This window comes from Paenibacillus hamazuiensis (genome assembly GCF_023276405.1).
Lineage (GTDB): Bacteria > Bacillota > Bacilli > Paenibacillales > NBRC-103111 > Paenibacillus_AF > Paenibacillus_AF hamazuiensis.
This window is the reverse complement of sequence record NZ_JALRMO010000001.1, coordinates 3,112,234-3,169,118: the sequence shown is the minus strand read 5'-3', so window position 1 is coordinate 3,169,118 and position 56,885 is coordinate 3,112,234. Positions and strand designations below refer to the sequence as shown.

The window sequence follows — 56,885 nt, the reverse complement described above, 5'->3', positions numbered from 1 at the left end:
GTGCCAACGTTCCGAGAGACGGTAAAATCGGCTCTCGGGCGCGGAAGCGCGTGTTGCAATGTCCCGAGAGCGGAAAAAGCCGCTCTCAGGACTGCAGAAGTAGGAACTGCGTTAGCAAGCTCCGTGCCGGGCAAGTGCGGGCCCGAGGCACGCAATCATTCCCCGCATCTCCGCGCCCAAAGTAGAGCGTGTCCGCCATAGGTTTTGTGAGAGCAAAACCTATGGCGGACAAATGCGAGTTCGCGGCACGAAACCTCTCCTCGAACCTCGCGTCAAAAGTAAAGCGTGCCCGGCATAGGATTTTTGGCGCAAAGCCCAAAAATCCATGCCGGGCAAACGCGAACTAGAAGCGAGCGTCCCCTCTACCGGGCGGGTCCAGGGCGCCCGAGCGCCTTGAGGGCTTTGCGGAGCTAAGCCAGCTTCGGAAGCCTGGGGTCCCCCCGGTGGGGGGATTTAGGGGGTGACGTGCTGTTGCCCTAACTCTACTAAAAAGTTATAATTTTCAGCAAATACTATTTTTATGGGGGGATGAACATATGCTGCATAACGACGAAGCCAAGCGAGGCGAGGCGATATCGCGCAGAAAGCTGCTCGCTTCTTTGGGTGCGGCGGGGCTCGCGGCGGCGGCCGGCGCGGTGCTTCCGGGAACGGTACAGGCGGCGACGACCACGGTGAATTCGCTTTATTATAATGTCAAAGATTACGGTGCTGCGGGGAATGATCGCATCAGCAGCGACGATACGGCGGCGATTCAGGCGGCGATCGATGCGGCTGCGAAGGCGAGAGGGGGAACGGTTTTTTTTCCGCCCGGCCAATATACGATCAACTCGACGATTTTGCTGAAATCGAACGTGCGGCTGCTCGGGGCAGGGGCAGAAGCGGCTTCCATCAAGCTTTCCTATAATGCGGGAGCGATTGCCATGCTCTACGGTGTGGACGACATCTCGAACCTGTCTGTCGAATGCCTGACTCTCGAAGGGACCGGCGCCGCATCCGGCACAAACAATTATATGACCCTCGAGCGGGGGGTTACGCTGCAAAATGTGAAAAATGCCCGAGTTGCCGGCTGTGTGTTTAAAACGATCGTCAACGGGATTTACCTGAACAACAGCACAGGCGTTACCGTAGCGGACTGCTCGTTCCGCATGGTCGTCGGTGCGGGCGGAACCTATGAAGGCTTCGGCATATTGTGCCAATCCGGAGGAAGTCATCTCATTCAGGGCAACCGGTTCATGGGCATCGGGCAGTCGTGCATACAACTTGCTTCCGGATGCTCGCAAACGGTGGTCGCGGGCAACTTCATCGAGTCGCCCCAATCGACTCCGATTGTGCTCACTTCCACGGAGTCGATTTGCGCGAACAATGTCATCAAAGACAATGTCATTGCCGGAGCGGCCGATAGCAGCGCTTCTTACGGCATTTTGCTTTCCGCTTATTGCTACGGCACCTCCATCACCGGCAATGTCGTCACGGGAATCGCGAAAGCCGGAATCCGGCTGGAAGGGGCTCCTTCGGTGGAGAAGGAACGGCCGAACGGCAACCGCGTGAACGGCAACGCAATCCGCAAGACGGCGGTCGGCATCAGCGTCTTCAATGCGGAGGACAACGCGATCACGGACAACGATATCCGAAACGTCGATGACGGCATCGTCCTGGATGCTTCCGAAAGCGGACCGGGCGGGTTCAGCCGCAAAAATTTCGTCGTCGGAAACGGCTTGTTCCAATGCGCGAAATCCGCGGTAAAACTGATGTCCCCTCGCTGCGAAGGATGCGGCGTGTTCGGCAATTTTGGAGGCAGCAACGGAGAAAACCTGACGGATAAAGGCACCGGGACCGTGACGGCAGGATTTTAGAGAGCGGCACAGCCTTGCATTCCGAACTGTCGATTCATGACGGATGTCCCCGCATCCGCATTTCCGGATGAACCCCTTTCCCAGTGAAAGGGGTTTCTTGGTTTTTTCATGGCAAAATTTACTTTTTTTCATCGGTAAATTCCAAAAAATATTAAAAACAAGAAGGATTCGCTCGAATTTTGCAGAATAAAGCATGTATATTGTGTTTGTACTTCTGGACTAGGGGCAACTTTCATGCACAACTTTCAATATTTTAAAAATGTCCTATCTGCAGAGTCCATCACGGAATCGCTGGAATCGCTTAAATCATACACACATCTCGAAATCGGCACCGCTCATATCGCCGTAGTGATTGCGAGCGATAATCCGGTGCTCCAGCCGGCGGTATATTCCGTCAATATGTCCGAAGGTTCGGAAAACCTGCTTCGCACGGTCGTTCAAGGAGCAGAGTGGCACAGCTCTTTCTCCGACGGGACGGACTTTTTGCTGGACGAGAGCGGCTTCCGGCCGCCGGACAACGCGGGAGAGCTGCTTCGCCGTTCGGGGTTTCAGTCTTTGTACGCGTTTTTTCTGAACGCGAACGCCGAGCGGGGGCTGCTGCTGTTCGGCTTTCCGGCTCCGACGGCGCTTGGTGAAGAAAAGCTGAGCATCTGCCGCCGGATACGTCAACAGATGGAGCAGTTGATGGAGAAGATCCGCTTTCGCAAGCAGTTCGTCAAACAGAAGGTATACGAAAACGTGTTTAACGCGCTGCGGGTAAAGGATCCTTTTACGGTAAACCATTGCTACAACGTCTCGTTCTACTCGGCGCTGCTCGGCAAAAAAGCAGGCTTAAGCGAATCCGAGCTGGAAACGCTGAGGCTCGGCTCGCTTTTGCACGATATCGGAAAATTAGCCGTTCCGGACCCCGTTTTGCTCAAGCCGGGGCGGCTCACCGAGGAAGAATTTCAGATTATCCGGCAGCATCCCGTCTGGGGATACGAGCTTTTGAAAGATTTTCAACAGGTGGAGCCGCTGCTTCCGATCGTCCGCTGGCACCATGAACGATTTGACGGACGCGGGTATCCGGACGGCCTGCAGGGGGATGAGATTCCGCTGCTCGCCCGCATCGTTTCGCTGGCCGATGCCTTCGATGCGATGACGTCCAACCGCGTCTACCGAAATTCTTTAAGTGTGGACGAGGTGAAAAACCAGCTCATTTTAAATACAGGCAAACAGTTTGACCGCGAGTTGACCGCATTGTTTTTGGAAATCATCGAGGAGCAGATCAAAATCCATCTGCCCGAACCTAAGGTATAAAAGGTGGGAATTTACGTGCCAAAACGTCTGCTGATCGTCGACGACGAACCGCATAATCTGGAAATATTGCGAATTTTCCTCAAGTCGCTGCATTACGACATCCATGAAGCCGAATGTGGCGCCGACGCCCTCAAGCTGATTGACGAAAAGGACCCCGATTTGATTTTGCTCGATGTCATGATGCCCGATATATCCGGCTTCGAGCTTGCGAAACTGCTGCACGAAAGGCCGGGCTTCGACACGCCGATCATTTTTCTTTCCGCGAAAGCGCAGAAGGAGGACGTGCTGAGAGGGCTGCAGCTCGGCGCTTTCGATTATTTGACCAAACCGTTCGATCTCGACCTGCTTGAGAAAAAAGTATCCATCGCTCTCGCACATCAAAGGAAAGTGACCGCCCTGCGTCAGGAAAATGTGCAGCTTGCGGGGAAGGCGTTTGTTGATACGCTGACAGGTTTGTATAACCGGGCTTACCTGGAGACCGTGATGGATATGATCCGGCAAGGCGCCAAAACGTTCCAGGTTGTGATGATGATCGATATCGATCATTTCAAATACATCAATGATAAGCACGGCCACTTGGTCGGCGACGAGGTGCTTAAAAAGGTGGCGCAGATTCTGCTGTCCCGCATCGACCTTCAAACGGATTTGGCGTTTCGTTACGGAGGGGATGAGTTCCTCGTATTTCTTCAGGACGCCGCGAAGCGGATGGAAGTGGCGGAATCGATCATTCAGGACGTATCCTCGCTGACGGCGGAATCGAAGTTCGAAGGAACGACTCACGTTACGGTTAGCGTCGGAATGACTTGCAGCTTGGAAGAAGATACCAGCATCGAGCAGATTATTTCCCGGTCCGATACGGCCCTGTACGGGGCGAAAAATTTAGGGCGAAACCGGCTGTTCGTTTGCTAGGCAAAGGCGGGCTGACATTTATGAGAACGGGAGAGACGAAGCCGATGCGGTTGAAAAGTTTTGAAAAGCTATTTCATATGACCAAGATGATCAACTCGCGATTCGAGATGTCGGAAATTCTTCAGGTGCTGGTGGATGCGATCGCCGGCGAAATCGCCCAGGCGGATCTGGTCGGTTTCTTTCTCAAAGGGGAGGACGGCATTTTCCACGGCCTCAAGGGCAATAAAATGCCGGTAGACATCACTCAGCTGTTCATCGATACGGCAAGCGATCCTTTTGTCCGGGACATTATTGAGCAAAGAACCAGCATCTATATCCCGGATACGTCCTTGGACCGTCGTGCGGATTCCGATAAAACTCATTTACTTAAAATCAAATCGATTTTCGGCGTTCCGGTCTTTGTCGAAGACGATATATTCGGACTCGTGTTTGTGCACGATTTCGGCAAGCCGATGAATTTGACCGAGGAGCAGATGGAGGTCACCGAAGCGTTCGTCAATATGGCGAGCGTGGCGATCCGCAACATCCGCATGTTCGAGCAGAAGCAGCATCTTCTGGAACGGCAGCAGCTGCTTTTGGACGCAACGAATGCGTTATCGAAGTCGCTATCCGTACACGAAGTGCTGAGAATGGGCTTCCATTATTTGCAGAAGGCGGCGGGCACTCAGGATGTCGGCATCCATATGTTCAACGAAAAGGAACGGATCTTGTACCCATTTCACCTTTCCGGCGCAAATGTGACCGAGGACGAGTGGAAAAACAAGCATAAAACGGAAGGAATTAACCTGAGCATCGACAAGGACCGCTTGTTTTTCGAAGTGATCAACGGCAACAGGGCTATCGCGATTCCCGACGTATATGCCGATCCGCGTCCAAACCACGAAGCTTGCAAGACATTTGATATTTACAGCCTGCTGCTGGTGCCGCTTGTCGCCAAAGGGAAAGTGTTCGGCGTAGTGATCGCTCCTTCGATCCACGAACCGAAAAAATTTACGGAAAGTGAAATCGAAATTTGCCAATCGGTGGCGGATATTACAGCCACGGCGCTATCGAACGCGTTGCACGCGGAAAATTTGGATAATTTGGTCAAGGAGCGCACGGTCGAGCTGCAGCAGGTGAATTTCAAGCTGCAGGAGCTCGTGAAGGAGCTGCAATTTTTAAATGAGCTGAAAAACGACTTTATCGCCTCTCTGTCCCATGAGCTGCGCACTCCGATTACCGCGGTCAAAGGTTCGGTCGATATATTGAAGCGGGGCATACTCGGCGAACTTAACGCCGCCCAAATGGATTTGATCGAAACGTCCAACAAGGCGATCGAACGGCTGCTGAACCAGGTCAACGAACTGCTCGATTTCGCCAAGCTGGAGAGCGGAAAATTCGAACTCGCTTATTCCGAAGTATCTTTCGCGGACATTGTGAACGAAGCGGTGGCCATCGTGGAATCGCTGTTCGGCAAAAAGAAGCAGAAGCTGCTTGTCGAGCTGCAGACCGAACTGAAGGTGCGGGTGGATCGCCAGCGCATATTGCAAATTTTGCTTAATTTGCTGGCGAATGCAAATAAATTTACGCCGGCCGGCGGCGTCATCAAAATTAACGGCTATTTGAAGGACAGCTCCATTATCGTGGAAGTGCAGGATAACGGCATCGGTATCCCGCAGGAAAAGCAGAAGCACATTTTCACGAAGTTTTATCAGGCTAACAACCAGGTGAACGGCACCGGGCTCGGACTTGCCATCTCCAAGCAGCTGATCGAACTGCACGGAGGCCGCATTTGGTTTGATAGCATAGAAGGGCAAGGAACGACGTTTACGTTCACTTTGCCCAAGGAGGGAGCGATGAAGCATGCGGGCAGCTGAAGCGGTATTAAGAATTTTGGCAAACAAGGGGGTGAAGTACATTTTCGGCATTCCGGCGGGATCCATTAACGCGCTTTACGACGCGCTTATGGACGTTCCGGAGCTGAAGCCAATCGTCGCCAAACACGAGACCAGCTCCGGTTACATGGCGACTGCATACACGCGCATTACCGGCATTCCGTCCGTATGTCTCGGTTCCAGCGGTCCGGGGGCGACGAATTTGGTCACTCCGGCGGCGAATGCCTGGAAGGAGAAGCTTCCGGTCATTTTTATCACCGGCGGGGTGCCGTCCACTAAGCGGGGCAAAGGCGGCGCGCAGGAACTCGATGCAGAGCCGATTTTCACCCCGGTGACGAAATGGAGCACGACGGTGCTGGACGCATACCGGGTACCGTATGTTTTGACCGAGGCGCTGCGGATTGCGCAAAGCGGCGTGCCGGGACCGGTGCATGTGGCGATACCGATCGACATTCAGATGACGGATATCGGAATGCCTTGGCTGTCCGATGAGTCATACATCGAACCGGCGATTCCGGATAACAAGTCCGTGCTGGCGGCGGCCGAGCTCATTCGTTCCACAGGTTCGAGAGGAGCGATGCTGCTTGGGTACGGCGCGAAATGCGCACGGGAGACGGTACTGCGGTTTGCCGAGCAAACCGGCTGGATGGTCGCAACGACGCCGCGAGGCAAGGGTGCTTTTCCCGAAGATCATCCGCTTTCGCTCGGGGTGTACGGTTTGGCCGGTTATCCGAAAGCGATGGATACTTTGAACGGATCCGATCACGATGTGCTCATGGTCGTCGGCTCGAGTCTTGGCGAGCTGGCGACGGGTAACTGGGAGGCGGGTTTGATCCGCGGGAAGAAGCTGATCCATATCGATTTTGATGTGGCGGAGTTAGGAAAAAACTACAACCCGGATGTGCCTGTTATAGGGCATATTGAGCTCGTTATGGAGCATTTACTTTCTTTGACAGCCGAGAACAATAACAACATGTACAGAAGAGAGGGAATTTACGATGATGCCCGGGCTTGGGACATGCCGCCGGCCGAAGGGGAATGGAACACGGCGAACGCTATCCGCAGCATCGGGGCCGGAGCTCCGCCCAATACCCGCTTTTACATCGATATCGGGGAATTCATGACGTATTCGCTGCAGCAGCTTAAAATTACCGGGGACCAGTTGTTCGATATCGACATCAATTTCGGAGGCATGGGTTCGGGAATCGGCGGTGCGCTCGGGGCGCAGCTTGCGGAGCCGGAGCGCCCGGTCGTTTGCATTACCGGCGACGGCTGCTTCTTCATGCACGGCTTTGAGGTGCTGACCGCCAAGGAATATAACCTGCCGATTTTATTCGTCGTCATCAACAACGCCCGGTTGGGCATGGTGTATCACGGCCATATGCTGCAGTACAAAAGATGCCTCAGCGATTTTTCGCAAACGCGCATATCGATTGCCGATATCGGCAAGTCGCTGGATATCGCGTACGCCCAGGTGTCGTCGCTGGAGGAGCTGCACGAAGGCCGGGTGAAGGCATGGCTTGACCGCAAGGAGCCGATGATCGTGGAGGTCGTCGTCGCCGGCAACGAAGTGCCGCCGATGGGAGCGAGAGTGAAATTCCTCGAAGGCGCTACATACTAACAAAAGAGATGTAAGGACTTGGCTGTAAATGCTGGGTCCTTTTTCTTTCGCATCCATGATAAGGTTGCCGTCAGGATGCATTTTCCTCTTGAAATACGAATATTTGTTCGGTATTCTAGATATAATAAGAACAAATGTTCTATGTGGAGGGTGAATGCACATGGATTTAAAGCTTGGCAAATATGTAGGCCATACCGTGGATATCGTATATATCGACGGCCGGGGCCGCATTACGAAGCGGGCGGTTCAAGTGCGCGCCGTGCAGGGCGGCGTCATGAAGGCATTTTGCTTGCATCGCCGGGCGCCCCGGCGGTTTCGGACCGACCATATTTTGGCGGCGATGCCCGTAAGACCCGCGTCCGTATCAGGCAGGGATGCCGGATGAGCGAACGGATGAAGGCGGGCGGGGAATCGCGGCTTATTTTGGACTACGTCGTGCTTCCGCTGATGCTGGATATATTGGAGCGCGACGTCAAACGTCTGGAAGGCGCCGATTTGAAAATGAGTGCGATTTACATCCGGCGGCTGCGGGCCGTGCAGGACAGCGTGACCGGCGACATCGCGGTGCTGCGGAGGCGCATGCGCGATTCCGGCATCCGCGTGTACACCCAGCGGCGAACGCCGCACAGCCTTGAGGTCGATTATGTGCACAAAGGCTACCATCATCATATGTCGCTCCTCTGGACGCTCGTGAAGCCGGAAGCGGAACGAAAGCTGTCCGCTTATTTGGGCATCGGCCAAGGCGGCGGGGGGGATCGGCATGAAGCAGGAACAGAGTAAGCCGAGAGTGATCATGATGGCGGACTGCCAGTCTTTTTACGCCAGTGTCGAAAAGGCCGCCCATCCCGAATATGAAAACCGGCCGGTCGTCGTCGCCGCAGACCCCGAATTTCATTCGGGCATTATTCTGGCCGCCTGCCCGATCGCCAAACAGTGGGGGATCACGACGGCGGAACGGCTTGGGGAAGCGCTGCGCAGATGTCCGGAGCTGGTTGTCGTGCGCCCGCGGATGCAGGAATACATCGATGTGTCGCTGCAAATTACGAAAATATTGGAGTCGTTCACCGATTTGGTCGAGCCGTACAGCATTGACGAGCAGTTCGTCGACGTGACGGGAAGCCTGCGTTTGTTCGGGACGCCGCTGGACATCGCCAAGGCAATGCAGGAGCGCATTCGCGTCGAGACCGGCGTATACACGCGAATCGGCATCAGCGAGAACAAAGTGCTGGCGAAGATGGCATGCGACAACGTAGCCAAAAAGCATCCGACCGGCCTTTGCCTCATGCCGAAAACGGAGATGGAGCGAATGCTTTGGCCACTCCCGGTGAACAAGATGTTTATGGTCGGCTCGCGTATGACCCGGCATTTGAACCGGATGGGCATTTATACGATAGGCCAGCTTGCGGTAACACCCATTGAGAAGTTGAGAAAGAAATGGGGCGTTAACGGAGAGGTGCTTTGGCGTATCGCCAACGGCATCGACGACTCGCCGGTCGACCCGTATACCCACCGGCAAATGGAAAATATCGGGCACAACATGACGCTGCCGCGGGAATACGCGGCCTGGGACGAGATCAAGGTCGTGCTGCTGGAGCTGACCGAGCTTGCATGCCGAAGGTGCCGGGAGCACGGCGTCATGGGAAACACGGTTTCCGTCGGATGCTCGGGCAGCATCTCCGGGCGTTCCTCCGGCTTTCACCGGCAAATGAAGCTGCCCGATCCGACTTACGTCACCGAAGAGGTGTTCGAGGCGGCGTGCCGCTTGTTCCGGAAGCATTGGGACGGCGAGCCGATTCGCCGGATCGGGGTTAGTCTGGACGGCCTGACCAGCGATCAGCAGTACCAGCTTACGCTGTTTGATAACCGTGTGCAAAAAATGGCGCTGGCCCGGGTGACGGACGGCATCAAGCAAAAATACGGGGACGCTTCGATCATGCGCGCCTCTTCGGCCACCAAGGCGGGACAGGCGCAGGATCGCGCCCGAAAAATAGGAGGCCACTACAAATGAGTAAAAAGCTGCAAGGAAACGGCCTGTTTGCTTCTTCGCGCATGATGCTCCCCGAGCATAAATTAACGATCAACCGTCATTTGGAGGAAATTCGCGAATATGCGCGCCCGTCGCTCGATCCGCAGGAGGCCGAACACATTTCCCGCTGCCTCACGGACTCCTTGGCGGCCGGAACGGAAACGACGCTGGTGCGTTACGGCGCGCGGGGCTGCGAACGGGTGAAGGGCGTCGTCGTCAAGATGGACCCGCTGAAGCGGGAAGTCACGTTATCCGGCGCGGACGGCGGCAGCATCCGGGTGCCGTTTGCGGATCTGGTCGACGTGCTGGAAGATCCTTAAGAAACGAGTTCCCAAAAGATGCTCCATCCGGCGCATCTTTTTTGCCGTTCGCACGTATAACGTTTAGGAAGATGTCAAAAAAAGGAGAATCGCTGCATATGGCCAAATTGGAATACCGCTTGTTCGAGGGCGGCGATGCGTTTCCATTGCTGTATTACTACGAGCAAATTGCCGAAGAGGAGATCGCCGTCCGGTTTGTCTGCGATTATTTCGTCAAAGACAAGACGGTGTATGAGAAGACTTCCGCTGCGGCGGAAACGGACTGTTTCGTCATTTATGTGAAAAAGGCGGAAGACGAGTATGCGCTGGAGGAAGCGCCGGGCGGTCCGGCAAACGGGGTATGCATAGAACTGAGGGAATACCGGGAACCGGAGGAGCTTCATGCAAGGGCGGACGGCTACAGGCTGGTGAGTCGGTACGAATTTCCGGATAACCGCGCGGCCCTGCTCCATATGATGTCCGATTACTTGTATGCGGACGGGATCGAATGGAGCAAAACGTCGGCGGAAATCGACGAAGACCGCAAGGTGTACGTCATCTATGCGAAGCCGGCGGAGTAGCGGCGATGCGTTACCGCTTGGCAAGAGAGGCGATTTACGGACCGCTTCGCGAAGAAGGCGTGTTTACGTGGGATACGATGTATGACGAGGAGTATGCGCTCGCCGGCTTGCACCGGGTGAGCCGCGAAACGGTGCGGGACATCCGCCTGGCGGCTGAACGTCTGGGCGCCGTCATCGCGAGGACGGTGGACATCGTTCAGCAGGCGGACGATGCGCTGCTGCTCGAGCTCGGCATTCCGCAGCAGGCGCTGGCTGCTTGCAGGGTCCGCCTTGAAGGGGGACAGACGACCGTGGTCGGCCGGTTTGACTTTGCCGTCACGGAGCGCGGCGTCAAGATGCTTGAATTTAACAGCGATACGCCGACCGGTATCGTCGAGGCGTTTCATGTCAACGAACGGGTTTGCGCATATTACGGCGCGGAAAACCCAAACGCCGGAATGAACGGTATGATTTGCGATGCGTTTCAGGCGGAAGCCGCGAAATACCGCGAGCTGGGCTGGGCTGCCGAGAGGATCGCGTTCAGCGCGCTCGATTGGCACGAAGAGGATGCCGGAACGGCCAAATATTTGCTCGCCCAGTCCGGGCTGCAGGGTTCGTTTGTGCCTCTGGCGGAGCTGCGCGTATACGAGGACCTGCTGCAGGCGCCGGGGGAGGACGGCCGGCTGGCACCGGTCGATTTGCTGTACCGGCTGCATGCGCTCGAAAAGCTCGCCGAAGAATGCGATGAGGACGGTTATCCGACGGGGGCCCATGTGCTCGATCTGATCGCTAGAAGGCGGCTTGCGATCATCAACCCGCCGTCCGCTTTCGTCGCGCAGACGAAGGCGCTTCAGGCGCTGATCTGGAATTTGCACGAGAACGGCCAATTTTACACGGAAGACGAGCATGCAGCGATACGCGACCATATGCTGCCCACCTATCTGGAGAGCGGGCCGCTCGCCGGAAAACGTTACGTCCGGAAGCCGATTTTCGGCCGCGAAGGCGGTGGCATCATCATCGCCGAAACGGACGGGCGAATTATCGCCAAAGATGCGGAGCCTCATTATTGGGAGCAGCCTGCCGTGTACCAGGAGTACGTCGAGCTTCCGGCCGGGGAGGCCGAGACGCTGCGCGGGACATACCGGGGCAGGCTGCTTTGGGGATGTTTTTACATAGGGGGAAAACCGTCCGCTATCATCGCCCGCATGGGCGGACCCATCACGAACAATTTATCTTATTACGTGCCGGCCGGTTTTTCTTCCTAGAAAACCGGATCGGGCAACAAGGAGTGCAAAAACGGATGGATCAATGGAGCAACATTATAAACTTTCTGATCTATTTGGCGGTAACGCTGCCGATGATCGGACTCGGGCTGCTCTTTTTTACATGGACAACGCCTTACAACGAATTTGCTTTAATCCGGCATGGCGCGCAGGATAACGATGGCACTCAGGCCGCCGCGGCCAAAGCGGCGGCCTACGATTTGGGGGGCAAGCTGGTCGGTCAGACGCTGGTGCTCGCTTCGGCCGTTTTTCATTCCGTCGGCCTGCTGGATCTGGTCGTGTGGGGACTGCTGGGCATCGCGTTCCAAATCGTCACGTTTTATTTATTTGAATGGTTTACTCCGTTTAAAGTGGTGGAAGAAATCCCGAAAGGCAACGTATCGGTCGGCATGTTTTCGTTTTTTCTCAGCTTGGCGACCGGAATTTTGATGGCCTCATTGATCAGTTATTAACCGTGGATGTGAGCCTGATATCAAATGCAGAGTCCCTGAACTTCAGGGGCTTAATTTTTTTGTGCCATTTGGAATATGCTGGAACACACATGCTTCGATCTTCATAATGAAACGTAGGTGAGGGGGCAGGATGCCGTTCGCTGCAAAGGAGTAGTTATCATTGCTGCCAATAAGTGACGATCATTTAATGGATGCTTATAAAAAAGCTTGTGAATTAAGATTGGACGCAGAATTTATCGAGTTGTTGAAAAAGGAACTGTCGCTTAGGAAACTTATGTTCGAGCTTGGTCCGGAAAACGGTGAGGCACGGGAGCGATCCTGAGCCGCCGTTTTAAGGGCATATAACTAAAAATCGGTAAGGCGGACGGGTACCTGCCCCTTCACCCGATTCAGGGGAGCCGCCGAAAGGCGGTTCCTTTTTACCTGAGCTGCGGGTCGGGGGATTCGCGGGAATGGGCATGGTAGCCTAGCTAAGGCTGGGGAAAAACGCATTCTCCCGCCGGGATATGGGTAAAAGCCTGGATGCTGGGCTGCCGGAGCGACCGTCCTTCATGCAGGCGCCATTCCGTGTACATCACTTTGACCGTAATGGCGGGGCGCACCCAAATGGCGTCGTTATGGCGATCCGGCTTGTTGACAAACGGCCGGTCGTTTACGATGTGGGGCTTCAGCTTATCCGTCAGCTCGCGCCAGTCGGCTTTGCTCAGCCTCCCCGTTCCGGTGTGCCCGATATACCAGAAGCGGCCCTGCGAATCGAAAAGGCCGAGCAAAACGGCATTCACGATCCCGCCGCTCAGCGTAAAACCTCCGATCGCGGCAATGATATCCCCGTAGTTTTTCACTTTTACCCATCGATGGTCTTTGCCGCCGATCGCATAGGTGCTGTCCAGCCGTTTGCAAACGATGCCTTCCATTCCCTGCTGCCGCATCAGCCGAAACAGAGCGTCCCCATCTTCATGAGAAGCGACGGTTTGTACGTGTTCCCGCGGTTTGACGACGTTGTGCAGCACGTTTCGGCGATGCTCCAATGGCTGCTGATGAATCCAGTTTCCGTTCAAGAAAAGGATATCGAATACCATGTAATAGATCGGGACGGTTCGTTGCACCTGCTCGACCCGGTCCATTCTCCGCAATCCGTCGCGCCGCATCACCTCGTGGAAGGACGGCTTGCCGTCCGCCGCAAGCGCCACCACTTCCCCGTCCAAAATAAACGAATGGGCCCGGGTATAAGCGGAGACGTCGCGAATTTCCGGATAGTGCAGCGTGCGGTCGTTTGCCTTGCGGTTAAACAGCCGGCAGTTTGTTCCGTCAAAGTACGTCAGAATGCGGACTCCGTCCCACTTGATCTCGTAGATCCAGTTATCTCCGGTAGGGATATGTTCGCTGCGAACCGGTTCGAAAGGGAGGATGGGCTCCATCCGCTCACCTCGTTAACAGTGTTGGCCATAGCATTTGTCAGCCGCCGGTAAAATATGAGCAAACCGTTATAAGATCGGAGGGTTCCTCACGATTTTTTTAAAGCCCCTCTTGCATGAAAGGTACTTGTTCGGTATATAATACGAATATATGTTCGTATAAAAGCGAGGTGTTCGCTATGGACGCGCCGATGCCCACATCGGAGGACATGCGATTAATTAAAGAAACTATTTTTTTGACGGTCGTTTTGATGGTTTTCGAACGGGACATCCGCAAGTCGGAGCAAGTGTTTAAGACGCCGGGTCCGATCGTTTCCGCCATGACGGCGGCGATGGACCGGGTTTCGTATGAACTGGGCGAGGTTCAGCGCGGCATGCGCCGACGTGCCGTGAAAGTATACGGTGAAAAAGTAAGCAGGGATGGGGTGGAGGCGGCCTATAACTGCCGCGGCTACGAAGGCAAAGTATGCTTCCCCGCGCAAACCGCGCGGGATGAAGTCGAGATTCGCATGAGCTTGTATCTGGGGATTAATATTTCAAGCGTGATCGGAAAATATTTGCCCGAGCTCGGGGCCGACTCGGCGGCCGGGGTTGTGCATTGACGCTGATCAGCCAAAGAAACTTAAAGTAACTTATAAATAAATTGTGTAATTGTATAAAGCCCCCAGGCGGTAAGGCAGGTAACGATAAGTTTAATTAACGGCTTTATTTTCAAATAGAGCATGAGGGGCCTCCTTATCTGGAATAAAACTAGTTGTAAGAGTCTATCCTGTGTCGGGCCGCTTGTCAAAATCAAACTTCATGACATAAAGATCCCTCGATCAACAGCAAACGGCGGATTGTTAGTATCCATTACTTTTTATTGACAATCCCTAATTCCTCTTTCAATGCGTGTTTGAAGGATCTGAGAGTAATTGAGCCCGGCTTTGGTGGCTTCAAGCTCAAGCCACCGAGGAAGAGTAACATTCTTCGTGACAGATCTGTTGAGCTGCTTGTCGCGGATTAGCCCGGTGCGAACTTCGATAAGCGTATAGAAACCGCCCTCGACCGGCTCTAGTTTGCCGGGATCGGAAGGGGCGGGTATCTCTTCGCCATCTTCTTCCATGCTGTACAGGTGCAATGCCAGAGCTTCTTTTGCATTCGACAAGGCTTCTTCTAAGGTATCTCCGTATGACAACCGCGGATATCTGGAAATGAAACAGTGTACCCTTCGACGCCTTCCTCTGTCTCGAACAGCGCGGGATAAACATATCGATCCAATCTATATTACACTCCTTTCTGTATTTATTGTAATGCGTGTAGATTACCCCTATCAATGGTTGCGTGAAATTTGTGCAAAGATCAACGCGTTTGAGAAGGTGGAGACAAAAACAAAAAAGTCGGGTTGCAAAAACGCAGCACGTCGAGAGATGACGCACTAAATTCGTCAACAGAAATGAGCTTTTCAAAACTTAATAACTTTGTTCGAGAAACAACAAAAAACCGCGCGGCACAAGGCTTCGCGGGTTCTGCATAACAGATAATATTTCGGGGCTCCTTTCGGAGCCCCTTCATGGGAGAGGAGAAACCGGACGAAGAGCTTATGGGGAACGTAAGTCTTCTCCGCGGTTGTCTACGACATATTTTATGTCGATACTATCATGATGCACACGATCCAGGGAAAATATACATCGGCATCCAAACTTTTTTTTGAGAAATCATACCTTATTATGGTACGATAGCAATACTGCAGCACCAAAACTTAGCAAAAAGGGCGGAAACAAGGCGTGAGAGTGATATCTGGCTCGGCCAAAGGAAGAAGCTTGAAGGCCGTCCCGGGCATGGGCACAAGACCGACGACGGATAAAGTGAAGGAAGCGATCTTCAGCATGATCGGCCCGTATTTCGACGGGGGTCTGGTGTTGGATTTGTTTGCGGGTACGGGCGGGCTCGGGATTGAGGCGCTGAGTCGTGGGATGAGCCGGGCGATCTTTACCGATATGGATAAAAAAAGCGTCGACATCGTCCGCGAGAACGTCAAGGCTGCCGGCTTCGAAGAGCAAGCCGAAATATACCGCAATGACGCCGGCAAAGCGCTGAAGGCGCTGGCGAAACGGAAGGCGCAGTTCGATCTGGTGTTTCTCGACCCGCCGTACCGGCTTAAAATATTGCGCGAGCTTGTCGAAACGATGCAGGAACACGGGCTGCTTGCGGATTCAGCAACAATCGTGATGGAGCATGATGCCGGCGATGTCTACGACGATCCGATCGGCAGGTGCGTGCCGCTGCGCCGCGCGGAATACGGAGAGACGGCCGTATCGATTTTCAAATACATCAATGATTCGGACTCTTAGAGGAGATGAATACAATGACTGCAGACCAACAATCGATCATCGCCGTATACCCGGGCAGCTTCGACCCGGTAACGAACGGGCACCTCGACATCATTCGCCGCTCGTCGAAAGTATTCGGCAAGCTGATCGTCACCGTGCTGAACAATTCAAGCAAAAATCCGCTGTTTACCGTAGAGGAGCGCAAGGAGCTGCTGCGGGAGGTCACGAAAGATTTGCCGAACGTGGAGATCGACAGCTTCCGGGATTTGACTATCCGCTATGTGAAGCAAAAAAACGCCCGCCTTATCATAAGGGGGCTTAGAGCCATTTCTGATTTCGAATGGGAGATGCAGCTCGCTTCGACCAACAACAAGCTGGATCCGGAAATCGAAACGCTGTTTATGATGACGTCGCCGCAGCACTCGTTTTTAAGCTCCAGCATCGTCAAGGAAATCGCCCGCTTCCACGGTTCGGTCGGCGATCTGGTGCCGGAAGCGGTGGAGCAGGCGCTGAACCGCAAATTTACATAACGGCACACGAGTTTATTCGCCCTGGCGGTTGCGCCAAATAAACGATATGCCGATCGACAGGACAAGCAGGAACAGCAATATAACGGCGAGCTGCAGCATCATCGGGCTGATGAGAAACCACAGCCCGTTTTTCAGCGCATGGGTGCCGGAATCGATTCCGGCGCCGCCGGTCAGCGAAAAAAAGCTCGGCTCGGCACCTACGAAATAACGGTTAAGCGGAGTCCAGGCGATCAAGGTCGTTATGAAAGCGAGCAGCGCATGAAGCGCGCGCAGCCCGATAAAACGGGCGAAGCGGATACCGATGCCGGCCGTCAGGCTTTTTATCTGAAGATGGGCGGAGGAGCCGCCCCAAGCGAGCCCCGCGCTCAACAGGGCGGCCTGCCATATCGGCGGCAGCGCATCCGATTGGCTGATCGCGAAGGCGCCGAGGTGGACTTCCGTCAGAGCTGGCAGGATGAGCGTCAGCAGCTGATACGCAGCTTCCGGGGAAATGCCAATTGCGCCGGACAGGCGGCTGATCCATTCGATCAGGCCGCTTAAATGGATAACGGCGATCAAAACGGAAAACATCATCATATAACCGCCGATCGCCATCAGGTTTTGCACCGCGGAAACGACGGAGTCGCCGAGCAGCTTGCCGAAGGTGCGTCCGTCGTTTCGCTGCGCCAGCTTGATGGCGAACATCGCTTTGGCAAGCAGGCCGGCGCCGGGATCGGGATGCTCCAGCCAGGGGGAGCGGGGTTCGTCTGCCGCGGTATCCACGGCTCCCGCAGCCGAACGGAATCGCGCAGCGATCAGCGCAAGCACGGCGGCGGAAGCATAGTGGATGACGGCAAGCACCAGCCCAAGCCGGGGGTTTTGCAAAAAGCCGACGCCCACGACGGTCATTAAAAATATCGGGCTGCACGTATGCGAAAGCGCGAGCAGCTTGTCGGCTTCATGCGGCCGCACCAGCTTGTCCGCCGCAATCGTTTGAGTCGCCGCGGCTCCGCCGGGAAAACCGGCGATCCAGCCGACGGCAAGCGGCCAGCCCCCGGCCCCCGGCAAGCCGAACATTCTTCGCATCAGCGGCTCCAGCAGCTTGCCGATACCATGTATGACGCCCATGCCGGCCATGATTTCGGTCAAAATGAAAAAGGGAAGCAGCGCCGGAAATACGAGCTTCCACCAGACGTTTAAGCCTTGCAGCGAAGCTTGAAACGCTTTATCGGGAAACAATATGATAAACACGACGAACATAAGCGCCAGCATGCCTAAAACGACCGTGGTTTGCGGGCGGGCGGACGCCGGCTTCCGTGCATTCATGCCAATCCCCCCAAACGGAATTCGAATGGTACATGTTTACGCGGCGAAACGGTTCTTTAGACCAAGCCCTTTGCGCATATTCTATGGAAGTGCCGGCAGAACGGAAAGCAAAGCATTGACGAAAAGCGCGCCGGAGAGGCGAGATTCAACAGATTCAATATAAGGAGAGGGGCGCAGCAGCGCGATGGAACGCCGTCCTTTGATCGCAAAGAGCAAATCCCGCATCTTTACATCCGTGTTCATAGGGCTCGGTGTGCTCTACTTGGTGTTTTTTATGCCGCTGCCGTATTTCGTGTTTTCCCCCGGAACGGCAGACGTGATCAAGCCGATGGTGCATGTGAAAGCGGCGGATCCCGAGGAAAAGGGCAGCTTCATGCTGACGACGGTGCGCGTCAGCGATGCCAGCGTATTCAATTATGCCGCGGCGCTGCTGAATCCGTACCGGGAAATTTACGCGAAGTCGGCGGTTTTCAGAAACGGCGAAAACGAGCAGGAATATTCGACCCGGCAGGAAGTGGTGATGCAGACGTCGCAGATGGATGCGATTCAAGCCGCTTACCGGCATTTGAAAATTCCGTTCAACATTCATAATGACGGTGTAATGGTGCTGCGGACGCTGCCGGACTATCCGGCGGCAAAAGTGCTTCAGGCGGGAGATTACATCGTCAAGGTGAACGACAGCCCGGTCCGGACGACCGTGGAGCTCAATCGTGTTTTGCAAACGAAGAAAGCCGGGAACACCGTGGTGCTCACTTACAAAAGGAAAGACGAAGAGAAGACGGCCAATTTGACACTCACCGCTCTGCCGCCGGACAAGGACGAGAAGGGCAACGTCATTTCCAAGGAGGAGCGGGCGGGGCTCGGCGTCGTGCCGGCCAACGTGCAGTCGATTCTCGCAGAGCAGGAAGACAAGCAGGTGACGATCCAGGCGGGGGAAATCGGCGGCCCTTCGGCCGGGCTTATGTTTTCGCTGGAAATTTACAACCAGCTGACGCCCGGCGACTTGACCAAGGGCTACCGCATCGCCGGAACCGGCACGATCGATCCGAACGGGAAGGTCGGCTCGATCGGGGGCATCCAGCATAAAGTGATCGCCGCGGACAAGGAGGGGGCGGAAATCTTTTTTGCGCCCCGGGATGAAACGCCGGAAACGGCTACGACGTCGCCGCCGGCCAAAAACTATTCCGACGCCAACAAACGGGCGGAGGAGATTCATTCCAAGATGAAGATCGTTCCGGTGGCGACGCTGGACGATGCGCTGAAGTACCTGGAGCAGCTGCCGCCGAAGATTTAATCCAGCCGAACCGGCGGTTCGTAATAATCGCGGAACAAATCATGCGAGGTGGCGTTCGGATACCCGAGGGCGTACACCGACGTCGCATCGATATCCATTTGCAGCAAGATTTGGTTGCCGGGAGCGAGAGAGGCGGAGGTTACCTTCGTCAGCACCGGGACTTTGGCCGTTTTTTTCATCGTTTTGAGCAGCTCCCGGCCTTTCTCGCTGAAGCCGAGCACGCGCAGGTACGGCACGCCCTGCCGCAGCAGCTCGGGGGTCAGCTGCCGCTTGCGGTGGCCGAGCAAAATGCGCAGCAGCATCCGCTGCAGCTTCGTGCGCGTGTAGCGCTTCGTCTTAAGCTCGCCGAGCAGCTGCTCGACCGGGAGCGGCTCGTCCGGCGCGAGGCGCGGCAGCGCCGTCTTGATGCGATGCTCGAGCCCTTCGCCGACCTCGCACAGCTCGGCCAGCTCGGCGGCGGAGCGGCTGAGCAGCGCGTGAAGCAGCGGCTTCGCGAAGCTGTCCCACGACAGCGGCGCGCGTCCGGCCTCCCACTCGCGCCGCAGGACGTCGTACGTGGCCTGCGGCACATACGGCCGCACCGCCTCAAGCCGCCGCTCCTCGAAGAGCAGGCGGCGGATGGCCGTCGCACTCGCGATATGCTCGTCGTCGATGTGCGCCTGGTTGTAGCCCGCTTTCTGCCGGGCAATCGTAAACGGGCGGATGCCGCTGTGCAGCCGGCGCAGCGCGATCAAATAATGCAGGCCGAGCGTATTGTTCGGCTTCGCCAGCTCTTCCGCGTCGACGCCGCCGACATGGCGGGCGACCGCTTCGCTGTAAGCGGCGGGGTACGGTGCGCCGCTTTTCAGCCGCTCGCGCAGCAGCGCCCGGAAGCCGCCGCTTTCGTCGGCCATCTGCGCGGCGAGCGCGTCCAGCCACGCGAGGCTGCCGCTTTCGCTGCCGAAGATGAGGCTGTCCACGACGCCGGTCGCCTCGAGCGCCGACACGGCGCCGTACGCGAACCATTCCGCCGGCTGCGGGGCGAAGGCGACGGGCAGCTCGAGCACGACGTCGGCGCCCATATGCAGCGCCATTTCGGCGCGCGCCCACTTATTTACGACCGCAGGCTCGCCGCGCTGCAGGAAATGGCCGCTCATCACGCAGATGGCGGCATCCGCCTCCGCCACCCGCTTCGATTCGCGGAAATGGAACATATGACCGTTATGTAAAGGATTGTACTCGACGATCAGGCCGACCGTTTTCATAGTGAGCCTCCGGAAAGAAATGATAGATTCCCTTTTGAAACTGGCGGGCAGCAAAAAATAAAAAGCGTGGTTTTAACCAATTATACAGGAAGAAGCGTGCCGGCGACAGATCGGCGGCAAGGACCGATCCCGCTTCACCCGCAAGAATCGATAAACGGACGTAAGGCCCGTCCGCATGCATTTCGCTTTTAAACAGCAAAATGTTGACAAACCGAAGGAAATATCGATATAATAATTTTTGTTTGTTTGGGGTGATACCGCATGCTGATCAATATAAAAGAGTTGGCGAAGAAAGGCAACACCGAACGTCTGACGGAGCAATTCAATTTGAACGGCATTTTGGGGGACCGGAGAGACTTGCTCGGCGCAAGTCCGCTCAAGGCTGATCTGCAGGCAACTTATGAATCCGGCGCGGTTCATGTGCACGGAACGCTGACGATGGATGTGGAAGTGCCCTGCTCCAGGTGCCTCAAACACCTGCATGAGCATCTGCAGATCCCGTTCGATGAAACGTTTGCCAAAACAGACGCGGGCGAGCAGGAAGAAGACGAAGACGACGAAACGATCTACGTGACGGAAGACAAAGTCGATCTGAAGCCTTTCGTGCTGGAGAGCATGCTGCTTTCGCTCCCTTACGTTCCGCTCTGCGATGAAGATTGCAAGGGGCTGTGCCCCGTCTGCGGCACGAACCGCAACGAGTCGCCGTGCGGCTGCAAACAGGAAAAAATCGATCCCCGCTTGGCCGGGCTGGCGGATTTTTTCAAGGATTAAGGCCTTACTTTGTTGAAGGAGGTGGGAATATGGCAGTACCTCAGAGAAGAACGTCTAAAACTCGTCGCGATAAGCGCCGTACTCACTTTAAATTGGAAGTTCCGGGCATGGTGAAATGCGATCAATGCGGAGAGCTGAAGCTCGCGCACCGCGTTTGCAAAACATGCGGATCTTACAAAGGCAGAGAAATCATTAACAAGTAATTGCTAAGGATAGTACTTCATCGTCGGTGAGGTGCTATTTTTTTTGGATTCCGGGCAATTTTCGCTTCCCTTTCGGGGCAACTTTTAATATACTAACGTTTAGTACCTGGTAATAAAACAAGTTTTGGCGAATACATAAATAGACAAAGGCGGTGCGTTGCCATCGAACGCCTCCCTAAACGCGAGCGTCAGCAGCGGTTGACTCAGGCCATCGAGCAAAATCCGTTTATTACGGACGAAGAATTGATGAAAATGTTCCAGGTCAGCATTCAAACGATTCGTCTCGACCGGCTGGAGCTTGGCATTCCCGAGCTGCGCGAGAGGATCAAACATATGGCGGAAAAAACATACGACCAGGTCCGTTCGCTGCCCATCCATGAGGTGATCGGCGATGTCATTGATCTGCAGCTCGACAAAAGTGGCATCTCGATGTTTGAAATCCGCGAGGAGCATGTGTTTTCCCGGAATCAGATCGCGCGCGGCCACCATATTTTTTCCCAGGCGAATTCGCTGGCCGTAGCGGTCATCAACGATGAGATCGCGCTTACGGCTTCCGCCGACATCCGCTTTTTAAGATCTGTCAAATTGGGTGAAAAATGTATCGCAAAAGCGTACGTGCGGTCGATATCGAAAGGGAAAGCTAAGGTGGAAGTGTTTACTTACGTAGGGGACGAGGTTGTGTTTCAAGGCAACTTCATCATTTTTCATTCGAAGACGAAAAGCCGTTCCGAAGGAGGTTACATGGATGCGGATAGCGATTGACGCCATGGGCGGGGATCATGCACCGGACGTCATAGTGCAGGGCGCAATCGAAGCAGCGAAGGAATGGACCGATACCGATATTATTTTAGTCGGCGATCAGGCGAAGATCGAACCGCTGATCTCGTCCATGCCGTCCAATATAGCAATCGTTCATGCTTCCGAAATGATAGAACCGGATGACGAGCCGGTGAAAGCGGTTCGCCGCAAAAAAGATTCGTCGATGGTCGTGGCCGGCCGGATGGTGAAGGAGCGGGAGGCCGATGCGTTCATCTCTGCGGGCAATACCGGGGCGCTGATGACGACGGCGCTGCTTGTGGTGGGCCGCATGAAGGGGATCGAGCGCCCGGCGCTGGCGCCGATGATTCCGACGCTCGACGGACAAGGGGTGCTGGCGCTCGACCTCGGGGCCAACATGGACGCGTCCGCCGAGCATTTGGTGCAGTACGCGATCATGGGCAGCATTTACCGCAATAAAGTGCACGGCATCGAGCGGCCGCGGGTCGGTCTGCTCAACGTCGGCACTGAAGCGATGAAAGGCAACGAGCTGACGAAGGCGGCATTTCCTATGCTGGAAAAGGCGCCGATTCGTTTCGTGGGCAACGTCGAATCCCGCGATATTTTGCAGGCCGGGTGCGACGTGATCGTTTGCGACGGCTTTGCCGGCAACATCATGCTTAAATCGCTCGAAGGCGCAGCGACGACGATTTTTACGGCGCTGCGTACGGAACTGACCCGCACATGGCTGACGAAGCTGGCCGGGGCAATCGTCAGACCGGGCCTGAGGGCGTTTCGCGACAAGTTCGATTATACGGAGCACGGAGCGGCTCCGCTTCTCGGCATAGACGGCCTGGTGCTCAAAAGCCACGGCTCCTCGAACGCAAGGGCTGTGAAAAATGCGGTGAGGCAGGCGAGGATCGCACTGAAAAACGACCTGGTCCGCAGCATATCGCTGGAAATTCAAAGCGGAAGCGAGAGTGTGAATACATGAACTTAATTCCCGTAGGCATCATCGGGTCGGGCAGCTACGTGCCCGAGCGGGTTTTGACGAATAAGGATCTGGAGCAGATGGTGGAAACAAACGACGAATGGATCGTCACCCGAACCGGGATCCGCGAACGCCGGCTTGCCGCAGAGGATCAGGCCTCCTCGGATTTGGCCTATCAGGCGGCGCTCAAAGCGATGGGTAAAGCGGGCATCACCGCCGAACAGCTCGATTTGATTGTCGTTGCGACGATTACGCCGGATATGGCGTTCCCTTCGACGGCATGCATTTTGCAGGACAAGCTGGGGGCGAAAAAAGCGGCGGCGTTCGACCTGTCGGCAGCGTGCTCCGGATTTATTTACGGGCTCGCCAATGCGGTTAATTTCATTGCCACCGGAACCTATAAATACGCGCTGATCGTCGGGGCGGAGTGTTTGTCGAAAATTACCGACTACACCGACCGCAACACGTGCATCCTGTTTGGCGATGGTGCGGGAGCCGTCGTACTCGGACAAGTGCCGGAAGGCCGCGGCTTCCGCTCGTTCGAGCTCGGGGCAGACGGCTCCGGCGGTCCGCTCCTGAAAATCGAAGGCGGCGGCTCGCGCAACCCGTCTTCCCCGGCGTCGCTTGAGGCGAAGCAGCATTACATTTACATGGAAGGCCGCGAAGTGTACAAGTTCGCCGTGCGCATCATGGGCAACGCCGCCGAAGAAGCTCTTCGCAAGGCGGGTATGGACAAGGAAGACATCGATCTGCTCGTGCCGCACCAGGCGAATATCCGGATCATTCAGTCCGCTCTGGAGCGTCTTAACTTGCCGGAGGAGAAATGCATGATCAATCTGCACCGTTACGGAAACGTATCGGCGGCTTCCATCCCGATCGCGCTGGCGGAAGCGGCGGAGGAAGGACGTCTTCGCGAAGGCGACTGCGTGGTGCTTGTCGGCTTCGGAGGCGGGCTGACCTGGGGCGCATCGGTGCTGATCTGGTAATATGGACGATACGTGTAACGTTATGCCGGTTCAAGAGGTTGCGCGAATTTTTGCGTCTTTTGTCGGCTTGTAGCCTGGTGCTCTTCCGATTTCCGTACGCAGCGGAAACCGGGGATGCAGCGCCTATTTTTTGGCAGAAAGGAGCTTTACAGCTATGGGCAAAATCGCATTCGTATTCCCGGGACAAGGCGCCCAGTCGGTCGGCATGGGCAAAGACGCCTACGACTCGCATGCCGGAGCCAAGGCGGTATTTGACAAAGCGGACGAGGCGCTTGGCTTTGCGCTTACCCGGATTATTTTCGAAGGACCTGACGATGAGTTGAAAATCACATACAATACGCAGCCCGCGCTGCTTGCGACGAGCATCGCTTATTTGGAGGTGCTGAAGGCGCAAGGCATCCGGCCGGACTTTGCGGCAGGCCACAGCTTGGGCGAATACAGCGCACTCGTTGCGGCAGGCGCCCTATCGTTCGAAGATGCGGTGAAAACCGTCCGCGCCCGCGGCGAATTTATGGAGCAGGCGGTGCCCGGCGGACAAGGCGCGATGGCCGCTGTGCTCGGCGCCGAGCGCGAAGCGCTGCGCGAGCTTTGCGGTGCGATCAGCGCAAACATCGGCGTAGTGGAGCTCGCCAACGTAAACTGCCCTGGCCAAATCGTCGTATCCGGCAGCAAAGCCGGCGTACAGGCGGTCCAGGAGCAGGGCAAGGAGATCGGCGCGAAGCGGGTCATACCGCTTGAAGTGAGCGGGCCGTTCCACTCGTCGCTGATGAAACCGGCGGCCGAGAAGCTGGCCGGCGTGCTCGCCGGTATGCCGATGCAGCCGGCAGCGGTGCCGGTCGTCGCCAACGTAACCGCTCGGGCCGTCACGGAGCCGGAGCGCATCCGCGAGCTGCTCGTGGAGCAAGTATATTCCCCGGTGCTTTGGGAAGACAGCGTCGCTTGGCTGATCGAACAAGGCGTGGACACATTTGTGGAAATCGGCTCGGGTACGGTGCTTGCCGGACTGATCAAAAAGGTCGACAAAAACGTCAATATCCACTCCGTGAACAGCCTCGAAGCGGCCCAATCGCTGAAAATATAAGTTTCGAAGGAGGAAATCCATGCTTATCGGAAAAGTCGCATTAGTGACCGGCGCATCCCGCGGAATCGGACGCGCCATCGCCATCGGTTTGGCCGAAGCGGGCGCGGACGTCGTCGTCAATTACGCCGGCAGCGAGCAGGCGGCCGCCGAAGTGGTCGAAGCGATCCAAGGGCTTGGCCGCAAGTCGTTCAAAGTCAAAGCGAATGTCGCTTCATCCGCCGAAGTGGAAGACATGTTCAAACTGGTTCTGGAAGAATTCGGGCGAATTGACATTTTGGTGAATAATGCCGGCATCACTCGGGACAATTTAATTATGCGCATGAAGGAAGAAGAATTCGACCAGGTTATTGACACGAACCTTAAAGGTGTGTTTAACTGCTTGAAGGCGGCAACGCGGCCGATGATGAAGCAGCGCTTCGGACGGATTATCAATATCTCCTCCATCGTCGGAGCGCTTGGCAATCCGGGGCAGGCGAATTACGTCGCCGCCAAGGCCGGCGTGATCGGCATGACGAAATCAGCGGCCAAGGAGCTGGCCTCCCGCGGCATTACGGTGAATGCGGTAGCGCCCGGCTTTATTGCGACTGACATGACCGACAAGCTTTCCGAGGAACTGAAGCACCAGCTGCTGCAGCAAATCCCGCTCGCCCGTCTCGGACAGCCGGAGGACATCGCCAAGGCGGTGCGTTTTCTCGCTTCGGACGACGCTTCCTATATGACGGGGCAGACGATTCACGTCGACGGCGGCATGTACATGTAAACCGCTCCGTTTTCGGCAAAATTCGGCATTCCGCTTGTATATTTAAGGCAGAAACAAGCTATGGCATTTTGTCCATAACTTAAGTATAATACCAAAGAGGAGGTGAACCGGATGTCCGACGTATTTGATCGCGTAAAACGAATCGTCATCGATCGTCTTGGAGTTGATGAGGCTGAAGTCACCCTCGAAGCATCTTTTAAAGATGATTTAGGTGCAGATTCTTTAGATGTAGTTGAACTGGTTATGGAACTGGAAGATGAGTTCGATATGGAGATCTCTGACGAAGATGCAGAGAAAATAACTACTGTAGGTGAAGTAGTTAACTACATACAATCCCATACCTAACCCCGTTTAAGTCCCGTTTTCTCATAAGCGGGACTTAACTCCATTTTCACAATCCTTTACATAATACGAGCTGTAATTATCGCAGATAGAGGTGGATCACTTGAAGCAGAGAGTTGTCATTACCGGTCTTGGCGTTATGACTGCAATCGGACGGGATTTGGAAACGTTCTGGGGTAACCTGATGGCCGGCAAATCCGGAGTGAGCCTGATTGAAGCCTTTGATGTAAGCGAGTATCCGACTCGAATTGCTGCCTCCATCAAAGATTTTAATCCGGAAGATTTTGTAGACAAGAAAGAAGCGCGCCGGATGGACCGATTCGTCCAGTTCGCCGTGGCGGCCAGCTTGATGGCTGTCAAGGATGCCGGCCTGAATATACAGGAAGATACCGATCCCGAGCGTGTAGGCGTTTACGTCGGCTCCGGCATCGGCGGTTTGGCCACATGGGAAGAGCAGCACAAGATTTTGCTGGAAAAAGGGCCGAAGCGCGTCAGCCCGTTTTTTATCCCGATGATGATCGCCAACATGGCGTCGGGACAAATTTCGATGATTACCGGCGCCAAAGGCCCGAACAGCACGGCGGTGACCGCCTGCGCAACGGGCACGCATACGATCGGCGACTCGTTCAAGCTGATCCAGCGCGGCGATGCGGATGTGATGATTTGCGGCGGCGCGGAAGCGACGATCAGCCCGACCGGCGTGGCCGGCTTTTGCGCGCTGCGCGCGATGTCGACCCGCAACGACGAGCCGGAGAAAGCTAGCCGCCCGTTCGATATCGACCGCGACGGGTTCGTCATGGGCGAAGGATCGGGCATTCTGATTCTCGAGTCGCTGGAGCATGCGCAAAAGCGCGGAGCCCGCATTTACGGCGAAGTGATCGGCTACGGCATGAGCGGCGACGCTTACCATATGACCGATCCCGATCCGAACGGAGCCGCGAGGTGCATGGCAAAAGCGATTCGTGACGCGGGCATCGAGCCGTCCGATGTGGACTACATCAATGCGCACGGCACTTCGACGCCGGTAGGGGACAAGTCGGAAACGACGGCGATCAAGCTCGCTCTCGGTGACCACGCTTACAAGGTAGCGGTAAGCTCGACCAAGTCGATGACGGGCCATCTTCTCGGTGCCGCCGGCGGGGTAGAGGCTGTGATTTGCTCGTTGGCGTTGAAGCACGGCATGATTCCGCCGACCATCAATCTGGATAATCAGGATCCGGAATGCGATCTCGATTATGTGCCGAACGTGCCACGGCAAGCGGACCTCGGCATCGTGATGTCGAATTCGTTCGGTTTCGGGGGGCATAACGCGACCATCGTGTTGAAACAATACGAGGCATAATTCCTCTCCGGATGAAGAAGCCTAATTCATGCGATTTTCGGCAGAACAGGTGGTGAAGGTTGTGCATCGGAATTTGAAGCAGCTTCAGGATAAGCTTCGGCTTTCGTTCCGCAATCCGGAGCTGTTGAAACAGGCGTTTACGCACGCCTCCTATGTGAACGAGCACCGCATGGCCAATTTTAAAGACAACGAGCGGTTGGAGTTTTTGGGCGACGCCGTGCTGGAGCTGACGGTTTCCGAATATTTGTTCGACAGGTACCCGGACCGCTCGGAAGGCGAGCTGACCAAGCTGAGAGCTTCGATCGTCTGTGAGCCGTCGCTCGTCGGCTTTGCCGAAGAGCTGAACTTCGGCGCTTACGTCCTGCTTGGCAAAGGGGAAGAGCTGACCGGAGGAAGGACGCGGCCGGCGCTGCTCGCCGACGTGTTTGAAGCGTTCATCGGTGCACTTTACCTGGACCAGGGGCTGGATACGGTCAAGCAGTTTTTGAACCGGCATATGTTTCCGAACTTGCCGGATCACGGCCGTCTGCTGACCATTGATTATAAAACGCAGCTGCAGGAGTACACGCAGCATCACAATCTGGGCGCCGTGGAGTATCGCATTGTAGACGAGCGCGGCCCGGCGCATGAGCGTGAGTTCGTCGCCGAGGTGTTTTTGAACCGGGAGCAGCTTGGGCAGGGCAGCGGCCGCTCCAAGAAGGAAGCGGAGCAGCATGCCGCGGCGCAGGCGCTGAAATCTTTGCAGGTTCTGCGGGAATAAGCTTATGCGAAACAGCGCAATACGGATCCTTCCGTTTGCGCTGTTTTTGTTTGGTTCGCGGAAACACTCACCCATACGAGCCGGATTATGGTACAATAGCGAAGACAACGGTGGCATACAGCCTGCGGCATTGTGAGACGGGGGCTTCGGAGAACTAAACCGGTTGCCCGTTTGCCGGTTTGATACGTCGGCATCGGCACCGTGCATCGGACCCGGTCCGGCACGAGGCGGTCTGACGGAATGGCAATTATTCATGGCAGGTGAGACTATTGTTTTTGAAACGACTGGAGCTTTCCGGGTTCAAATCGTTCGCGGATAAGACCGAACTGGAATTTGTGCAAGGCATCACCGCGGTCGTCGGGCCTAACGGCAGCGGCAAAAGCAATATTTCCGACGGCATCCGCTGGGTGCTCGGGGAACAAAGCGCCCGTTCGCTGCGCGGCGGCAAAATGGAGGATATCATTTTCGCCGGGAGCGATGCACGCAAAGCGGTTAACTACGGGGAAGTTTCGCTCACGCTCGATAATTCCAGCGGCTCGCTGCCGCTCGATTTCAACGAGGTGACCGTTACCCGGCGGGTACACCGCAGCGGGGACAGTGAGTATTTTATCAACAAGCAGGCGTGCCGCCTGAAGGATATTACCGAGCTGTTCATGGATACGGGGATCGGCAAGGAAGCTTATTCGATCATCGGCCAAGGGCGCATCGAGGAAATTTTGAGCACGAAGTCGGAAGACCGCCGCGGCATTTTCGAGGAAGCTTCCGGCATCGTCAAATATAAATCGCGCAAAAAGGAAACGGAGCGGAAGCTTGAGGAAACGGAGCAAAACCTGCTTCGCATTCACGACCTCGTCTCCGAGCTCGAGGATCAAATCGAGCCGCTGCGCATCCAATCGGAGAAAGCGATCCGTTATAAAGAGCTGAAAGAGCTTTTGAAAAAAAGCGAAATATCCGTATATGTTTACCAGATTGAGCAAATCCACGCTTCCTGGAAAGAGGCCGGAGACAAGCTGAAGGAGCTGGAGAAGGAGCAGCTGTCGCTGTCGAGCGTCGTCAGCATGCATGACGCGCAGCTCGAGCAGCACCGCCTGGAAACGCGACGCCTGGAAGAGGAGGTCGAACGGCTGCAAGCGCAGCTTCTTGTGCTTAGCGAGGAGTTCGAGAAATGCGAAGGGCACGGCGAGGTGCTGAAGGAGCGCAAAAAGAACTACGGCGCGAACCGTCATCAGCTTATTCAGACGATCGCGCAGCAGGAGCAGCGGCTGACGGACAGGCAGTCCGACATCGAACAGCTTCGCGGCAAAGCGGTTGGCGTTTCGGCGGAGCTTAAGGAATATCAGGCACGCCTTACCGCGGAAGAGGAACGTTTGCTCGGCGTGGCCGGGGGCATCAGCAGCCAGGCTGAGGATTTGCTCAAGGGAGAGTTGCTGGACAAGCTGAACGAGATGGCGCAAGCCCGCAATGAAGCCCGTTATGCGGAGCAGCAGCTCGAAAGCATCGTCCGCCGTTTGGACAGGCTTGAGGAAGAGCGCAAGAAATGGCAGGAGCAGCAGGATCAGATCGCCAAACGCAAACAGGAGCTTACCTCGAGATTGGAAGTCGTCGTGCGCGAAATTAATGACGTGCGGCAAAGGTATCTCGACGTGTCGCAGGGGCTTAAAGATAAGCAGCTGCTGCTTGACGAGGCCCAGGGCGCGGTGCGGAAATGGGAGCAAAAGCTTGATGCGCTCGTCTCCCGCCGCGACACGATGCGCGAGATGGCGAACGATTACGACGGCTTTATGCTCGGCGTCAAAGAAGTGCTGAAGGCGAAGGACCGTCAGGACGGGCTGCGCGGCATTCACGGTGCGGTCGCCGAGCTCGTCAAGGTGCCGGCACAATACGAGATCGCGATGGAAACCGCACTCGGCGGGGCGCTCCAGCACATCGTCGTGCAAAACGAAGCGAACGGACGCGAAGCGATCGCTTTTCTGAAGAAACGCCAGCTCGGCAGAGCGACGTTTCTGCCGCTCGACGTCATTCGCGGCCGCTCCGTCGCCGAACACGAGAAAAAGCAGGTGACGAGCGCGCCGGGTTTCATCGGCATAGCCGTCGACCTTGTGCAGTTCGATGAACGGTATGAGCAGATTTTTTCCAGCTTGCTGGGCAATGTCATCATTGCCGGCACACTTGAGGACGCCAACCGGATCGCGGCCAAGGTGCAGTACCGGTACCGGGTCGTCACGCTCGAAGGCGACGTCGTCAACCCTGGTGGCTCGATGACGGGGGGCAGCCAGCAGCAGAAGAAGACGAGCTTGCTCAGCCGTCAGCGTCAAATCGAGGAGATGGACAAGGAAATCGCCGTGTCCGAAGGACAGCTGAAGCAGCTGCGCACGCGCGCTGCGCAGGTGAAGCAGGAGATCGCCGGGGAAACGGCGGAGCTCGAGCAGCTGCGGCAAACCGGCGAGCAAAAGCGGATCGAGGAGCAGCAAATCCGCGCCGAGCTCGGGCCGCTGGACAGCGAATCGAAGCAGGTGGACGAGCAGCTTGCGCTGTACAGCCAAGATCGCGAGTCGCTTCACGCCGAATGCCGCGATCTGGAGGCGCGCAAGCTGGCCGCCGAGCAATCGCTGCAGCAGCTTCAGCAGGAGGAAGCGGCGCTGCAGCAGGCGATCAAAAATGCCGAGCTCGCACGGAAAGCGAGCGAATCGGAGAAGGAAGAGCTGCAGACGCAGCTGACCGACCTCAAGATTAAGGTGGCTTCGCTCACCCAGGAGAAGATGTCGCTCTCCGATCAGCAGCATCGTTTGCAGAGCGAATTGGCCGCCGCCGAGCAGGAACTCGCCACGAGCCGGGGTTTGCTGGATCAGCTCGAGCGGGACATGGAAAACCACGAAACGGAGCATGTGGCGCAAATCGAGCTGCTAAACGATCTGAAGCTGAAGAAGCAGGAATGCTCGGAGCAGCTTGATTTCAAACGCGCCGAACGCGCCAAATGGCAGCATCAGCTTGAGCAGGAGGAGAACAAAACCCGCGAGCAGCGCACGCAGCTGAAGCACGTGGAGGAGCAGATGCATCAGACCGAGGTGCGGCTTGCCCGTCTGGATGTGGAGCTGGAAAACCTGCTTAAAAAGCTCGCCGAAGAATACGAGCTCAGCTTCGAGCTGGCCAAGATGCGCTATCCGGTGCCGGAGGACGTCCCCGCCGCGCAAAACCGCGTGCGCGAGCTGAAGCGGGAAATCGCTTCGCTCGGCGACGTCAACCTGGGCGCAATCGAGGAGTACCAGCGGGTGAACGAGCGGTTCCAGTTTTTGACCGAGCAGAAAAACGATCTGATCGAAGCGAAGACGGCGCTCTACATGGTTATCAGGGAAATGGACGAGGAGATGTCCAAACGGTTCAAGACGACGTTCGACGCGATCCGCTCGCATTTTGTCGTCGTCTTCGCCAAGCTGTTCGGCGGCGGACGGGCCGACTTGATTTTATCCGAACCGGAAAATATCCTGAATACGGGCATCGAAATCGTCGCCCAGCCGCCGGGCAAAAAGCTGCAAAACCTGCAGCTGCTCTCCGGCGGAGAGCGGGCGCTGACCGCCATGGCGCTGCTGTTCTCGATTTTGCACGTGAAGCCGGTGCCGTTCTGCGTGCTCGACGAAGTCGAGGCCGCTTTGGACGAAGCGAACGTGGCGCGTTTTGCCGCTTATTTGCGCGAATTTTCCCAGCAGACGCAGTTCATCGTCGTCACCCACCGCAAGGGGACAATGGAGGAAGCGGACGTGCTGTACGGCGTGACGATGCAGGAGGGCGGGGTATCCAAGCTCGTCTCCGTCCGCCTGGAGGACGAAGAAGCGATTATTGCGTAGGCGAATGTTTATTTTAATCTGAAAGCAAGGAGCCCTGGACCGATGAGTTTTTTTAAAAGACTGAAAGAAAGCATATCTTCCAAGGCGGAAGCCGTTACGAGCAAATTTATGGAAGGCCTCACGAAAACGAGGGATGCGCTGGTCGGCAGCGTGGAGGACTTGTTTTCGCGCCGCAAGAAGATCGACGAAGAGTTTTACGAGGAGCTGGAGGAAATATTGATCGGAGCCGACGTCGGCGTAGGCACGGTCATGAAGCTGATGGACGAGCTTCGCACGGAAGTGAAAAAGCGGAAGATCGAAAACCCGAGCGAGCTTCGCCCGGTGCTGTCCGAGAAGCTGGTCGCCTTGCTCAAAGGGGAGCAGGACGCTTCTTTGCGGTTTGCCGATCAAGGCTTGACCGTCATCCTGATCGTCGGCATCAACGGCGTCGGCAAGACGACGACGATCGGCAAGATGGCGCACATGTTCAAATCGCAAGGAAAAAAAGTGTTGCTGGCCGCCGGGGATACGTTCCGGGCCGGCGCGATCGAGCAGCTTGAGGAATGGGGCCGCCGCGTCGGCGTCGATGTGATCAAGCAGCAGGCCGGCTCGGATCCGGCCGCGGTTATGTTTGACGCGCTGCATGCGGCGAAAAACCGCGGCGCGGACATTTTGCTTTGCGATACGGCAGGCCGTTTGCAAAATAAAGTGAACCTCATGGAGGAGCTGAACAAGATTTACCGCGTCATCCGCCGCGAAGTGCCGGAAGCTCCGCATGAGGTGCTGCTTGTGCTTGACGCCACAACCGGGCAAAATGCGCTCAGCCAGGCGAAGCTGTTCGACGAAAAGTCGGGCCTGACCGGCCTTGTGCTGACCAAGCTGGACAGCACCGCCAAAGGCGGCATCGTCATCGCGATCCGCCAGGAGCTGCAGCTGCCGGTCAAATTCGTCGGCCTCGGCGAGAAAATGGACGATCTGCAGGCTTTCGATTCGGAGCAGTTCGTACACGCGCTGTTTGCCGACTTGATCCGCGAGGAACAAGATGACGAGGACGGGGCAGCGGAGAGCAAGTGAATTTTCATTAAGGTCCGGCCGGCTGGCCGGACTTGTTGTTTTTGGGTTAACCGGAACCCCAGTGCCAAGATGAATCCCTCGATATGAGGGGAGGGTACTCCCTCATCCGCTTTTGGGGTTTGTCGATAAGCGCAACAACTTGGTTTATTTCAGACGGAAATGAGCAAATCCGGCCAAATAAACTCAATTAGTTGGTTTATTATTGTACAAATCTTCCGAATCGGGCATCTGTTAAAAAAATAATACAACTGATTGGTTTTATCGAAGCTGAAGTGGCATTGGCACAGCCCGTAAGCACAGAAATTGCGCTTATTTTTCGACAGCAGGGAACTTGGATCTGCAAATGCAGCTCCCGACTCCCGGAAAATGAAGCATCGAAAAGGCGGCAAGGGGGTGGCAAGGTTTAAAGGTTGACATCCATCCCAAAATCAAATATGATATAAAAGTTGCTGTAAAGGGTTTTACCTTAACGGAGGTGAACGCCCGTGACCGATGCCGCTACTCAGCACGGAACCGAAGCGGAACCGCTCGAGAAGACGAACCGGATCAATCTGCTGTTCGATTTTTACGAGCCGCTGCTCACGGAAAAACAACAGATGTTTATGAAGGCGTATTTTCACGACGACTATTCGCTCGGGGAAATCGCAGCGGAGTTTCAAATCAGCCGCCAGGCGGTTTTTGAGCATATTAAACGCGCGGAGCAATCGCTCGCGGATTATGAAGATAAATTGCAGCTGCTGGCGAAGCACGAGCGGCGTGTCGCCGCAGCGAGCGGAATCGATCGGCTGCTGGAGACGGCCGAAGCCGATCTGCGGCAGCAGGTAAGGCAGCTGCTGGACCGGATGTTGGAATAAAGAACCCTTATTTTACCAACGGAAGAGGTGAGCTGATATGGCATTCGAAGGATTGGCCAGCCGGCTGCAAAACGTATTCAGCAAGCTGCGGGGAAAAGGCAAGCTGACCGAAGACGACGTTAACGAGGCGCTGCGCGAGGTTAGGCTTGCGCTCCTCGAGGCGGACGTTAACTTCAAGGTGGTCAAAGATTTCATCGCCAAGGTGAAGGAGAAAGCGATCGGCCAGGAAGTGCTGCAGAGCTTTACTCCGGCGATGGTCGTCGTCGACATCGTCAACAAAGAGCTGACCGAGCTGATGGGCGGTACGCAAAGCAAGCTGGCCCGCTCGAACAAGCCGCCGACGGTCATCATGATGGTCGGCTTGCAGGGAGCCGGCAAGACGACGACGACCGGCAAGCTCGCCAAGCTGCTGCAGCAGCAAAATCACCGGCCGCTGCTCGCGGCGGCGGACATTTACCGCCCTGCGGCGATCAAGCAGCTGCAGGTGCTGGGCGAACAGCTCAAGGTGCCTGTTTTCTCGCTGGGCGATAAAGTCAGTCCCGTGGAAATTGCGAAGCAAGCTCTTCAGCATGCGAAGGAGCACGGCAACGACTACTTGATCGTCGATACGGCGGGACGTCTGCAAACCGACGAAGCGCTGATGGACGAGCTGCGGAATATCGCGGCGGAAGTGAAGCCGGACGAGATTTTGCTCGTCATCGATTCGACGATCGGCCAGGAGTCCGTCAATGTAGCGGAAAGCTTCCACAAGCAGCTTGAGCTGACCGGCGTCATTTTGACCAAACTCGACAGCGATACGCGCGGCGGTGCGGCGATTTCCGTCAAAGCGGTCACCGGATGCCCGATCAAGTTCGCCGCGACCGGCGAAAAGCTCGATGCGCTCGAGCCGTTCCATCCGGAGCGGATGGCTTCGCGGATTCTCGGCATGGGCGACATGCTGACGCTGATCGAGAAGGCGCAGTCGGCGATCGACGCCGACAAGGCGAAGGAAATGGAGCGCAAGCTGCGCACGGCGGAGTTTACGTTCGACGATTTTCTCGAGCAAATGGAGCAAGTCAAGAAGCTCGGGCCGCTCGACCAAATTCTCGGCATGCTGCCGGGCGCAAACAAGATGAAGGGCATGAAGGACGTCAAGGTCGACGACAAGCAGATGGACCGCGTGACCGCCATCGTGCGCTCAATGACGAAGGAAGAGCGCGCCAACCCGGATATGATGACCTTGAACCGGCGCAAACGAATTGCGGCGGGCAGCGGCAACACGCTGAACGACGTCAACCGCTTCATCAAGCAGTTCGAGGAAATGCGCAAAATGATGAAGCAGTTGTCCGGGATGATGGGCCCGAAAGGCCAAAAGATGATGAAAAGCATGAAAGGCAAGCTCGGCAAAGGGATGCGTTTTCCCTTTTAAATAATCAAGCCGTTTATTCTATGTAGGAGGTGATATTCATGGCAACACGCATTCGTTTGAAACGTATGGGCGCTCACAAAGCTCCTTTCTACCGTGTGGTGGTATCCGATTCCCGTTCCCCGCGCGACGGCCGTTTTATCGAAGAGATCGGTACTTATAACCCGGTTGCTCAGCCGGCTATCGTTAATATCGATGAGGAAAAAGCGCTGAAATGGCTGCAAACAGGCGCTCAAGCATCCGATACGGTACGCAGCCTGTTCAGCAAAGCCGGCATCATGAAGAAATTCCACGAGTCGAAGCTTCAGAAGTAATCTCCGGTAAAGGGGTTTTACGCGGATGGAAGAGTTAATCACTGTCATCGCCAAGGCGTTGGTAGATCATCCTGATGAAGTTCGCGTCGCGGCTCGTGAAAACGAACGCGAGATCACGTATGAGCTGTCCGTCCATCCAAGCGATGTCGGGAAGGTGATCGGCAAGCAGGGGCGTATCGCCAAAGCGTTCCGCACTGTCGTTACGTCGGCTGCCGTCAAGGAAAGCAAACGTGTGAACGTTGAAATTGTTTCGTAAATGGGCTATGCTAGGAGGAGTTAGGACCATGCGTCCTAACTCTTTTGTCTTTTGCGATATACTTTTTTTGGCGAAGGTGTGAGTGAAATCCGAAGTTCGCTCGCTTTTAGTGAAGTTTCTTAGAGTCGGTTGTTGGAGGTTAGGGACAGGATGGGTGACAAGCTGTTTACCGTTGGCAAACTCGTTAATACGCACGGCATTCGCGGCGAGGTGAAAATCGTATCGCAGACGGATTTTCCCGATGTGCGGTTTGCCAAAGGAAGCGAACTGATTTTGCTCGATCCGGAAAAAAACGTGCGCGTTCCGGTGACGGTCGAATCGTCGCGATTGCATAAGAACATGTACATCGTCAAGCTGAAGGGATACGGCAGCATTAACGATGTCGAAAAATATAAAGGTTATCTTGTCAAAGTGTCCGAGGAGCATCTTGTGGAGCTGGAAGAAGACGAATATTACTACCATGAGATCATCGGCTGCCGCGTCGTTACGGACGAAGGCGAGGAGCTCGGCAGCATCGTCGAGATTTTAACTCCAGGCGCGAACGACGTGTGGGTCGTGAAACGGAAAAACGGCAAGCAGCTGCTGCTTCCGGTCATCGACGATGTCGTTTTGGATGTGGATGTCGCCGAAAAGGTCGTGCAGGTACATATTATGGAAGGTTTGCTGGACTGATGAAAATCGACGTATTGACGTTGTTTCCGGCCATGTTCGACGGCGTGTTCTCCTCCAGCATCCTGGGGAAAGCGCGGGATAAAGGCCTCGTTTCCTTCAACACGGTCAACTTTCGCGATTACTCGAACAATAAGCACAATACGGTCGACGATTACCCGTACGGCGGCGGGGGCGGCATGGTGCTGAAGCCGGAGCCGATTTTTGCCGCGGTGGAGGATTTGCTGGCCGGCGGAGATGGTGCAGAGGTTGCGGAGGACGGAGCCAAGCCGCGGGTCGTCCTCATGTGTCCGCAAGGCGAAACGTTCACGCAAAAAAAAGCGGAGGAGCTTGCACAGGAGAGCCATCTTATTTTCGTATGCGGCCATTACGAAGGTTATGACGAGCGGATACGCGAGCATCTCGTTACGGACGAGCTGTCCATCGGCGATTACGTGCTGACCGGCGGCGAGCTTCCGGCGATGGTCGTCATTGACAGCGTCGTGCGGCTTTTGCCCGGCGTGCTCGGCAACGAGACGTCGGCGGTCACCGACTCGTTCAGCACCGGCCTGCTGGAATACCCGCATTATACGCGTCCCGTCAGCTTCCGCGGCTGGGAAGTGCCGGATATTTTGCTGTCCGGTCATCACGACAATATTGCAAAGTGGCGCAAGCGGGAATCGCTCCGGCGAACGCTGCTTAAACGGCCCGATTTGCTGGAAAATTACCCGCTTACGGCGGAGGAACGCAAATGGCTGGAAGAACTGCGGGCGGAAACCGGCGAACAAACGGACTAGTTTCGAGCGGACATTTTAGCCATGAAACGGCTTTTTCCCCATGAATGGGCTCCAATTTGAAAAACCCCCGATATTGGAGTTGTTTTTTCATGGAAGCTGTGATAATATATTTAACGTTGTGGTTTTTGTTGAATACGGTGGTCCTCTACGCATATACGTTAGGCGGCATAAGCCGTCTCAGGGCGGAATGAACACCTGTGTGGAAGGAGGGAGTCATATATGAACTTAATTCAGGAGATTACGAAGGAACAACTTCGCCAAGATATCCCAAGCTTTCGCCCCGGCGATACTTTGAAAGTGTACGTAAAAGTTATCGAGGGATCCCGCGAGCGTATCCAGCTGTTCGAAGGTGTTGTCATTAAGCGCCGCGGCGGCGGAATCAGCGAAACGTTCACGGTAAGAAAAATTTCTTACGGCGTGGGTGTGGAAAGAACGTTCCCGCTTCACACTCCGAAGATTGAGAAGATTGAAGTGGCTCGCCGTGGTAAAGTTCGTCGCGCGAAGCTCTACTATCTGCGCGGTCTTCGCGGTAAGGCAGCAAGAATTCAAGAAATTCGATAAGAACAACCGGGGGCTTGTATTGTCAAGCTCCTTTTCGTTTTTTCCAATCCTTTTTCGCGAAAGGCAGAGAGCTAGATGGATCAAGAACAATCGGTGGATAACAAACAAACGACGTTGAAAAATGAAACCTGGGAATGGATCAAGGCGCTGCTGATCGCGGCCGCTCTCGTGTTTTTGATTCGGTGGCTCATTTTTGCGCCTTTTATCGTCGAAGGTCCCTCGATGGAGCCCAACTTTTACACAGGGGAACGCTTGATTGTGAACAAGATCATTTACTCGCTGCGAAAGCCTCAGCGGGGCGAAGTGATTGTTTTTCATGCGACGCCGGAAAAAGACTACATAAAAAGGGTTATCGCCCTCCCGGGGGAAACGATTCGCGTAGACGGAGACAAGGTATACGTGAACAATCAGCCGCTTGACGAGACGTATCTCAAAGAGGCGCTGGATAAAGCCGCTAAAGAGGGGAGACCTTATAACATAAGGAACTTTAACGAAAAGACCGTTCCCGAAGGGGCGATTTTCGTAATGGGGGACAACCGCTCCAACAGCGCCGACAGCCGCGATATCGGGTTTATCGAGTACAGCAAGGTCGTGGGCCGGGCGGACCTCATTTTCTGGCCGTTTAATAAAATCGGCTTCGTTCATTTCAAGTAACGTAAGCAAGGGTTGTGATTGCAAGTGACGATTCAATGGTTTCCCGGTCATATGACCCGGGCGCGACGGCAAATCGAAGAAAAACTGAAGCTGATCGACGTCGTCATCGAGCTGCTGGACGCGCGTATTCCGATGTCGAGCCGGAACCCGATGATTGACGAGATTTTGCAGGGTAAGCCGCGCCTTGTCGTCCTCAATAAATCCGATCTGGCCGATCCGGCGGTAACCGCAAGGTGGCAGGACTATTTTCAAAACGAGCTCGGCCTTAAAACGCTGCCGATCGATGCGAATTCCGGCCATCAGGTGAACCAGATCATTCCCCGCTGCAAGGAGCTGTGGGCGGACAAAATCGAGGCGCAGCTTCGCAAAGGGATCAACCCGCGGGCGATCCGCGCTTTGATCGTAGGTATTCCGAACGTAGGGAAGTCGACCCTTATCAACAGGCTGGCGGGAAAACGAATTGCCGCCGTCGGCGACAAGCCGGGGGTGACGAAAGCGCAGCAGTGGATCAAGATAGGCGAAGAGATGCAGCTTCTCGATACGCCCGGTATCCTGTGGCCGAAGTTCGAGGATCAGCTGGTCGGTTTCCGGCTGGCCGTAACGGGTGCGATCAAGGAAGAAATTTTGCATGTAGACGACATTGCGCTGTTTGCCCTGCGTTATTTGGTCGAGCATTACGGCGATGCGATGAAAGAGCGGTTCGGCCTTGCCGCATTGCCAGCGGATTCGTCCGATACGGACGAAATCGTCAAGGTGATGGAGGAAATCGGCCGCAAGCGCGGTGCTTTGCTCGGCGGCGGCAGGATCGACTATGAAAAGACGTCGCTGCTTATTTTGCGCGAGCTGCGGGCCGGCAAGCTGGGCCGGATTACGCTGGAAACGCCGGAGCTCGTTCACGCATAACTGACGCCATCGCGGCTTCCTTAAGGGAGCGCTGCGGTGGCGTTTTCGTTTGCTCCTGGGTGGGGGCGACAATTCGGACGGGCCGCGTTATAATGGGAATACGCTGCATTATGCAGGGAGTATACATACATGGGAATTAGAGGAGAAACGGACACATGCTGGAATATGAACGTGAGCTGTGGGAGAAGGGACGCACCCATATCGCCGGTGTGGACGAGGTAGGACGCGGATGTCTGTTTGGCGATGTGGTGGCGGCCGCGGTCATTTTGCCGCAAGGGCTTGAACTTGAAGGCGTGGACGATTCGAAAAAATTAAGCAAAAAACAGCGCGAAGAGCTGTACGATGTCATTATGGAGAAGGCGCTGGCGGTAGGCGTCGGCATCGTCGACGTGCCGACCATCGAGAAGATCAATATCAAGCAGGCGGCGCGCCTGGCGATGAAGATGGCGGTGGAGCGGCTGGCCGTGGAACCGGATTATTTGCTTGTCGATGCGGAAAAGGTGGATGTGCCGATCCGGCAGCTTGCCGTCATTCACGGCGATGCGCTCAGCCAATCGATCGCCGCCGCGTCGATCATCGCGAAGGTGACGCGCGACCGGCTTTGCCTGGAATGGGACTTGCAGTACCCCGAATACGGAATTGCGATGCATAAGGGATACGCCACAAAGCTGCACCGGGAGCGCATCGTAGAGCACGGTCCTTCGCCGATGCACCGCAAGACGTTTTTAAGCAAAATTTTATACGAGCAGCAGGAGCTGTTTGAGCTGTAAATATTCGCCGGCACAAAGCCGATATAACATACATAACGAAAAAGGGTCGATGGTTTGATCTGCGCCTTCGGCAGAGGGGGAACATTTATGAACATTGGCGGCATTATTCGCGGCGTGCTCGGCGATGTGCAGGCATCGGAGCCGAAAACGCTGGAGCTGAAGGTCGGTCAGGTCGTCAAAGGCGTCGTGCTGCAGTCTTTGCCCGAGCAGGAAGCGATTGTCAACATTGGCGGAGTACAGGTGCGCGCCCGGCTGGAAACCCCGCTGAAGCAAGGCGACGTGACGATGCTGCAGGTGCAGCCGGAGTCGGGAAACGGCCAGGTGATGCTGAAGCCGCTGCAGTCCTCGGATGTGCAAATTTCCGAAGATTCGCTCGGGTCGGTGCTTAAGGAGCTGGGCCTCAAGGATCAACCGGCGGCAAGGCAGCTTGTACAGCTGCTGAACCAGTCGGGAGTGCCGCTGACGAAGGAAAATGTCCAGCTGTTTATGCAGGCGCAGGCGCAAATTCCGGATCAGATCCGTGCGGACGAATGGAACCAGGCTGCGGTCATCGCTTTTCAAAAAGGGCTCCCGCTGACGAAAGAAACGATTCAGGCAGTACGTCAGACGTTATTCGGCGAGCCGATGCATTCGACGCTGGATCAGCTTGCCGCGCAGGTGAGCGACCTGCTCGGGCAGACGGAAGCGCCGGGTATGTCCGGGGAAACGAAGGATGTGCTGCAAAAGCTGCTTCAGCAGCTGAACGCGGTGCGATCGGCGTCGGCGCAGCTTACCGCAACGGGCGGGGAGCCGCAGCCGGCAGGGCCGGTGCAGACGGCCGCCGCCTCCTCCTCCGCCGAAGCCGGGCGGGGCGGAGGCGTGGTGCCGAGCGGCGGTACGGTGCCGGCGCAGGGCGGCACCGGCGTGCCGAGCGGGCCGCAGGCTGGCGTGGGCCAGCCCTCGCCGGGAGGCGCAGCGCCGGAAGCGGGCGCGGTGCCGGGCGCGGCGACGCCGGCTGTAGTGGCGTCGCGAGGCGCCGCCACACCGGCGGGCGCAGCCGGGCCCGCGCCGGCCGGCACGCAGGCGTCAGCCGTGCCGGCGTCTGCCGGCAGCGCAGGCGAGGCTGCCGCGCAGGAGGCGGCCGGAGCGGGAACGGCCGCACCGGCAGCGCGAAACGCTGCGGCCGGTTCAAGCGCCGCTCCCTCGGCGGGTGCAGCCGGGCCCGTGCCGGGCGGCGCGCAGGCGTCAGCGGTGCCGGCGTCTGCCGGCGGCACAAGCCAGGCTGCCGCGCCGGGGGCGGCCGAAGCGGGAACAGCCGCACCGGCAGCGCGAAACGCCGCGCCGGGGAGCGTTCCGCCCGGGCCACCGGCTTCCGCAGCGCAAGCGTCTCCGGCGGGCGGGCAATTGGCCGCCGGGCAGGAAGCTGCCGCCGCCGCTGGGGCGGCGCCGCAGGCCGGCGCACCGCCTGCGGCGGACTCTCCGACAGCGGAAGCTCCGGCATCACCGCTGACGCCTGCGCAGCCCTCAGGCGCCGCTCTGCAAGCGGGGAAGCCGTCGGGCCAGACGCCTCCGCTCAGAGGCACCACAGCGCCAATGAACGCTTCGGAGGCCAACGGATTCGGCATGCCGCAAAAAGCGGACACCGGAGTTAGCGGTAACGCACCGGCGGCGACGAATGAATCCTCTTCTCCGGGTGCGGATTTGGCGGGCAAATCCGGAGCCTCCGCGCACCCTTCGGGCACTGGGGAGGCTGGACGCGGGGCGTCCGCTCCTGCGTCTTCCGCCGATCGCCCGGTTCAGCCAGCGCCTTCCGAAAACAACGGTCATTGGATCGTTCGCATGCTGAAGGCACTAGGAGTCGATCATGAACATCGGGTTCATTTGATGCCGGATAAAGGCACCGCCGACGTTTTGGGACGTATGACCGATTTGCCGAATAACGTTTCGTTGTCCGTGGGAGATTTGTCGGCCGGCGACTTGCCGGATCCGGCGAAAGCCGGGGAAACGCTGAAGGGGCTGCTGATGCAGCTCGCGGCCGCTGACGATGTTCCTGCGGCCGTGAAGGAAACCGCGCAGCAGGCCGTGCAGCAAATTACCGGCCAGCAGCTGATGATGTCGAACGACCGCACGGCCATGTTTTCGCATGTGACGATGTTCGTGCCGCTTATGTCGCAAAACGGCGAGCAAACCGCAGCGATCCATATCCAATCGCGGAAAGGACCGCGCGGTGAGCTCGATGCAAATAACTGCCGCTTGCTGTTCGACCTGCGAATGAAAGAGATGGGCGACACGCTGGTTGACGTGCAGGTGGTCGACCGCATCGTCAGCCTCCATGTGCACAATAACTATCCGATTGTCGCCGGGTTGCTTGAGGCAAACCGGGAGGAGATCGCTTCTGGGATGCAGAGTATCGGCTACCAGTTCATTTCGCTCAAATGCAGCGCTTATCCGGAAAAGCTTTCCGACCTTCAAGGCGGAAAATCCGCCGGAGCTTCCGCCGACCCGGGAGCAAGCGCGGCCCTAAGATCGCTGTACAGCCCGAAATCGTACAAAGGTGTGGATATCCGCGTATGAGCGATAATAAATCGGGCATCAAAAAGGCCGTTGCGTTAAAATATGCGCCGGGCCGATCGGCGGCGCCTGTATTGGTGGCAAAAGGCCGGGGCGTCGTCGCCGAATCGATCATGAACAAAGCGAAGGAGCACGGCGTTCCGATTCAGGAAGACCCGTCCCTTGTCGAGGTGCTGTCCAAGCTGGAGCTCGAGCAGGAAATCCCGCCGGAGCTGTACCAGCTCGTGGCCGAGGTGCTCAGCTTTATTTACCGGTCGGACCAGCGGGTGAAGGAGATCAGAAGCACCGATGCCAAGATTAGATAATAGCAAGTCAGACCGCCGAAAGCTTCTCGGGGCTGAGGGGGAGAAGCTGGCTCTTGAACATATTTTGCAGCAAAATTATAAGATTCTTGCGCAAAACTGGCGCTGCCGGACCGGAGAGCTGGATTTAATCGCGGAGCATGAAGCCGTCATCGTGTTTATCGAGGTCCGGACGCGGCGCAAAACCGGGACGTTCGGCTTCGCGCAGGAATCCGTCGATTTCCGCAAACAGCGCAAGGTGCGGGAAACGGCGCAGGTGTTTTTGCAGCAGCGCAGGCTTGCGGACCGTCAAATTCGCTTCGACGTTGTGACGGTTCATATGGAACCGGATGGTACGGACCCCGAACTGCAGCATATCGTTAATGCATTTTAAAAGCCAATGCCGCCTTTTACGAAGGCTGCATTGGCTTTTTGTCGAGCGTCCGGTATTGAAGCGCCTCGGCGACGTGCTGCTCCAAAATATCCGGCGATCCGTCCAGATCGGCGATCGTTCTGGCGATTTTCAGCACGCGGTCGTGGGCCCGCACACTGAGGCCGAGCGCATCGAAGGACGCGCTGAGCAGCGAGAGCGCGGATGGCTTCAATCGGCAAAACTGCCTCAGCGGCTTGCCGGACAGCTCGCCGTTGAACTGAACCGTCAGCCCGCCGTATCTTTCGAGCTGGGCCTGTCTTGCCCGCTCCACGGCTTGCTTCATTTGGGCGGAGGAAAGCGGTTTATCCTGTGATGTGAATGCGGCGAAATCGACTCGCGGCACCTCCACATGCAGATCGATCCTATCGAGCAGCGGGCCGGAAATGCGCGAGCGGTATTGATCGATTTTGAGCGGGCTGCAGCGGCATGCTTGCGAAGCTCCGTCCGTTCCCAGATAACCGCACGGACACGGGTTCATCGATCCGGCCAGTATAAAGTGGCTCGGAAACGTATACACGGCCCGCGCCCGTCCGATCGTCACCCGCCGGTCCTCGAGCGGCTGGCGCAGCACCTCCAGCACGTTGCGCTGGAATTCCGGCAGCTCATCCAGAAACAGCACTCCACGGTGAGCGAGGCTCACTTCCCCCGGCTTGGGGATCGATCCGCCTCCGATCAGTCCCGCCGGAGAAACCGTATGATGCGGCGCCCGGAAGGGCCGCGACCGGATTAAATGCCCGCGGTCCGCCAGCTTGCCCGAAGCGCTGTATATTTTCGTCACCTCGAGCGCCTCCGCTTCGCTCATCTCCGGCAAAATCGTCGGCAGCCGCCGGATAAGCATCGTTTTACCCGTGCCGGGAGGGCCGATAAAAAGCACGTTGTGCAGGCCGGCCGCGCATATGGTTAAGGCGCGCTTCGCCTGCAGCTGGCCGCAGACGTCGGCAAAATCGTCCTGACCGGCTCCTGCCGACTCTGAGGGACTGCTTGCAGACAAGGGAAGCGAATCGTTAATATCATTAAACGCGATCGTATCGTTCATTTCCTTCAGCTCGCTCAGGTTCGACAGCGGACAAACTGCGATGTCGCGAATGAGCAGGGCTTCCTGCACATTTTGCCGGGGCAGCACGATCCGGGTCATTCCGAGTTTTTTTGCGGTGGCGACCATGGACAGGACGCCGGGGACCGGACGGATGGTTCCGTCCAAAGCGAGCTCGCCGAGTATGAGGGTTTTTTCCAGCTCCGCACCGCGAATTTGCCCGCTCGTCAGCAAGATGCCGAGGGCGATCGCAAGGTCGAAGGCGGAGCCTTCCTTGCGCAGATCGGCAGGAGCGAGGTTGATCGTAATTCTTTGCAGAGGGAAGGTGAAGCCGCAATTTTTGATCGCAGCTCTCACCCGATCTATCGATTCCCGGACGGCCGAATCCGGTAAACCGACGATAAACACCTGAGGCAAGCCGTTGCTGAGGTCGGACTCGACTTCGATGATTTTTCCTTCGATTCCGTGCAAGCATGCGCTGAGCACTTTTCCATACATGACAAAAAGCACCTCTTATCCTAAAGATTCCGGCGAAACGCGCAGCTGCACAATCACGCGCTTGCCCATCCTTGGCAAAAGGTGCTTCCTTATTGGCCGATGGTCCGATGAAACGGTTAGTCCCATTTTAGTACAAACGGTTGAAAAATGCAAAATTGGGCAAAGCTACATAATGAGGTGATCATCATGCAGCAGAAACCTTATTTTTGCCCGAACTGCCGTTCCAATCGCGTCAAGTTCAGCGTCATTTCGAACTACTCGCAGCGTTTTTTGAAGGATGCGATTACCGGAGAAGTTCAGGAAATGAGCGAACCTGCTCCGATCGAGCAAGCCGAGCCGGAAATCCAATGCCTGGTTTGCAGCTTTGTCGGCAACGAGCTTCGCTTTATCAAGCAGGCGGAACGGGAGCCGCGAGCGATGACGCAGACGAATCCGACTTATATGTAACACCCGAAGAACGCATTTTTTCTATTGTGGAAGAGATGCGTTCCTTTTTTGTTTTTTATTACCTGGAAAAAGAGAAAAAACGGGTAATTTTACCTCCTTGCAACCGATTTCAACAAAAAAAATTGTAGTTCGCTACAAAAAATGAGGAAACCGCCCGAAAAAAGTGGTACAATATTGAATGTTGTGTAATGGTTACTTACATGTTCGAATAGAATATGCCGCCGACACAGCGAAATAAGATGTCGTTTGCGACGAAGTCGCTGTTTTTTGCGCGCCTTCGTAGCACTATAGATGCTATTACTGATAGGAGGATTTTGCTAAATGAATATCCATGAGTATCAAGGCAAGGAAGTGCTGAAACAGTACGGTGTCAGCGTTCCTGAAGGTAAGGTCGCTTTCTCGGTGGATGAAGCCGTAGAAGCCGCAAAGTCGCTCGGCACGCCTGTTGTCGTGGTCAAAGCGCAAATTCACGCCGGTGGCCGCGGTAAAGCAGGCGGCGTCAAGGTTGCGAAAAATTTGGACGAGGTTCGTACATACGCCCAGCAAATCCTCGGTAAAGTGCTCGTGACGCATCAAACCGGTCCGGAAGGAAAAGAAGTGAAGCGCCTGCTCATCGAGCAAGGCTGCGATATCAAGAAAGAATATTATGTCGGTGTGGTCGTTGACCGCGCTACGGGACGCGTCGTGATGATGGCTTCCGAAGAAGGCGGTACGGAAATCGAAGAAGTGGCCGCTCACACGCCGGAGAAAATTTTCAAAGAAGTGATCGACCCTGCGATCGGTCTGCAGCCGTTCCAAGCTCGCAAGCTGGCCTATGCCATCAACATCCCGGGCGAGCTCGTTAACAAAGCGGTTAAATTCATGACCGCTCTTTATACCGCATTCGTCGAGAAAGACTGCTCGATTGCGGAAATCAACCCGCTCGTCGTTACCGGCGACGGCAATGTGATGGCGCTTGACGCCAAATTGAACTTCGATTCCAACGCGCTGTACCGCCATCCGGAAATTTTGGAGCTGCGCGACCTGGACGAAGAAGATGAGAAGGAAATTCAGGCATCCAAATTCGACCTGAGCTACATCGCGCTCGACGGCAACATCGGTTGTATGGTTAACGGCGCGGGTCTCGCTATGTCGACGATGGATATTATCAAATATTACGGCGGCGAACCGGCGAACTTCCTCGATGTAGGCGGCGGCGCGACGACCGAGAAAGTAACCGAAGCGTTCAAAATCATTTTGTCCGACCCGGCTGTAAAAGGCATTTTCGTCAACATTTTCGGCGGCATCATGAAATGTGACGTTATCGCCGACGGCGTTATCGAGGCGGCGAAGCAAGTTGGTCTGGACCGTCCGCTCGTCGTGCGCCTGGAAGGTACGAACGTCGAGCTCGGCAAGAAGAAGCTGAACGAATCCGGCCTCAACATCGTGGCGGCCGAATCGATGGCCGACGGCGCGCAAAAAATCGTCGCTCTTGTGAAGGAAGTTAAATAATTCGCTCAATAATATTAAGGGATGTGAACCATAAAAATGAGTATTTTGATCAATAAAAATACAAAAGTCATCACCCAAAATATGACCGGTAAAACCGGGATGTTCCATACCAAAGGCGGCCTCGAATACGGCACGCAAATGGTGGCCGGCGTCACTCCGGGCAAAGGCGGCATGGACGTCGACTTCACGCTGGAAAACGGTTCTACCGTTACGCTTCCGGTTTACAATACGGTAAAAGAAGCCGTAGAGAAAACGGGCGCAACCGTTTCGGTCATTTACGTTCCGCCTGCAGGCGCGGCCGACTCCATCATGGAAGCGGTGGATGCCGAGCTCGATCTCGTCATCTGTATCACAGAAGGCATTCCGGTTCTCGACATGGTTAAAGTGAAGCGTTACATGGAAGGCAAAAAAACCCGCCTGATCGGACCAAACTGTCCGGGCGTCATTACGCCGGGCGAGTGCAAAATCGGCATCATGCCGGGATATATTCATACTCCGGGTCATGTCGGCGTCGTTTCGCGCTCCGGAACGCTCACTTACGAGGCGGTTCACCAGCTTTCGACACGCGGCATCGGCCAATCGTCCGCAGTCGGCATCGGCGGCGACCCGGTCAAAGGCTCCGAGTTCATCGATATCCTCAAGCTGTTTAACGAAGACCCGGATACGTACGCGGTCATCATGATCGGCGAAATCGGCGGCACGGCGGAAGAGGAAGCCGCCGAATGGATCGCGGCCAACATGAAAAAGCCGGTTGTCGGCTTCATCGGCGGTCAAACCGCGCCTCCGGGAAAACGGATGGGCCATGCCGGCGCAATCATTTCCGGCGGCAAAGGCACAGCGGCGGAGAAAGTCGCAACGATGGAGCGCTGCGGCATCAAAGTTGCACCGACGCCTTCCGAAATGGGCTCCACACTTGTAGAAGTGCTCAAGGAAAAAGGTCTTCTCGAAAAATGCATCACTAAAAAATAATACGTTGTTTTGACAAGAAGGTAAGCAACCTTTCACATTCCGTTATCGGGATATGGAAGGTTGCTTTTTTTCGTACGAAGGACTGGGGGACCTTGTCAAATTTGTGATATGCAAAGGAGTTGTTATATACTATGGACGATCGTATTTTATTAATCGCTTTACACGAGACCCCCGGCATCGGGTGGAAAACGATCCGGCGCATCGTCGATTCCATGCAGGATCTGAAGGAACTTCCGCACATTCCGTCGGACGACTGGGCGGCATTCGGGATCGCTCCTGCCAAAATCGTCTCCGTGCATAATTCTTTTCTTGCATCGCTGCAGCGGGAGAGAGTTCAGCGTTACCGTACGCTTGGCGTCCGGGCGATGACTGCTTGGGATGACGATTACCCGGAGCTGCTGAAGCATATCGCTCAGCCGCCGTGGGTGCTTTATCTGAAAGGCGATGCCGCGAGGATGAGCCGCCCCTGCATCGGCATGGTCGGCACGCGCAATCCTACCGTTTATGGGAAAAAGGTCGCGGAGCAGCTGGCGGAGTCATTGTCCGCCTCCGGCGCCTGCGTGGTCAGCGGCCTGGCCCGCGGCATCGACACGTCTGCCCATGTCGGAGCGCTGCGCGCGAGCGGAGGAGGCGGCGGCACGATCGGCGTACTCGGCTGCGGCATCGACGGCATTTATCCTCCGGAAAATCGCAGCCTGTTTCACCGGATCGAAGAAAGCGGTCTGCTCGTATCCGAATATCCGCCGCAAACCCCGTCGCTTCCGGGTTTGTTTCCGCAGCGCAACCGGATTATCGCCGGACTGAGTCTTGGCGTTGCCGTCATCGAGGCCGCTGAGCGAAGCGGTTCGCTCATCACGGCCGATCAGGCGCTCGATGCGTGCAGGGACGTATTCGCCGTGCCGGGTCCGATCACGTCTCCGAAAAGCGCGGGAACGCTCGCTCTGATCAAGAACGGAGCGAAATTAATCACTTGCGCCGAAGATATATTGGAAGAGTACCGGCATCGCATGACGTTTGGAGAAACTACATACATTAATGATAATTCCCGCCAAGAATGCCTGAGCGATGACGAACGGACAATCGCCTCTTTTTTATCGGCTGAGCCGGTTACTTTCGACGAACTGCTCGCACTCAGCCAATTTAACTTTGGACATTTGCATTCAGTTCTGTTATCCTTACTTTTGAAAAAAAGGATCGAGCAGCTGCCCGGTTCCGCTTATATAATCATATAATGTCGAAGCTCACCGGAGTTTAATATCGTGAGGGGGGAAAGACCCTATGGCAGATTCACTCGTCATTGTAGAGTCGCCCGCAAAAGCAAAAACAATAGGCAAATACTTGGGCAATAAATTTATCGTCAAAGCGTCCATGGGGCATATTCGCGACTTGCCAAAAAGCCAGATGGGCGTTGAGATTAAAAAAAATTTCGAACCTAAATACATCACGATCCGCGGAAAGGGCAACGTCCTAAAAGAACTGAAGGACGCCCGGAAAAAAGTAAAAAAAGTATATCTCGCAGCGGACCCTGACCGCGAAGGGGAAGCGATTGCGTGGCATCTGGCGCATTATCTGGAGCTCGGAGAAGACGAGGCTTGCCGCGTCGTTTTCAATGAAATTACGAAACAGGCCGTCAAGGATGCGTTCAAGACTCCGCGCAAAATCAATCAGGATCTGGTCAATGCGCAGCAGGCGCGGCGTATTTTGGATCGTTTGGTCGGTTACAAGATCAGCCCGCTATTGTGGAAGAAAGTAAAAAAGGGGCTATCCGCCGGGCGCGTCCAGTCCGTCGCCGTCAAATTGATCTATGACCGGGAAAACGAAATCAAAGCGTTCGTCCCGGAAGAATACTGGACGATCACCGCTTCGCTCAAGGCGGGGCAAAGCTCGTTCGAAGCGAAGTTTTACCAGGCGGACGGCGATAAAAAAGAGCTTCATAACGAAGCCGAAGTGCAGGCGGTGCTGAAGGCGATCGAAGGCCAGACCTTCATCGTCCGCGAGGTGAAGGAAAAGGAGCGGCTGCGCAACCCGTCTCCGCCGTTTATCACAAGCTCCATGCAGCAGGAGGCGGCACGCAAGCTGAACTTTCGCGCAGCCAAGACGATGTCCGTCGCCCAGCAGCTTTATGAAGGCATCGACATCGGCAGCGAAGGTACGGTCGGTTTGATTACGTATATGCGTACCGATTCGACGCGGATTTCTCCGGTCGCCCAGGAGGAAGCGAAAGAGTATATCACGGCCAAATACGGTGAAGCGTATTATCCGGAAACGCCGCGCAGTTATTTGAAGAAAACGGCCAATGCGCAGGACGCGCACGAGGCGATTCGCCCGAGCTCCGTGCTCCGCGAGCCGGAGCAGATCAAGGAATATTTGAGCCGCGACCAATACCGGCTTTACAAGCTGATTTGGGAGCGTTTCGTGGCAAGCCAGATGGCGTCCGCCGTCATGGATACGATGACCGTCGATATTGTCGTGGGCACTACGATTTTCCGCGCCGTCGGCTCCAAGGTCAAATTCCCCGGGTTCATGAAGGTATATGTGGAAGGCACGGACGACGGCGGAAACACCGAGGAGGAAAAGTTCCTTCCCCCGCTGAAGTCGGGAGACAAGGTGAAAAAGGAACGGATCGAACCGAAGCAGCATTTCACCCAGCCCCCTCCACGGTATACGGAGGCGCGGCTTGTGAGGGCGTTGGAGGAGATGGGCATCGGACGACCGAGCACGTATGCGCCGACCCTGGAAACGATCCAAAAGCGCGGGTACGTTGCGATCGAGGACAAAAAGTTCGTGCCGACCGAGCTCGGAGAGCTGGTTATCGAGCAGATGGTCGAATTTTTCCCGGAGATTCTCGACGTCGAGTTTACGGCTCAAATGGAAGAAGAGCTTGACCATGTCGAAGAAGGCAAGGAAGACTGGGTCAAAGTGCTGGAGCAGTTCTACAGCTCCTTGGAGAAACGTCTGGAAGTCGCCGAGGAAGAAATGGAAAAGATCGAAATCCAGGACGAGGTTTCCGACGAGGTTTGCGAAAAATGCGGCAAACATATGGTCTACAAGCTCGGCCGCTTCGGCAAGTTTCTGGCATGCTCCGGTTTCCCGGACTGCCGCAATACGAAGCCGATCGTGAAGGATACCGGCGTAACCTGCCCGACCTGCAAGGAAGGGAAAGTGGTCGAGCGCCGCAGCAAGAAAGGCCGGGTGTTTTACGGCTGCGATCAATACCCGGGCTGCGATTTCGTATCGTGGGATAAACCCGTCAGCAAAGCATGTCCGAGCTGCTCATCCTTGATGGTAGAGAAGCGGAGCAAAAGCGGCGTCAACCTGCAGTGTACGGCATGCGATTATAAAGAGGAAGCCGAGGAAGCGAATCAGGAGGATTGACACATTGTCCGACGTTCAAAAAGTAACCGTCATCGGGGCGGGGCTTGCCGGCAGCGAAGCCGCATGGCAAATCGCGAAGCAGGGCGTTCCGGTCGTATTATATGAAATGCGGCCGGTTCGCAAAACCCCCGCCCACATTACAGATAAATTCGCCGAGCTTGTCTGCAGCAATTCTTTGCGCGCGAACGGCCTGACAAACGCCGTCGGTGTTCTTAAAGAAGAGATGCGGATGCTCGGCTCGCTCATTATGTCCTCGGCCGACCGCAATGCGGTGCCGGCCGGAGGGGCGCTGGCTGTCGACCGCGACGGTTTTTCCGGCGACATTACGGAAGCGCTGCGGAGTCATCCCTTGATCGAAGTGCGCAACGAAGAAGTAGAGCGGCTTCCCGACGGCATCGTCGTCGTCGCCAGCGGTCCGCTCACTTCGCCGTCGTTGTCCGCTCATCTGCAAGAGCTGATGGGGGAAGAATATTTGTATTTTTACGATGCGGCCGCGCCGATCGTGGAGAAAGATTCGATCGATATGAGCAAGGTGTACTTGGCATCCCGCTACGATAAAGGCGATGCGGCCTATTTGAACTGCCCGATGACCGAGGAGGAGTTCAACGTCTTTTACGAAGCGATCATTGCCGCGGAAACGGCGCCGGTGAAAGAGTTCGAGAAGGAAATTTACTTCGAGGGCTGCATGCCGATCGAGGTGATGATGAAGCGCGGCAAGCAAACTGCGTTATTCGGCCCGATGAAGCCGGTAGGTCTTGTGAACCCGCATACCGGCCAGTTGCCCTACGCGGTTGTTCAGCTTCGTCAAGATAACGCGGCGGGCACTCTATACAATCTGGTCGGCTTCCAAACCCATCTGAAATGGGGGGAGCAGAAGCGGGTGTTTTCGCTGATTCCCGGACTTGAAAATGCGGAGTTTGTCCGCTACGGGGTCATGCACCGCAACACGTTCATCAATTCACCTAAGCTGCTGCGCCCGACGTACCAGTTTAAAGGCCGCGACAGCCTGTTTTTCGCCGGACAAATGACAGGGGTCGAAGGATATGTCGAATCGGCCGCTTCGGGCCTTATCGCGGGAATGAATGCGGCACGTCTGGCCAGGGGGCAGGAATGCCTCGTGCTTCCTGCAGATACGACGCTCGGCAGCATGGCGCATTACATCACAACGGCGGATTTCAAGCATTTTCAGCCGATGAATGCGAACTTCGGGTTATTCCCGCCGCTAACTGACAAGATCAAAAACAAAAAGCTGAAAAACGAAGCGATTGCCAGACGAGCTATTGAGAAAATTCAGAATTTTGCACAAAATGAATACAATTCGACTTGTAACCCGGCGCTTTAGTGTGGTAATATAATAATGTTTTTCCCCTTATACCACCTATAGCTTGGCACAAATCGGTCAAGAACGGAAACAGCAGCAAGCGGTCACTTTGATGCTGTTTCTTTGTTTTCGTACGGGCATTTTTAGAAAAATCATCGGAGATAACGGGCTCCCGAAAGAGCCGCCTGGGAGGGAAATTAGCTTGGAACAAACCTTTCACGCGACGACGATTTTTGCGGTGAAACACGAAGGGAAAGGTGCGATAGCCGGAGACGGCCAGGTCACCTTCGGAAACAGCATGGTTATGAAAAACTCCGCGAAAAAGGTGAGGCGGCTTTACCGCGGCAAAGTGATTGCCGGATTCGCCGGTTCCGTGGCGGATGCGATCACGCTCTTTGAAAAATTTGAGGGCAAGCTGGAGGAGCATCAAGGCAACCTGCAGCGCGCAGCGGTCGAGCTTGCGAAAGATTGGCGGTCGGACCGCGTGCTGCGAAGATTGGAAGCGATGATGATCGTGATGGACGCCACCGGCTTGCTGCTGATCTCCGGAAACGGCGAAATTATCGAACCGGACGACGGTATTCTTGCAATCGGCTCCGGAGGCAGCTTTGCGCTGGCCGCGGGCAGGGCGCTTAAGCGTTACGCTCCGCATATGTCGGCGAAGGAAATCGCCCATGCCGCCTTGACGATGGCTGCGGAAATTTGTGTGTTCACAAATCACAATATCATCGTCGAAGAAATCGAATAACCGCTGGCGGATCACATTTTTTCGAAGGAGGCCAACGCATTGAAACCTGCATCCTTAACCCCAAGACAAATTGTCGCCGAGCTGGACAAATATATCGTCGGGCAAAAATCGGCGAAAAAATCGGTAGCCGTTGCCCTTCGCAATCGTTACCGCAGAAGCTTGCTGGACGAATCGATGCGGGACGAGATCGTTCCGAAAAATATTTTGATGATCGGGCCGACCGGCGTCGGCAAAACCGAAATCGCCCGGCGTTTGGCGAAGCTCGTTCACGCGCCTTTCATCAAGGTCGAAGCGACGAAATTCACCGAAGTCGGCTATGTAGGCCGCGATGTGGAATCGATGGTGCGCGACCTCGTCGAGACTTCCATCCGGATGGTGAAAGCGGAAAAAACGGAGAAAGTGAAGGACAAGGCCGAACAGATGGCCAACGAGAAAATCGTGACCATTCTTGTACCGAACCCGAACCGCCAAAAAAATCAGCGCAATCCGCTGGAAATGATTTTCGGCGGACAACAGCAGCCGGATAAAGATGAAGCGGAAAACGACTACGCTTTGCTTGCGAGCAGGGACAAGGTTCGCGAGCGGCTCAAGAAGGGCGAGCTCGAAAACGATACGATCGAGATTGAAGTGGAGGACAATGCTCCTTCCATGCTGGATATGCTTGCAGGGCAGGGCAACGAACAAGCCGGCATGAACATGCAGGAATTGTTCGGCAGCCTGATGCCGAAAAAGACGAAAAAACGAAAGCTTCCCATTAAAGAAGCGCGCAAGGTGCTCATCCAGGAGGAAGCGCAAAAGCTGCTCGACATGGATGAGGTGTACCAGGAATCGGTCAAGCGTGCCGAGCAATCCGGCATTATTTTCATCGACGAAATCGATAAAATATGCAGCTCGGGCCGCGGCAACGGGCCGGACGTTTCGCGTGAAGGAGTGCAGCGCGACATTCTTCCGATCGTGGAGGGCTCCACCATAATGACCAAATACGGTCCGGTAAAAACGGACTATATTCTTTTTATTGCAGCAGGCGCTTTTCACATTGCCAAACCTTCCGATTTGATCCCGGAGCTGCAAGGGCGTTTTCCGATTCGCGTCGAGCTCAGCACGCTGACCGAAGCGGATCTCGTATCGATTTTGAAAGAGCCGAAAAACGCGCTCACGAAACAATACACTGCCTTGCTTGAAACCGAAGGCATCCGTGTGGAGTTTTCCGACGAGGCGATCCGGGAGATTGCCCGCATTGCCGCCGAGGTTAACCAAAATACCGACAATATCGGCGCCAGACGGCTTCACACGATACTTGAGAAGCTGCTGGAGGACCTCTCCTTCGAGGCGCCGGACATCACGCTCGAGCAAATCCAGATTACTCCCGAATACGTTCGCGAAAAATTGTCCGACATCGTGCAAAATCGCGATTTAAGCCAATATATTTTGTAAAGATTATAAAAAATTTTTTAGCATTTCCGATCGCTCAAGCGGTATAGATTTGGAGGCAATATGAATGACGTTATTAAACAAGACCCGAAGACTTAACCGATTGCTGCAGAAAGAAGCCGGCAACCCGGTCAGCTTTCTGGATATGGCTGAAGTGCTCAGCGACATTTTGAGCGCGAATATTTTTGTGGTCAGCCGGAAAGGGAAAATACTGGGCAACGCTTTTTACAGCATGTCGCTCAAAGCGACGATGGATCCGGAGACGCTGCAGGAAAAGCGTTTCCCGCAGGAATACAACCAGCTCTTGCTGAAAGTCAGCGAAACGTCCTCCAACCTGGACAAAACGAGCGTTTACAACGTTCATAGAGGGCTTGGCGAAAACGAGCTGCTCTACATTACGATCGTTCCCATTATCGGTGCCGGCGAACGGCTCGGCACCTTGATTTTGACCAAAAACGAGCACCCTTTCATCGACGACGATCTTATTCTCGCCGAGTACGGCTCCACCGTCGTCGCGATGGAAATTCTTCGCGAGAAGGCGGAGCAAATCGAGATTGAAGCACGGAGCAAGGCGGTTGTTCATGTTGCCGTCGGATCTTTGTCGTTTAGCGAATTGGAAGCGGTCGAGCATATTTTTGAGGAATTGAGCGGGATGGAGGGGCTGCTCGTCGCGAGCAAAATCGCCGACCGTGTGGGCATAACCCGTTCCGTGATCGTAAATGCATTGCGCAAGCTGGAAAGCGCCGGGGTGATCGAAACTAGATCTCTCGGCATGAAGGGAACGTATATTCGCGTGCTTAACGACCAGTTGCTCACGGGAATCGAGCAACTGAAGGCATGAATTTTTGTTAATTATTTCACAAAATGAGGCCCTATCTGCAAAGATAGGGCTTTTTTCTTATTGTAAAGTATGTCGAGTTTATTCAAGATATATATTGTTTTTGTAGAAAATAAATGTATTTTTTGGGTTACATGACGGTACTACTATAATTTTTAATAAAATCTGTCGAATGAAGGAGGATATTCTGCATCTCTTGTTGAATAAGAGATTTAACATAGTTGTGAAAGTGGGTATAAAGATATGTTTCTGCTCAGCAAACCCGGGTTTCAACTCATGGAACGGGCTCTCGACGCTTCCGCCCTTCGACAAAAAGTGATAGCCAACAACGTGGCGAACGTGGACACTCCATATTTTAAACGTTCCGACGTCCGGTTCGAAGAATTGCTTCAGCAGGAAATGAACGGAGCCAGCCTGGAAGGCAGAAGAACGGATCCGCGGCATTTTTACATAGGCCGTCCCGCCGTACCGATGGAGCCCAAGGTTGTGCAGGACGGCAGCACGTCGATCAACAACAACCTCAACAACGTCGATGTGGACTACGAAATGTCGCTTATGGCCAAAAACCAATTGCGTTACAACGTGATGATCCAGCAGGTTAACAATGATTTGAAAAAAATCAGAACGGCCATCGGAGGAAGATAATAAATGAGGCTCACCAACGGATTCGACATTAGCGCTTCAGCGCTTACTGCACAGCGGCTGAGAATGGATGTCATTTCCTCGAATATCGCCAACGCGGATACGACCAGAGGCAAATATGTAAACGGCAAATGGGTTCCTTATCAGCGCAAGCTCGTGACAATGGAGCCGAAATCGCAGCCGACGTTCGCGCAGTCGCTTCAGTCGGCTATGACCGACGGTACCGGAGAAGGCGTGAAGGTTTCCAAAATTATCGAAGATACTTCGCCTTTCAAGCAAGTATATAATCCGACGCATCCCGACTCGGACGAAAACGGCTATGTCATGATGCCGAACGTCGACGTGCTCAAGGAAATGGTGGACATGATCTCGGCCACAAGGTCGTACGAGGCAAACGTCACGGCTCTTAACGCCTCCAAGGCGCTCATTACGAAAGCGATGGAAATAGGCAAATAGTACATATACATATAAAAAAAACGGGGTGTATCCATGATTGACAAAAT

The 56,885-nt window shown here is 55.5% G+C and carries 58 protein-coding genes; 53 read left to right on the top strand and 5 right to left on the bottom strand.

Going from position 1 to position 56,885, the window contains the following annotated elements; all coding sequences use genetic code 11:
* Window positions 1–536: 536 nt before the first annotated feature.
* The 13 genes from MYS68_RS13980 (at window position 537) to sda (ending at window position 12,498) form a co-directional block, all read left to right on the top strand.
* Entirely contained in the window at window positions 537–1,853 is a 1,317-nt protein-coding gene (locus tag MYS68_RS13980; protein WP_248926433.1) for a glycosyl hydrolase family 28-related protein, read from the top strand.
* A gap of 234 nt (window positions 1,854–2,087) precedes the next feature.
* Window positions 2,088–3,152, top strand: a complete 1,065-nt coding sequence (locus MYS68_RS13975) for an HD-GYP domain-containing protein (RefSeq protein ID WP_248926432.1) — start codon at window positions 2,088–2,090, stop codon at window positions 3,150–3,152.
* Between the two features lie 15 nt (window positions 3,153–3,167).
* Complete coding sequence (locus MYS68_RS13970; protein ID WP_248926431.1) at window positions 3,168–4,061, top strand: GGDEF domain-containing response regulator; 894 nt, start codon at window positions 3,168–3,170, stop codon at window positions 4,059–4,061.
* 20 nt (window positions 4,062–4,081) lie between these two features.
* Window positions 4,082–5,917, top strand: coding sequence for a GAF domain-containing sensor histidine kinase (locus tag MYS68_RS13965; RefSeq protein WP_248926430.1), 1,836 nt, complete (start codon window positions 4,082–4,084; stop codon window positions 5,915–5,917).
* Window positions 5,904–7,556, top strand: a complete 1,653-nt coding sequence (locus MYS68_RS13960) for a thiamine pyrophosphate-binding protein (protein WP_248926429.1) — start codon at window positions 5,904–5,906, stop codon at window positions 7,554–7,556. Before MYS68_RS13965 ends, MYS68_RS13960 begins: the two co-directional genes overlap by 14 nt.
* Before the next feature lie 160 nt (window positions 7,557–7,716).
* The gene (locus MYS68_RS13955; RefSeq protein ID WP_248926428.1) at window positions 7,717–7,941 is read left to right on the top strand and encodes a hypothetical protein; all 225 of its coding nucleotides are present in this window, start codon (window positions 7,717–7,719) and stop codon (window positions 7,939–7,941) included.
* Window positions 7,938–8,336, top strand: a complete 399-nt coding sequence (locus MYS68_RS13950) for a YhjD family protein (protein WP_248926427.1) — start codon at window positions 7,938–7,940, stop codon at window positions 8,334–8,336. The genes MYS68_RS13955 and MYS68_RS13950 overlap by 4 nt, the downstream gene beginning before the upstream one ends.
* Window positions 8,317–9,564: a DNA polymerase IV gene (locus MYS68_RS13945; RefSeq protein WP_248926426.1), complete on the top strand. Its 1,248-nt coding sequence runs from the start codon at window positions 8,317–8,319 to the stop codon at window positions 9,562–9,564. The genes MYS68_RS13950 and MYS68_RS13945 overlap by 20 nt, the downstream gene beginning before the upstream one ends.
* Complete coding sequence (locus MYS68_RS13940; RefSeq protein ID WP_248926425.1) at window positions 9,561–9,902, top strand: YolD-like family protein; 342 nt, start codon at window positions 9,561–9,563, stop codon at window positions 9,900–9,902. The genes MYS68_RS13945 and MYS68_RS13940 overlap by 4 nt, the downstream gene beginning before the upstream one ends.
* Before the next feature lie 98 nt (window positions 9,903–10,000).
* Complete coding sequence (locus tag MYS68_RS13935; RefSeq protein ID WP_248926424.1) at window positions 10,001–10,462, top strand: hypothetical protein; 462 nt, start codon at window positions 10,001–10,003, stop codon at window positions 10,460–10,462.
* Window positions 10,463–10,467: 5 nt separating this feature from the next.
* Window positions 10,468–11,706: a glutathionylspermidine synthase family protein gene (locus MYS68_RS13930; protein ID WP_248926423.1), complete on the top strand. Its 1,239-nt coding sequence runs from the start codon at window positions 10,468–10,470 to the stop codon at window positions 11,704–11,706.
* 35 nt (window positions 11,707–11,741) lie between these two features.
* Window positions 11,742–12,176 carry a DUF350 domain-containing protein gene (locus MYS68_RS13925; RefSeq protein WP_248926422.1) on the top strand — a complete coding sequence of 145 codons (435 nt, stop codon included), beginning with the start codon at window positions 11,742–11,744 and terminating at the stop codon, window positions 12,174–12,176.
* A gap of 160 nt (window positions 12,177–12,336) precedes the next feature.
* Entirely contained in the window at window positions 12,337–12,498 is a 162-nt protein-coding gene (gene sda / locus MYS68_RS38535) for a sporulation histidine kinase inhibitor Sda (protein ID WP_275983474.1), read from the top strand.
* A gap of 148 nt (window positions 12,499–12,646) precedes the next feature.
* On the opposite strand, the gene MYS68_RS13920 is transcribed toward sda, so the two are convergent.
* Window positions 12,647–13,594, bottom strand: coding sequence for an ATP-dependent DNA ligase (locus MYS68_RS13920; RefSeq protein WP_248926421.1), 948 nt, complete (start codon window positions 13,592–13,594; stop codon window positions 12,647–12,649).
* 113 nt (window positions 13,595–13,707) lie between these two features.
* Between MYS68_RS13920 and MYS68_RS13915 the strand changes: the two genes are divergently transcribed.
* Window positions 13,708–14,193 carry a YhjD family protein gene (locus MYS68_RS13915; protein WP_476742040.1) on the top strand — a complete coding sequence of 162 codons (486 nt, stop codon included), beginning with the start codon at window positions 13,708–13,710 and terminating at the stop codon, window positions 14,191–14,193.
* 257 nt (window positions 14,194–14,450) lie between these two features.
* Here MYS68_RS13915 and MYS68_RS13910 read toward each other — a convergent pair whose 3' ends face one another.
* Window positions 14,451–14,738 carry a type II toxin-antitoxin system HicB family antitoxin gene (locus MYS68_RS13910; RefSeq protein ID WP_248926419.1) on the bottom strand — a complete coding sequence of 96 codons (288 nt, stop codon included), beginning with the start codon at window positions 14,736–14,738 and terminating at the stop codon, window positions 14,451–14,453.
* Window positions 14,739–15,357: 619 nt separating this feature from the next.
* On the opposite strand from MYS68_RS13910, the gene rsmD reads away from it, so the two are divergent.
* Both rsmD and coaD read left to right on the top strand, forming a co-directional pair.
* The gene (gene rsmD, locus MYS68_RS13905) at window positions 15,358–15,924 is read left to right on the top strand and encodes a 16S rRNA (guanine(966)-N(2))-methyltransferase RsmD (RefSeq protein WP_248926418.1); all 567 of its coding nucleotides are present in this window, start codon (window positions 15,358–15,360) and stop codon (window positions 15,922–15,924) included.
* A gap of 14 nt (window positions 15,925–15,938) precedes the next feature.
* On the top strand, window positions 15,939–16,433 hold the full coding sequence (gene coaD, locus MYS68_RS13900) for a pantetheine-phosphate adenylyltransferase (RefSeq protein WP_248926417.1): 495 nt from the start codon (window positions 15,939–15,941) through the stop codon (window positions 16,431–16,433).
* Between the two features lie 12 nt (window positions 16,434–16,445).
* Here coaD and MYS68_RS13895 read toward each other — a convergent pair whose 3' ends face one another.
* Window positions 16,446–17,738 carry a nucleoside recognition domain-containing protein gene (locus MYS68_RS13895; protein WP_248926416.1) on the bottom strand — a complete coding sequence of 431 codons (1,293 nt, stop codon included), beginning with the start codon at window positions 17,736–17,738 and terminating at the stop codon, window positions 16,446–16,448.
* A gap of 184 nt (window positions 17,739–17,922) precedes the next feature.
* On the opposite strand from MYS68_RS13895, the gene MYS68_RS13890 reads away from it, so the two are divergent.
* A complete protein-coding gene (locus MYS68_RS13890; RefSeq protein WP_248926415.1) occupies window positions 17,923–19,032 on the top strand; it encodes a SepM family pheromone-processing serine protease in 1,110 nt (369 codons plus the stop codon).
* On the opposite strand, the gene MYS68_RS13885 is transcribed toward MYS68_RS13890, so the two are convergent.
* Entirely contained in the window at window positions 19,029–20,276 is a 1,248-nt protein-coding gene (locus MYS68_RS13885; RefSeq protein WP_248926414.1) for a nucleotidyltransferase, read from the bottom strand. The genes MYS68_RS13890 and MYS68_RS13885 overlap by 4 nt on opposite strands.
* A gap of 261 nt (window positions 20,277–20,537) precedes the next feature.
* On the opposite strand from MYS68_RS13885, the gene MYS68_RS13880 reads away from it, so the two are divergent.
* The 25 genes from MYS68_RS13880 (at window position 20,538) to MYS68_RS13760 (ending at window position 43,550) form a co-directional block, all read left to right on the top strand.
* On the top strand, window positions 20,538–21,047 hold the full coding sequence (locus MYS68_RS13880) for a YceD family protein (protein WP_248926413.1): 510 nt from the start codon (window positions 20,538–20,540) through the stop codon (window positions 21,045–21,047).
* Between the two features lie 29 nt (window positions 21,048–21,076).
* Window positions 21,077–21,250: a 50S ribosomal protein L32 gene (gene rpmF, locus MYS68_RS13875; RefSeq protein WP_248926412.1), complete on the top strand. Its 174-nt coding sequence runs from the start codon at window positions 21,077–21,079 to the stop codon at window positions 21,248–21,250.
* Between the two features lie 135 nt (window positions 21,251–21,385).
* Entirely contained in the window at window positions 21,386–22,012 is a 627-nt protein-coding gene (gene fapR, locus MYS68_RS13870) for a transcription factor FapR (protein ID WP_420852220.1), read from the top strand.
* On the top strand, window positions 21,996–23,000 hold the full coding sequence (gene plsX, locus MYS68_RS13865; protein WP_248926411.1) for a phosphate acyltransferase PlsX: 1,005 nt from the start codon (window positions 21,996–21,998) through the stop codon (window positions 22,998–23,000). The genes fapR and plsX overlap by 17 nt, the downstream gene beginning before the upstream one ends.
* The gene (locus MYS68_RS13860; RefSeq protein ID WP_275983473.1) at window positions 22,997–23,983 is read left to right on the top strand and encodes a beta-ketoacyl-ACP synthase III; all 987 of its coding nucleotides are present in this window, start codon (window positions 22,997–22,999) and stop codon (window positions 23,981–23,983) included. Before plsX ends, MYS68_RS13860 begins: the two co-directional genes overlap by 4 nt.
* A gap of 154 nt (window positions 23,984–24,137) precedes the next feature.
* On the top strand, window positions 24,138–25,064 hold the full coding sequence (gene fabD / locus MYS68_RS13855) for an ACP S-malonyltransferase (RefSeq protein WP_248926410.1): 927 nt from the start codon (window positions 24,138–24,140) through the stop codon (window positions 25,062–25,064).
* Between the two features lie 19 nt (window positions 25,065–25,083).
* Window positions 25,084–25,824 carry a 3-oxoacyl-[acyl-carrier-protein] reductase gene (gene fabG, locus MYS68_RS13850; protein WP_248926409.1) on the top strand — a complete coding sequence of 247 codons (741 nt, stop codon included), beginning with the start codon at window positions 25,084–25,086 and terminating at the stop codon, window positions 25,822–25,824.
* Between the two features lie 111 nt (window positions 25,825–25,935).
* The gene (gene acpP / locus MYS68_RS13845; protein ID WP_248926408.1) at window positions 25,936–26,169 is read left to right on the top strand and encodes an acyl carrier protein; all 234 of its coding nucleotides are present in this window, start codon (window positions 25,936–25,938) and stop codon (window positions 26,167–26,169) included.
* A 100-nt stretch (window positions 26,170–26,269) separates the two neighbouring features.
* Window positions 26,270–27,508 carry a beta-ketoacyl-ACP synthase II gene (gene fabF, locus MYS68_RS13840; RefSeq protein ID WP_248926407.1) on the top strand — a complete coding sequence of 413 codons (1,239 nt, stop codon included), beginning with the start codon at window positions 26,270–26,272 and terminating at the stop codon, window positions 27,506–27,508.
* Between the two features lie 28 nt (window positions 27,509–27,536).
* Window positions 27,537–28,268: a ribonuclease III gene (gene rnc / locus MYS68_RS13835; RefSeq protein ID WP_248926406.1), complete on the top strand. Its 732-nt coding sequence runs from the start codon at window positions 27,537–27,539 to the stop codon at window positions 28,266–28,268.
* 269 nt (window positions 28,269–28,537) lie between these two features.
* A complete protein-coding gene (gene smc, locus MYS68_RS13830; protein ID WP_248926405.1) occupies window positions 28,538–32,110 on the top strand; it encodes a chromosome segregation protein SMC in 3,573 nt (1,190 codons plus the stop codon).
* Between the two features lie 42 nt (window positions 32,111–32,152).
* Window positions 32,153–33,163, top strand: coding sequence for a signal recognition particle-docking protein FtsY (gene ftsY, locus MYS68_RS13825; protein WP_248926404.1), 1,011 nt, complete (start codon window positions 32,153–32,155; stop codon window positions 33,161–33,163).
* 485 nt (window positions 33,164–33,648) lie between these two features.
* Window positions 33,649–34,017 carry a YlxM family DNA-binding protein gene (gene ylxM, locus MYS68_RS13820; RefSeq protein WP_248926403.1) on the top strand — a complete coding sequence of 123 codons (369 nt, stop codon included), beginning with the start codon at window positions 33,649–33,651 and terminating at the stop codon, window positions 34,015–34,017.
* A gap of 37 nt (window positions 34,018–34,054) precedes the next feature.
* Window positions 34,055–35,425 (top strand): signal recognition particle protein, encoded by a 1,371-nt coding sequence (gene ffh, locus MYS68_RS13815; RefSeq protein ID WP_248926402.1) that lies wholly within the window; start codon window positions 34,055–34,057, stop codon window positions 35,423–35,425.
* Between the two features lie 38 nt (window positions 35,426–35,463).
* A complete protein-coding gene (gene rpsP / locus MYS68_RS13810) occupies window positions 35,464–35,736 on the top strand; it encodes a 30S ribosomal protein S16 (RefSeq protein ID WP_248926401.1) in 273 nt (90 codons plus the stop codon).
* 25 nt (window positions 35,737–35,761) lie between these two features.
* Entirely contained in the window at window positions 35,762–35,992 is a 231-nt protein-coding gene (locus MYS68_RS13805) for a KH domain-containing protein (RefSeq protein WP_248926400.1), read from the top strand.
* A 150-nt stretch (window positions 35,993–36,142) separates the two neighbouring features.
* Window positions 36,143–36,664 (top strand): ribosome maturation factor RimM, encoded by a 522-nt coding sequence (rimM, locus tag MYS68_RS13800; RefSeq protein ID WP_248926399.1) that lies wholly within the window; start codon window positions 36,143–36,145, stop codon window positions 36,662–36,664.
* A complete protein-coding gene (gene trmD, locus MYS68_RS13795; protein ID WP_248926398.1) occupies window positions 36,664–37,437 on the top strand; it encodes a tRNA (guanosine(37)-N1)-methyltransferase TrmD in 774 nt (257 codons plus the stop codon). Before rimM ends, trmD begins: the two co-directional genes overlap by 1 nt.
* A 219-nt stretch (window positions 37,438–37,656) precedes the next feature.
* On the top strand, window positions 37,657–37,998 hold the full coding sequence (gene rplS / locus MYS68_RS13790; protein WP_248926397.1) for a 50S ribosomal protein L19: 342 nt from the start codon (window positions 37,657–37,659) through the stop codon (window positions 37,996–37,998).
* A gap of 75 nt (window positions 37,999–38,073) precedes the next feature.
* Complete coding sequence (gene lepB, locus MYS68_RS13785) at window positions 38,074–38,652, top strand: signal peptidase I (RefSeq protein ID WP_248926396.1); 579 nt, start codon at window positions 38,074–38,076, stop codon at window positions 38,650–38,652.
* 24 nt (window positions 38,653–38,676) lie between these two features.
* Window positions 38,677–39,555 carry a ribosome biogenesis GTPase YlqF gene (ylqF, locus tag MYS68_RS13780; RefSeq protein WP_248926395.1) on the top strand — a complete coding sequence of 293 codons (879 nt, stop codon included), beginning with the start codon at window positions 38,677–38,679 and terminating at the stop codon, window positions 39,553–39,555.
* A 155-nt stretch (window positions 39,556–39,710) separates the two neighbouring features.
* Window positions 39,711–40,325 (top strand): ribonuclease HII, encoded by a 615-nt coding sequence (locus MYS68_RS13775; protein ID WP_248926394.1) that lies wholly within the window; start codon window positions 39,711–39,713, stop codon window positions 40,323–40,325.
* Window positions 40,326–40,412: 87 nt separating this feature from the next.
* Window positions 40,413–42,878 (top strand): hypothetical protein, encoded by a 2,466-nt coding sequence (locus MYS68_RS13770; RefSeq protein WP_248926393.1) that lies wholly within the window; start codon window positions 40,413–40,415, stop codon window positions 42,876–42,878.
* Window positions 42,875–43,180: an EscU/YscU/HrcU family type III secretion system export apparatus switch protein gene (locus tag MYS68_RS13765; protein ID WP_248926392.1), complete on the top strand. Its 306-nt coding sequence runs from the start codon at window positions 42,875–42,877 to the stop codon at window positions 43,178–43,180. The genes MYS68_RS13770 and MYS68_RS13765 overlap by 4 nt, the downstream gene beginning before the upstream one ends.
* Window positions 43,164–43,550, top strand: a complete 387-nt coding sequence (locus MYS68_RS13760) for a YraN family protein (RefSeq protein WP_248926391.1) — start codon at window positions 43,164–43,166, stop codon at window positions 43,548–43,550. The genes MYS68_RS13765 and MYS68_RS13760 overlap by 17 nt, the downstream gene beginning before the upstream one ends.
* A gap of 16 nt (window positions 43,551–43,566) precedes the next feature.
* On the opposite strand, the gene MYS68_RS13755 is transcribed toward MYS68_RS13760, so the two are convergent.
* A complete protein-coding gene (locus MYS68_RS13755; protein WP_248926390.1) occupies window positions 43,567–45,120 on the bottom strand; it encodes a YifB family Mg chelatase-like AAA ATPase in 1,554 nt (517 codons plus the stop codon).
* A 186-nt stretch (window positions 45,121–45,306) separates the two neighbouring features.
* Here MYS68_RS13755 and MYS68_RS13750 point away from each other — a divergent pair, with 186 nt between their 5' ends.
* The 11 genes from MYS68_RS13750 (at window position 45,307) to flgC (ending at window position 56,838) form a co-directional block, all read left to right on the top strand.
* Window positions 45,307–45,567, top strand: a complete 261-nt coding sequence (locus tag MYS68_RS13750) for a hypothetical protein (RefSeq protein ID WP_248926389.1) — start codon at window positions 45,307–45,309, stop codon at window positions 45,565–45,567.
* A gap of 321 nt (window positions 45,568–45,888) precedes the next feature.
* The gene (gene sucC, locus MYS68_RS13745; protein WP_248926388.1) at window positions 45,889–47,058 is read left to right on the top strand and encodes an ADP-forming succinate--CoA ligase subunit beta; all 1,170 of its coding nucleotides are present in this window, start codon (window positions 45,889–45,891) and stop codon (window positions 47,056–47,058) included.
* Window positions 47,059–47,094: 36 nt separating this feature from the next.
* Window positions 47,095–48,027 (top strand): succinate--CoA ligase subunit alpha, encoded by a 933-nt coding sequence (sucD, locus tag MYS68_RS13740; protein ID WP_248926387.1) that lies wholly within the window; start codon window positions 47,095–47,097, stop codon window positions 48,025–48,027.
* A gap of 131 nt (window positions 48,028–48,158) precedes the next feature.
* Entirely contained in the window at window positions 48,159–49,259 is a 1,101-nt protein-coding gene (dprA, locus tag MYS68_RS13735; protein WP_248926386.1) for a DNA-processing protein DprA, read from the top strand.
* A 46-nt stretch (window positions 49,260–49,305) separates the two neighbouring features.
* Entirely contained in the window at window positions 49,306–51,402 is a 2,097-nt protein-coding gene (topA, locus tag MYS68_RS13730) for a type I DNA topoisomerase (protein WP_248926385.1), read from the top strand.
* Window positions 51,403–51,406: 4 nt separating this feature from the next.
* On the top strand, window positions 51,407–52,744 hold the full coding sequence (trmFO, locus tag MYS68_RS13725; protein ID WP_248926384.1) for an FADH(2)-oxidizing methylenetetrahydrofolate--tRNA-(uracil(54)-C(5))-methyltransferase TrmFO: 1,338 nt from the start codon (window positions 51,407–51,409) through the stop codon (window positions 52,742–52,744).
* 181 nt (window positions 52,745–52,925) lie between these two features.
* Window positions 52,926–53,471 carry an ATP-dependent protease subunit HslV gene (hslV, locus tag MYS68_RS13720; protein WP_248926383.1) on the top strand — a complete coding sequence of 182 codons (546 nt, stop codon included), beginning with the start codon at window positions 52,926–52,928 and terminating at the stop codon, window positions 53,469–53,471.
* A gap of 39 nt (window positions 53,472–53,510) precedes the next feature.
* Window positions 53,511–54,905, top strand: coding sequence for an ATP-dependent protease ATPase subunit HslU (hslU, locus tag MYS68_RS13715; RefSeq protein WP_248926382.1), 1,395 nt, complete (start codon window positions 53,511–53,513; stop codon window positions 54,903–54,905).
* 64 nt (window positions 54,906–54,969) lie between these two features.
* Entirely contained in the window at window positions 54,970–55,743 is a 774-nt protein-coding gene (gene codY / locus MYS68_RS13710) for a GTP-sensing pleiotropic transcriptional regulator CodY (RefSeq protein ID WP_248926381.1), read from the top strand.
* Between the two features lie 240 nt (window positions 55,744–55,983).
* Entirely contained in the window at window positions 55,984–56,385 is a 402-nt protein-coding gene (gene flgB / locus MYS68_RS13705; protein ID WP_248926380.1) for a flagellar basal body rod protein FlgB, read from the top strand.
* Window positions 56,386–56,388: 3 nt separating this feature from the next.
* Window positions 56,389–56,838, top strand: coding sequence for a flagellar basal body rod protein FlgC (gene flgC / locus MYS68_RS13700; RefSeq protein ID WP_248926379.1), 450 nt, complete (start codon window positions 56,389–56,391; stop codon window positions 56,836–56,838).
* Window positions 56,839–56,885: the final 47 nt, after the last annotated feature.

What these genes read in the sequence shown, in the direction of transcription:
- MYS68_RS13940 (WP_248926425.1), top strand. Translation starts at nt 9,561, where the DNA reads ATGAGTAAAAAGCTGCAAGGAAACGGCCTGTTTGCTTCTTCGCGCATG.
- lepB (WP_248926396.1), top strand. Translation starts at nt 38,074, where the DNA reads ATGGATCAAGAACAATCGGTGGATAACAAACAAACGACGTTGAAAAAT.
- MYS68_RS13950 (WP_248926427.1), top strand. Translation starts at nt 7,938, where the DNA reads ATGAGCGAACGGATGAAGGCGGGCGGGGAATCGCGGCTTATTTTGGAC.
- MYS68_RS13805 (WP_248926400.1), top strand. Translation starts at nt 35,762, where the DNA reads ATGGAAGAGTTAATCACTGTCATCGCCAAGGCGTTGGTAGATCATCCT.
- flgC (WP_248926379.1), top strand. Translation starts at nt 56,389, where the DNA reads ATGAGGCTCACCAACGGATTCGACATTAGCGCTTCAGCGCTTACTGCA.
- flgB (WP_248926380.1), top strand. Translation starts at nt 55,984, where the DNA reads ATGTTTCTGCTCAGCAAACCCGGGTTTCAACTCATGGAACGGGCTCTC.
- ffh (WP_248926402.1), top strand. Translation starts at nt 34,055, where the DNA reads ATGGCATTCGAAGGATTGGCCAGCCGGCTGCAAAACGTATTCAGCAAG.
- coaD (WP_248926417.1), top strand. Translation starts at nt 15,939, where the DNA reads ATGACTGCAGACCAACAATCGATCATCGCCGTATACCCGGGCAGCTTC.
- plsX (WP_248926411.1), top strand. Translation starts at nt 21,996, where the DNA reads ATGCGGATAGCGATTGACGCCATGGGCGGGGATCATGCACCGGACGTC.
- MYS68_RS13920 (WP_248926421.1), bottom strand. Translation starts at nt 13,594, where the DNA reads ATGGAGCCCATCCTCCCTTTCGAACCGGTTCGCAGCGAACATATCCCT.
- MYS68_RS13880 (WP_248926413.1), top strand. Translation starts at nt 20,538, where the DNA reads ATGCTGATCAATATAAAAGAGTTGGCGAAGAAAGGCAACACCGAACGT.
- MYS68_RS13885 (WP_248926414.1), bottom strand. Translation starts at nt 20,276, where the DNA reads ATGAAAACGGTCGGCCTGATCGTCGAGTACAATCCTTTACATAACGGT.
- rnc (WP_248926406.1), top strand. Translation starts at nt 27,537, where the DNA reads ATGCGATTTTCGGCAGAACAGGTGGTGAAGGTTGTGCATCGGAATTTG.
- codY (WP_248926381.1), top strand. Translation starts at nt 54,970, where the DNA reads ATGACGTTATTAAACAAGACCCGAAGACTTAACCGATTGCTGCAGAAA.
- rpsP (WP_248926401.1), top strand. Translation starts at nt 35,464, where the DNA reads ATGGCAACACGCATTCGTTTGAAACGTATGGGCGCTCACAAAGCTCCT.
- MYS68_RS13750 (WP_248926389.1), top strand. Translation starts at nt 45,307, where the DNA reads ATGCAGCAGAAACCTTATTTTTGCCCGAACTGCCGTTCCAATCGCGTC.
- MYS68_RS13755 (WP_248926390.1), bottom strand. Translation starts at nt 45,120, where the DNA reads ATGTATGGAAAAGTGCTCAGCGCATGCTTGCACGGAATCGAAGGAAAA.
- MYS68_RS13760 (WP_248926391.1), top strand. Translation starts at nt 43,164, where the DNA reads ATGCCAAGATTAGATAATAGCAAGTCAGACCGCCGAAAGCTTCTCGGG.
- MYS68_RS13960 (WP_248926429.1), top strand. Translation starts at nt 5,904, where the DNA reads ATGCGGGCAGCTGAAGCGGTATTAAGAATTTTGGCAAACAAGGGGGTG.
- trmD (WP_248926398.1), top strand. Translation starts at nt 36,664, where the DNA reads ATGAAAATCGACGTATTGACGTTGTTTCCGGCCATGTTCGACGGCGTG.
- ftsY (WP_248926404.1), top strand. Translation starts at nt 32,153, where the DNA reads ATGAGTTTTTTTAAAAGACTGAAAGAAAGCATATCTTCCAAGGCGGAA.
- rplS (WP_248926397.1), top strand. Translation starts at nt 37,657, where the DNA reads ATGAACTTAATTCAGGAGATTACGAAGGAACAACTTCGCCAAGATATC.
- acpP (WP_248926408.1), top strand. Translation starts at nt 25,936, where the DNA reads ATGTCCGACGTATTTGATCGCGTAAAACGAATCGTCATCGATCGTCTT.
- MYS68_RS13975 (WP_248926432.1), top strand. Translation starts at nt 2,088, where the DNA reads ATGCACAACTTTCAATATTTTAAAAATGTCCTATCTGCAGAGTCCATC.
- MYS68_RS13915 (WP_476742040.1), top strand. Translation starts at nt 13,708, where the DNA reads ATGAAAGGTACTTGTTCGGTATATAATACGAATATATGTTCGTATAAA.
- MYS68_RS13890 (WP_248926415.1), top strand. Translation starts at nt 17,923, where the DNA reads ATGGAACGCCGTCCTTTGATCGCAAAGAGCAAATCCCGCATCTTTACA.
- MYS68_RS13770 (WP_248926393.1), top strand. Translation starts at nt 40,413, where the DNA reads ATGAACATTGGCGGCATTATTCGCGGCGTGCTCGGCGATGTGCAGGCA.
- dprA (WP_248926386.1), top strand. Translation starts at nt 48,159, where the DNA reads ATGGACGATCGTATTTTATTAATCGCTTTACACGAGACCCCCGGCATC.
- MYS68_RS13775 (WP_248926394.1), top strand. Translation starts at nt 39,711, where the DNA reads ATGCTGGAATATGAACGTGAGCTGTGGGAGAAGGGACGCACCCATATC.
- fabG (WP_248926409.1), top strand. Translation starts at nt 25,084, where the DNA reads ATGCTTATCGGAAAAGTCGCATTAGTGACCGGCGCATCCCGCGGAATC.
- topA (WP_248926385.1), top strand. Translation starts at nt 49,306, where the DNA reads ATGGCAGATTCACTCGTCATTGTAGAGTCGCCCGCAAAAGCAAAAACA.
- fabD (WP_248926410.1), top strand. Translation starts at nt 24,138, where the DNA reads ATGGGCAAAATCGCATTCGTATTCCCGGGACAAGGCGCCCAGTCGGTC.
- MYS68_RS13965 (WP_248926430.1), top strand. Translation starts at nt 4,082, where the DNA reads ATGAGAACGGGAGAGACGAAGCCGATGCGGTTGAAAAGTTTTGAAAAG.
- MYS68_RS13935 (WP_248926424.1), top strand. Translation starts at nt 10,001, where the DNA reads ATGGCCAAATTGGAATACCGCTTGTTCGAGGGCGGCGATGCGTTTCCA.
- sucC (WP_248926388.1), top strand. Translation starts at nt 45,889, where the DNA reads ATGAATATCCATGAGTATCAAGGCAAGGAAGTGCTGAAACAGTACGGT.
- MYS68_RS13925 (WP_248926422.1), top strand. Translation starts at nt 11,742, where the DNA reads ATGGATCAATGGAGCAACATTATAAACTTTCTGATCTATTTGGCGGTA.
- MYS68_RS13945 (WP_248926426.1), top strand. Translation starts at nt 8,317, where the DNA reads ATGAAGCAGGAACAGAGTAAGCCGAGAGTGATCATGATGGCGGACTGC.
- MYS68_RS13930 (WP_248926423.1), top strand. Translation starts at nt 10,468, where the DNA reads ATGCGTTACCGCTTGGCAAGAGAGGCGATTTACGGACCGCTTCGCGAA.
- MYS68_RS13765 (WP_248926392.1), top strand. Translation starts at nt 42,875, where the DNA reads ATGAGCGATAATAAATCGGGCATCAAAAAGGCCGTTGCGTTAAAATAT.
- rpmF (WP_248926412.1), top strand. Translation starts at nt 21,077, where the DNA reads ATGGCAGTACCTCAGAGAAGAACGTCTAAAACTCGTCGCGATAAGCGC.
- rimM (WP_248926399.1), top strand. Translation starts at nt 36,143, where the DNA reads ATGGGTGACAAGCTGTTTACCGTTGGCAAACTCGTTAATACGCACGGC.
- MYS68_RS13980 (WP_248926433.1), top strand. Translation starts at nt 537, where the DNA reads ATGCTGCATAACGACGAAGCCAAGCGAGGCGAGGCGATATCGCGCAGA.
- MYS68_RS13955 (WP_248926428.1), top strand. Translation starts at nt 7,717, where the DNA reads ATGGATTTAAAGCTTGGCAAATATGTAGGCCATACCGTGGATATCGTA.
- MYS68_RS13895 (WP_248926416.1), bottom strand. Translation starts at nt 17,738, where the DNA reads ATGAATGCACGGAAGCCGGCGTCCGCCCGCCCGCAAACCACGGTCGTT.
- sucD (WP_248926387.1), top strand. Translation starts at nt 47,095, where the DNA reads ATGAGTATTTTGATCAATAAAAATACAAAAGTCATCACCCAAAATATG.
- MYS68_RS13860 (WP_275983473.1), top strand. Translation starts at nt 22,997, where the DNA reads ATGAACTTAATTCCCGTAGGCATCATCGGGTCGGGCAGCTACGTGCCC.